39 protein-coding genes, 8 tRNA genes, 2 rRNA genes and 1 riboswitch (2 of these 50 only partly in view) are annotated in these 42,158 nt (G+C 38.6%); of the genes, 6 read left to right on the top strand and 43 right to left on the bottom strand.

The window, feature by feature from the left end:
• The 11 genes from Q5760_RS01735 to Q5760_RS01685 all read right to left on the bottom strand — a co-directional run.
• A 23S ribosomal RNA gene (locus tag Q5760_RS01735) occupies positions 1–788 on the bottom strand; it reaches 2,148 nt to the left of the window's first position.
• Between the two features lie 176 nt (positions 789–964).
• Positions 965–2,514 (bottom strand): 16S ribosomal RNA (locus tag Q5760_RS01730).
• The 16S and 23S rRNA genes sit together here with 8 tRNA genes alongside, the layout of an rRNA operon.
• A gap of 117 nt (positions 2,515–2,631) precedes the next feature.
• Positions 2,632–2,705, bottom strand: a tRNA-Gly gene (locus tag Q5760_RS01725).
• 16 nt (positions 2,706–2,721) lie between these two features.
• Positions 2,722–2,798, bottom strand: a tRNA-Arg gene (locus tag Q5760_RS01720).
• Positions 2,799–2,874: 76 nt separating this feature from the next.
• Positions 2,875–2,960, bottom strand: a tRNA-Leu gene (locus tag Q5760_RS01715).
• 263 nt (positions 2,961–3,223) lie between these two features.
• Positions 3,224–3,298: transfer RNA gene (locus Q5760_RS01710), tRNA-Gln, on the bottom strand.
• 9 nt (positions 3,299–3,307) lie between these two features.
• Positions 3,308–3,384: transfer RNA gene (locus tag Q5760_RS01705), tRNA-Asp, on the bottom strand.
• An 80-nt stretch (positions 3,385–3,464) separates the two neighbouring features.
• Positions 3,465–3,536 (bottom strand) — tRNA-Glu (locus Q5760_RS01700).
• A 9-nt stretch (positions 3,537–3,545) separates the two neighbouring features.
• Positions 3,546–3,636, bottom strand: a tRNA-Ser gene (locus Q5760_RS01695).
• A 3-nt stretch (positions 3,637–3,639) separates the two neighbouring features.
• A tRNA-Asn gene (locus tag Q5760_RS01690) sits at positions 3,640–3,714 on the bottom strand.
• 266 nt (positions 3,715–3,980) lie between these two features.
• Positions 3,981–4,457: a SprT family protein gene (locus Q5760_RS01685; RefSeq protein WP_428910567.1), complete on the bottom strand. Its 477-nt coding sequence runs from the start codon at positions 4,455–4,457 to the stop codon at positions 3,981–3,983.
• Between the two features lie 100 nt (positions 4,458–4,557).
• Here Q5760_RS01685 and cmpA point away from each other — a divergent pair, with 100 nt between their 5' ends.
• Complete coding sequence (cmpA, locus tag Q5760_RS01680; protein ID WP_428910566.1) at positions 4,558–4,674, top strand: cortex morphogenetic protein CmpA; 117 nt, start codon at positions 4,558–4,560, stop codon at positions 4,672–4,674.
• 53 nt (positions 4,675–4,727) lie between these two features.
• Here the strand turns inward: cmpA and Q5760_RS01675 are convergent, their stop codons facing one another.
• From Q5760_RS01675 to acpS, 6 genes are all read right to left on the bottom strand, one after another.
• Positions 4,728–6,905, bottom strand: coding sequence for a Tex family protein (locus Q5760_RS01675; protein ID WP_428910565.1), 2,178 nt, complete (start codon positions 6,903–6,905; stop codon positions 4,728–4,730).
• Between the two features lie 337 nt (positions 6,906–7,242).
• Positions 7,243–7,593 (bottom strand): type II toxin-antitoxin system endoribonuclease NdoA, encoded by a 351-nt coding sequence (ndoA, locus tag Q5760_RS01670; RefSeq protein ID WP_428910564.1) that lies wholly within the window; start codon positions 7,591–7,593, stop codon positions 7,243–7,245.
• A gap of 4 nt (positions 7,594–7,597) precedes the next feature.
• Positions 7,598–7,879, bottom strand: coding sequence for a CopG family ribbon-helix-helix protein (locus Q5760_RS01665; RefSeq protein ID WP_428910563.1), 282 nt, complete (start codon positions 7,877–7,879; stop codon positions 7,598–7,600).
• A 200-nt stretch (positions 7,880–8,079) separates the two neighbouring features.
• Complete coding sequence (alr, locus tag Q5760_RS01660) at positions 8,080–9,237, bottom strand: alanine racemase (protein ID WP_428910562.1); 1,158 nt, start codon at positions 9,235–9,237, stop codon at positions 8,080–8,082.
• A 176-nt stretch (positions 9,238–9,413) separates the two neighbouring features.
• Positions 9,414–10,424: a LolA family protein gene (locus Q5760_RS01655; RefSeq protein WP_428910561.1), complete on the bottom strand. Its 1,011-nt coding sequence runs from the start codon at positions 10,422–10,424 to the stop codon at positions 9,414–9,416.
• A 137-nt stretch (positions 10,425–10,561) separates the two neighbouring features.
• Complete coding sequence (acpS, locus tag Q5760_RS01650; protein WP_428910560.1) at positions 10,562–10,915, bottom strand: holo-ACP synthase; 354 nt, start codon at positions 10,913–10,915, stop codon at positions 10,562–10,564.
• A gap of 155 nt (positions 10,916–11,070) precedes the next feature.
• On the opposite strand from acpS, the gene Q5760_RS01645 reads away from it, so the two are divergent.
• Positions 11,071–11,661, top strand: coding sequence for a rhomboid family intramembrane serine protease (locus Q5760_RS01645; protein WP_428910559.1), 591 nt, complete (start codon positions 11,071–11,073; stop codon positions 11,659–11,661).
• Positions 11,662–11,678: 17 nt separating this feature from the next.
• On the opposite strand, the gene Q5760_RS01640 is transcribed toward Q5760_RS01645, so the two are convergent.
• From Q5760_RS01640 to Q5760_RS01615, 6 genes are all read right to left on the bottom strand, one after another.
• A complete protein-coding gene (locus Q5760_RS01640) occupies positions 11,679–13,115 on the bottom strand; it encodes a PH domain-containing protein (protein WP_428910558.1) in 1,437 nt (478 codons plus the stop codon).
• Positions 13,108–13,590: a PH domain-containing protein gene (locus Q5760_RS01635; protein ID WP_428910557.1), complete on the bottom strand. Its 483-nt coding sequence runs from the start codon at positions 13,588–13,590 to the stop codon at positions 13,108–13,110. Before Q5760_RS01635 ends, Q5760_RS01640 begins: the two co-directional genes overlap by 8 nt.
• A gap of 133 nt (positions 13,591–13,723) precedes the next feature.
• The gene (locus Q5760_RS01630; protein WP_428910556.1) at positions 13,724–15,196 is read right to left on the bottom strand and encodes a DEAD/DEAH box helicase; all 1,473 of its coding nucleotides are present in this window, start codon (positions 15,194–15,196) and stop codon (positions 13,724–13,726) included.
• Positions 15,197–15,499: 303 nt separating this feature from the next.
• Entirely contained in the window at positions 15,500–16,846 is a 1,347-nt protein-coding gene (locus tag Q5760_RS01625; RefSeq protein ID WP_428910555.1) for a protoglobin domain-containing protein, read from the bottom strand.
• Between the two features lie 221 nt (positions 16,847–17,067).
• A complete protein-coding gene (locus Q5760_RS01620) occupies positions 17,068–18,444 on the bottom strand; it encodes a UDP-N-acetylmuramoyl-tripeptide--D-alanyl-D-alanine ligase (protein WP_428910554.1) in 1,377 nt (458 codons plus the stop codon).
• Positions 18,445–18,576: 132 nt separating this feature from the next.
• Positions 18,577–19,650 (bottom strand): D-alanine--D-alanine ligase, encoded by a 1,074-nt coding sequence (locus tag Q5760_RS01615; protein ID WP_428910553.1) that lies wholly within the window; start codon positions 19,648–19,650, stop codon positions 18,577–18,579.
• Between the two features lie 358 nt (positions 19,651–20,008).
• Here Q5760_RS01615 and Q5760_RS01610 point away from each other — a divergent pair, with 358 nt between their 5' ends.
• Positions 20,009–20,917, top strand: a complete 909-nt coding sequence (locus Q5760_RS01610; protein WP_428910552.1) for a nuclease-related domain-containing protein — start codon at positions 20,009–20,011, stop codon at positions 20,915–20,917.
• A 219-nt stretch (positions 20,918–21,136) separates the two neighbouring features.
• Here the strand turns inward: Q5760_RS01610 and Q5760_RS01605 are convergent, their stop codons facing one another.
• The 15 genes from Q5760_RS01605 to Q5760_RS01535 all read right to left on the bottom strand — a co-directional run bounded on the left by Q5760_RS01605 (position 21,137) and on the right by Q5760_RS01535 (position 33,441).
• On the bottom strand, positions 21,137–21,760 hold the full coding sequence (locus Q5760_RS01605) for a histidine phosphatase family protein (RefSeq protein WP_428910551.1): 624 nt from the start codon (positions 21,758–21,760) through the stop codon (positions 21,137–21,139).
• Between the two features lie 14 nt (positions 21,761–21,774).
• Complete coding sequence (locus tag Q5760_RS01600; protein ID WP_428910550.1) at positions 21,775–22,494, bottom strand: ATP-binding protein; 720 nt, start codon at positions 22,492–22,494, stop codon at positions 21,775–21,777.
• The gene (locus tag Q5760_RS01595; protein ID WP_428910549.1) at positions 22,491–22,982 is read right to left on the bottom strand and encodes an ECF transporter S component; all 492 of its coding nucleotides are present in this window, start codon (positions 22,980–22,982) and stop codon (positions 22,491–22,493) included. Before Q5760_RS01595 ends, Q5760_RS01600 begins: the two co-directional genes overlap by 4 nt.
• Positions 22,954–23,568, bottom strand: coding sequence for a cob(I)yrinic acid a,c-diamide adenosyltransferase (locus Q5760_RS01590; protein WP_428910548.1), 615 nt, complete (start codon positions 23,566–23,568; stop codon positions 22,954–22,956). The genes Q5760_RS01595 and Q5760_RS01590 overlap by 29 nt, the downstream gene beginning before the upstream one ends.
• 15 nt (positions 23,569–23,583) lie before the next feature.
• A complete protein-coding gene (locus tag Q5760_RS01585) occupies positions 23,584–24,012 on the bottom strand; it encodes a bifunctional adenosylcobinamide kinase/adenosylcobinamide-phosphate guanylyltransferase (RefSeq protein ID WP_428910547.1) in 429 nt (142 codons plus the stop codon).
• Positions 23,964–24,569 carry a histidine phosphatase family protein gene (locus Q5760_RS01580; protein ID WP_428910546.1) on the bottom strand — a complete coding sequence of 202 codons (606 nt, stop codon included), beginning with the start codon at positions 24,567–24,569 and terminating at the stop codon, positions 23,964–23,966. The genes Q5760_RS01585 and Q5760_RS01580 overlap by 49 nt, the downstream gene beginning before the upstream one ends.
• Positions 24,545–25,330 (bottom strand): adenosylcobinamide-GDP ribazoletransferase, encoded by a 786-nt coding sequence (gene cobS / locus Q5760_RS01575; RefSeq protein WP_428912470.1) that lies wholly within the window; start codon positions 25,328–25,330, stop codon positions 24,545–24,547. Before cobS ends, Q5760_RS01580 begins: the two co-directional genes overlap by 25 nt.
• Positions 25,331–25,332: 2 nt before the next feature.
• Positions 25,333–26,214, bottom strand: coding sequence for a cobyric acid synthase (locus tag Q5760_RS01570; RefSeq protein WP_428910545.1), 882 nt, complete (start codon positions 26,212–26,214; stop codon positions 25,333–25,335).
• Entirely contained in the window at positions 26,211–26,792 is a 582-nt protein-coding gene (locus tag Q5760_RS01565; RefSeq protein ID WP_428910544.1) for a bifunctional adenosylcobinamide kinase/adenosylcobinamide-phosphate guanylyltransferase, read from the bottom strand. The genes Q5760_RS01570 and Q5760_RS01565 overlap by 4 nt, the downstream gene beginning before the upstream one ends.
• Positions 26,765–27,847 carry a threonine-phosphate decarboxylase CobD gene (gene cobD / locus Q5760_RS01560; protein WP_428910543.1) on the bottom strand — a complete coding sequence of 361 codons (1,083 nt, stop codon included), beginning with the start codon at positions 27,845–27,847 and terminating at the stop codon, positions 26,765–26,767. Before cobD ends, Q5760_RS01565 begins: the two co-directional genes overlap by 28 nt.
• Positions 27,822–28,787 (bottom strand): adenosylcobinamide-phosphate synthase CbiB, encoded by a 966-nt coding sequence (gene cbiB, locus Q5760_RS01555; RefSeq protein WP_428910542.1) that lies wholly within the window; start codon positions 28,785–28,787, stop codon positions 27,822–27,824. The genes cobD and cbiB overlap by 26 nt, the downstream gene beginning before the upstream one ends.
• The gene (locus tag Q5760_RS01550; protein ID WP_428910541.1) at positions 28,784–30,256 is read right to left on the bottom strand and encodes an adenosylcobinamide amidohydrolase; all 1,473 of its coding nucleotides are present in this window, start codon (positions 30,254–30,256) and stop codon (positions 28,784–28,786) included. Before Q5760_RS01550 ends, cbiB begins: the two co-directional genes overlap by 4 nt.
• A gap of 3 nt (positions 30,257–30,259) precedes the next feature.
• Positions 30,260–31,318 carry a FecCD family ABC transporter permease gene (locus tag Q5760_RS01545; RefSeq protein ID WP_428910540.1) on the bottom strand — a complete coding sequence of 353 codons (1,059 nt, stop codon included), beginning with the start codon at positions 31,316–31,318 and terminating at the stop codon, positions 30,260–30,262.
• A complete protein-coding gene (locus tag Q5760_RS01540) occupies positions 31,281–32,237 on the bottom strand; it encodes an ABC transporter substrate-binding protein (RefSeq protein ID WP_428910539.1) in 957 nt (318 codons plus the stop codon). Before Q5760_RS01540 ends, Q5760_RS01545 begins: the two co-directional genes overlap by 38 nt.
• Before the next feature lie 137 nt (positions 32,238–32,374).
• A riboswitch (cobalamin riboswitch) is annotated at positions 32,375–32,564 on the bottom strand.
• A 106-nt stretch (positions 32,565–32,670) separates the two neighbouring features.
• Positions 32,671–33,441 carry a hypothetical protein gene (locus tag Q5760_RS01535; protein WP_428910538.1) on the bottom strand — a complete coding sequence of 257 codons (771 nt, stop codon included), beginning with the start codon at positions 33,439–33,441 and terminating at the stop codon, positions 32,671–32,673.
• Positions 33,442–33,819: 378 nt separating this feature from the next.
• Here Q5760_RS01535 and mgtE point away from each other — a divergent pair, with 378 nt between their 5' ends.
• From mgtE to Q5760_RS01520, 3 genes are all read left to right on the top strand, one after another.
• Complete coding sequence (gene mgtE / locus Q5760_RS01530) at positions 33,820–35,178, top strand: magnesium transporter (protein WP_428910537.1); 1,359 nt, start codon at positions 33,820–33,822, stop codon at positions 35,176–35,178.
• 284 nt (positions 35,179–35,462) lie between these two features.
• Complete coding sequence (locus tag Q5760_RS01525) at positions 35,463–36,668, top strand: FtsW/RodA/SpoVE family cell cycle protein (RefSeq protein ID WP_428910536.1); 1,206 nt, start codon at positions 35,463–35,465, stop codon at positions 36,666–36,668.
• A 169-nt stretch (positions 36,669–36,837) separates the two neighbouring features.
• Positions 36,838–37,287: a Dps family protein gene (locus tag Q5760_RS01520; RefSeq protein ID WP_428910535.1), complete on the top strand. Its 450-nt coding sequence runs from the start codon at positions 36,838–36,840 to the stop codon at positions 37,285–37,287.
• 80 nt (positions 37,288–37,367) lie between these two features.
• Here the strand turns inward: Q5760_RS01520 and Q5760_RS01515 are convergent, their stop codons facing one another.
• The 5 genes from Q5760_RS01515 to Q5760_RS01495 form a co-directional block, all read right to left on the bottom strand.
• Positions 37,368–38,147, bottom strand: coding sequence for a divergent polysaccharide deacetylase family protein (locus tag Q5760_RS01515; RefSeq protein WP_428910534.1), 780 nt, complete (start codon positions 38,145–38,147; stop codon positions 37,368–37,370).
• Between the two features lie 290 nt (positions 38,148–38,437).
• Entirely contained in the window at positions 38,438–39,511 is a 1,074-nt protein-coding gene (locus Q5760_RS01510) for an ABC transporter substrate-binding protein (protein WP_428910533.1), read from the bottom strand.
• Positions 39,508–40,305, bottom strand: coding sequence for an ABC transporter permease (locus tag Q5760_RS01505; RefSeq protein WP_428910532.1), 798 nt, complete (start codon positions 40,303–40,305; stop codon positions 39,508–39,510). The genes Q5760_RS01510 and Q5760_RS01505 overlap by 4 nt, the downstream gene beginning before the upstream one ends.
• Positions 40,302–41,108 carry an ABC transporter permease gene (locus Q5760_RS01500; protein ID WP_428910531.1) on the bottom strand — a complete coding sequence of 269 codons (807 nt, stop codon included), beginning with the start codon at positions 41,106–41,108 and terminating at the stop codon, positions 40,302–40,304. The genes Q5760_RS01505 and Q5760_RS01500 overlap by 4 nt, the downstream gene beginning before the upstream one ends.
• Positions 41,101–42,158, bottom strand: partial view of an ABC transporter ATP-binding protein gene (locus Q5760_RS01495; protein ID WP_428910530.1) — the 3' portion only. Its footprint extends 46 nt past the window's final position; only the last 1,058 of its 1,104 coding nucleotides appear in the window; the start codon falls outside the window, past its right edge — the gene reads right to left on this strand; its stop codon occupies positions 41,101–41,103. The genes Q5760_RS01500 and Q5760_RS01495 overlap by 8 nt, the downstream gene beginning before the upstream one ends.

Below are 42,158 nucleotides of genomic sequence, written 5' to 3'. Positions count from 1 at the left end.
CGTGGGTTCGGTCCTCCATCCAGTGTTACCTGGACTTCAACCTGGACATGGGTAGATCACCTGGTTTCGGGTCTACAACCACATACTAAAATCGCCCTATTCAGACTCGCTTTCGCTGCGGCTCCGTCTTATCAACTTAACCTTGCATGTAATCGTAACTCGCCGGTTCATTCTACAAAAGGCACGCCATCACCCGTTAAAGGGCTTTGACTACTTGTAGGCACACGGTTTCAGGAACTATTTCACTCCCCTTCCGGGGTGCTTTTCACCTTTCCCTCACGGTACTGGTTCACTATCGGTCACTAGGGAGTATTTAGCCTTGGGAGATGGTCCTCCCAGCTTCCGGCGGGATTTCTCGTGTCCCGCCGTACTCAGGATCCACTCAAGAGGGAACGAAGTTTCGACTACAGGGTTTTTACCTTCTTTGACCAGCCTTTCCAGACTTGTTCATCTACCCCGTTCCTTTGTAACTCCATATAGAGTGTCCTACAACCCCAAGAGGCAAGCCTCTTGGTTTGGGCTAATCCCGTTTCGCTCGCCGCTACTGGGGGAATCGCAATTGCTTTCTCTTCCTCCGGGTACTTAGATGTTTCAGTTCCCCGGGTCTGCCTTCAATACCCTATGTATTCAGGTAAAGATTCTATCCTATTAAAGATAGAGGGTTTCCCCATTCGGAAATCTCTGGATCAATGCTTACTTACAGCTCCCCAAAGCATATCGGTGTTAGTCCCGTCCTTCATCGGCTCCTAGTGCCAAGGCATTCACCGTGCGCCCTTTCTAACTTAACCATTAATTAAATCAGAAAAAAATACTAAAATGGCGATCACTCGGTTATTTCTTGGTTCTTCATTACATTATCTAGTTTTCAAAGAACAATCATTCATGAGGAATTACTCCCTCAAAACTAAACAAACAAAAAGTGTCAACGTTCATCTCGTAAGAGATGTTCCGTGTATATCCTTAGAAAGGAGGTGATCCAGCCGCACCTTCCGATACGGCTACCTTGTTACGACTTCACCCCAATCATCTGTCCCACCTTAGGCGGCTGGCTCCTTGCGGTTACCCCACCGACTTCGGGTGTTACAAACTCTCGTGGTGTGACGGGCGGTGTGTACAAGACCCGGGAACGTATTCACCGCGGCATGCTGATCCGCGATTACTAGCGATTCCGGCTTCATGTAGGCGAGTTGCAGCCTACAATCCGAACTGAGAATGGTTTTATGGGATTGGCTAAACCTCGCGGTCTCGCAGCCCTTTGTACCATCCATTGTAGCACGTGTGTAGCCCAGGTCATAAGGGGCATGATGATTTGACGTCATCCCCACCTTCCTCCGGTTTGTCACCGGCAGTCTCCTTAGAGTGCCCAACCTAATGCTGGCAACTAAGAATAAGGGTTGCGCTCGTTGCGGGACTTAACCCAACATCTCACGACACGAGCTGACGACAACCATGCACCACCTGTCACTCTGTCCCCCGAAGAGGAAAGTCCTATCTCTAGGATTGTCAGAGGATGTCAAGACCTGGTAAGGTTCTTCGCGTTGCTTCGAATTAAACCACATGCTCCACCGCTTGTGCGGGTCCCCGTCAATTCCTTTGAGTTTCAGCCTTGCGGCCGTACTCCCCAGGCGGAGTGCTTAATGCGTTTGCTGCAGCACTAAAGGGCGGAAACCCTCTAACACTTAGCACTCATCGTTTACGGCGTGGACTACCAGGGTATCTAATCCTGTTTGCTCCCCACGCTTTCGCGCCTCAGCGTCAGTTACAGGCCAAAAAGTCGCCTTCGCCACTGGTGTTCCTCCACATCTCTACGCATTTCACCGCTACACGTGGAATTCCACTTTTCTCTCCTGCACTCAAGTCCCCCAGTTTCCAATGACCCTCCACGGTTGAGCCGTGGGCTTTCACATCAGACTTAAAGGACCGCCTGCGCGCGCTTTACGCCCAATAATTCCGGACAACGCTTGCCACCTACGTATTACCGCGGCTGCTGGCACGTAGTTAGCCGTGGCTTTCTGGTTAGGTACCGTCAAGGTACGAGCAGTTACTCTCGTACTTGTTCTTCCCTAACAACAGAGTTTTACGATCCGAAAACCTTCATCACTCACGCGGCGTTGCTCCGTCAGACTTTCGTCCATTGCGGAAGATTCCCTACTGCTGCCTCCCGTAGGAGTCTGGGCCGTGTCTCAGTCCCAGTGTGGCCGATCACCCTCTCAGGTCGGCTACGCATCGTTGCCTTGGTGAGCCGTTACCTCACCAACTAGCTAATGCGCCGCGGGCCCATCTGTAAGTGACAGCTTACGCCGTCTTTTAGCTTACCAACATGAGTTGATAAGAATTATCCGGTATTAGCTCCGGTTTCCCGAAGTTATCCCAGTCTTACAGGCAGGTTGCCCACGTGTTACTCACCCGTCCGCCGCTAATCTTTGGGAGCAAGCTCCCTCAGATTCGCTCGACTTGCATGTATTAGGCACGCCGCCAGCGTTCGTCCTGAGCCAGGATCAAACTCTCCAATAAAGTGTTTGATAAAGCTCATAAAATTAGTTACCTGAAAGGCAACTAATTTTGTTACATATAGTAACTAGAATTAACGTTGACGTTTTTGTTTGTTTAGTTTTCAAAGAGCAATTTTTATGGAGCGGGTGAAGGGAATCGAACCCTCGACAACAGCTTGGAAGGCTGTGGTTTTACCACTAAACTACACCCGCAAAATTATCATATTCATGGCGCGCCCGAAAGGAGTCGAACCCATAACCTTCTGATCCGTAGTCAGACGCTCTATCCAATTGAGCTACGGGCGCATATGTTACAAAAGCAACTTTTATATAATATCAATTCAATCTATTAATGTCAAGTTCTTTATAAAATCTTTTTTATTGGTGCGGCCGAGAAGAGTCGAACTTCCACGGGGTTACCCCCACTAGGCCCTCAACCTAGCGCGTCTGCCATTCCGCCACGACCGCATTAAGTAAAAGTGACACAATATATAATACCATAAAATCTAAAATAGATTCAATGGCAATTAATGGCAAATATAAATCTCAAACAACAGATTTAGGGTGTTTTTTATACTAAATGGCTAATCGAAAATCAAATGATATCATTAGAGGATTTTTAACAAACGACGCTTAATCTTTTTATTAGATAGGTAAACTTATTAAATCGGAGGATCTAACGAAGAAAGAACCTTCTAATTAAACTAAGTTAATCTTATAAAATAAAAAAATGGCTGGGCTAGCAGGATTCGAACCTACGAATGACGGAGTCAAAGTCCGTTGCCTTACCACTTGGCTATAGCCCAACATTTAAATGGCGGTCCGGACGGGACTCGAACCCGCGACCTCCTGCGTGACAGGCAGGCATTCTAACCAACTGAACTACCGGACCATTTGATTTACAAAGAATATACTGGCATCTACACTTGCCACAGGATGTGGCAGGTTTTTAGTAGATGCTCCCTATTATAGTGACCCGTACGGGATTCGAACCCGTGTTACCGCCGTGAAAGGGCGGTGTCTTAACCGCTTGACCAACGGGCCATTGTAACATGGCGGAGAAGGAGGGATTTGAACCCTCGCGCCGCTCGCGCGACCTACACCCTTAGCAGGGGCGCCTCTTCAGCCTCTTGAGTACTTCCCCAAATGGCTCCGCAGGTAGGATTCGAACCTACGACCGATCGGTTAACAGCCGATAGCTCTACCACTGAGCTACTGCGGAATAATTAATACTTTTCCCTAAACTTATATAGTGGTCTTGTGCGCTAAAAGCCTTGGGCTTTTATTGCAAAACGATTCCCCTGCGGGACGATTCGTTTCTCTACCACTGAGCTACTGCGGAATAACTTTGATTTCTTAACTTGTCCGAACCATTTACCTCGATTCGACTCTTTATATTATATTTACACATAAATATAATGTCAAGCTATAAAATAACATTTTTTTCTTCACTTAGAGAGAACTTAATGAAGGAATTAAAATATACCATCATCCTTGTTGTTCGTCAATAGATTTTAGCAGTAATTTTCCGCGACAGCGACCACAAACATATCGACTTGTATCCATTCTCCTTTTTCTTGTAAAAACCAAATGGCAGTTATTACAAATATACGTCAGCACTTTACTCGATTTTCTTCTTACCTTTTCAGCAGGAAGTGTTGAGCAGAACCTTGGCGCTCCTACCTTTTGGAGTAGTTGCTTAAAATCCCGATCACGGTGTTGATACCCCTTCCCCTCAAGATGGAGATGATAGTGACATAATTCATGTTTGATTATCCCAATCAGCTCCCCCATCCCAAACTCATCTAAATACTTTTTATTCATTTCTATATTATGTGATTGCAATAAGTATCTTCCACCTGTAGTTTTTAGCCTTGAATTAAAAACAGCTTGATGTTTAAAAGGTTTATGAAAATATTCAAGTGATATTTCTTCTACCAGCTTTTGTAATTGTTGATTATCCACGCTAATTTAATCCCCCTTCTCCAGATTACAAGTAACTTGACAAACTCTTTGTGCATAAACTAAGAATACTTACCGAGATGTTTATCAGGGAGGTAACATGATGCCCACTTGGTTAAAAAACCAAATGCAAAAAGCATTCTACGAAAAGAATCATTATCAGATTAAATTATTAAACCAGTGCTGGTTTTTCTACAGGAAAACCACAATCGAAAAATAAACAGATCATTGTCCTATTGAGTTTATACAATAGGACAATGATCCGGCATTTATTTATTCATGAGGAGCCAGCATGGTTAAAGACACTCTACCTTTATTTACGTCAATAGAATCCACCCAAACCGTTACAATGTCACCTACTGAAACAACGTCTAACGGGTGTTTGACAAACTTATTACTAAGCTTTGAAATATGTACAAGCCCATCTTGCTTTACACCAATATCAACAAAGGCACCAAAGTCTACAACATTCCTCACAGTACCTTGTAATTCCATCCCAGCTTTTAAATCCTCCAATTTAAGAACATCCTTTTTCAAAAGTGGTGCAGGTAAATCGTCACGCGGATCCCGCTCTGGTCTTGTTAAAGCATCGATAATATCCTTTAATGTAATTTCCCCAATAGTTAATTGCTGTGCAGTTTCTTGGATATCAACCTTACTAAGAGCCTGTTTTAATTCATCTGTACCAAGATCAGCAGCAGTAAATCCCAGTGATTTTAATAGCGTTTTTACTTCATCATAGTTTTCTGGGTGAATTGCTGTACGATCTAACGGATTCTTCCCTTCGATTACCCGTAAGAAACCAATAGCCTGTTCATAGGTTTTGGCTCCTAAACGTGGGATCTTTTTCAATTGTGCCCTCGAAGTAAATCTCCCTTCCTCTTCCCGTTTTTTTACAATGTTATTTGCAACGGTTTTTGAAAGACCAGATACATATTGCAAAAGAGATGGGGAGGCCGTGTTCACATTCACCCCTACTTGGTTAACAACCGTTTCAACAACAAAAGTAAGAGATGCTGATAACCTTTTTTGTGAAACATCGTGCTGATATTGCCCTACACCTACTGACTTCGGATCAATTTTGACTAACTCAGCCAGTGGGTCTTGCAGGCGACGAGCGATTGAAACCGCACTTCTTTCTTCTACTTGATAATCCGGAAATTCTTCTCTTGCAATATCAGATGCCGAATATACACTTGCCCCAGCTTCATTTACGATTAAATAATAGATATCTTCAGGTAATTCCTTTAAGATATCTGCAACAAATTGTTCTGTCTCTCTTGAGGCGGTTCCGTTTCCAATGGCCACCATTTCCACATTGTATTGGCGAAGCATATTGATAAATTTTCCCTTTGCTTCTTTCGTCTTTGAAGCAGGCGGGTGCGGATAAATAACACCGATGTCTAATACTTTTCCTGTTTCATCTATAGCGGCAAGTTTACAGCCTGTCCGGTAAGCTGGATCTACCCCTAATACAACCTTTCCCTTTAATGGAGGCTGAAGCAGTAGATTTCTTAAGTTTTCTGCAAAAATGTGAATCGCTTGTTCTTCGCCCTTCTCAGTGAGTTCATGTCGGATCTCTCTTTCGATTGATGGCTGGATTAAGCGTTTGTATCCATCCTCAATCGCTTCCTTTACAATAGGAGCAGCAAATGACCTTTGATCTTGAATCCACTTTTTATCTAGATATTGAACGATGAAATCGACATTTGGTTTTATGTTCACTCGAAGAATCTCTTCTTTTTCTCCACGGTTCAAAGCAAGGATCCGGTGGGGCACGATTTTGCTCACTGGTTCCTCATATTCATAGTACATTTCATAGACCTTTTTCTCGTCTTTTTCGGCATCTTTAACGGTAGACTCCATGATCCCTTTGTTATGTGTCTCTCTTCTAATCCATTTACGGCTTTCTGCATCATCAGATACCATTTCAGCAATAATATCTTTTGCTCCTGCAATGACATCTTCTATACTGTTTACTTCTTTTTCTTGCGATAGATACTTTTTAGCTTCTTCTTCTAATGAACTTTGTTTAGGGAATGTAAGTAACCAAAGAGCAAATGGTTCTAATCCCTTTTCTTTAGCCACTGTCGCTTTTGTTCGTCTTTTTTGTTTGTAAGGTCGGTATAGATCCTCAATCTCTTGTAGCTTAATGGCATTGTTGATACTTTGTTGTAATTCAGGGGTTAGTTTCCCTTGCTCATCAATAAGACGAGTTACTTCTTCTTTCCTCTGTTCAAGGTTTTGTATGTATTGAGCTCTTTCCATTATGTCACGAATTTGGACTTCATCCAAAGAGCCAGTTTGCTCTTTACGATATCGGGCTATAAAAGGGACAGTGTTTCCTTCCTCCAGCATCGATAATACATTTTTTACTTGTTTTACACTTATAGATTGTTCCGATGCAATTAATTGAAACATTGTATCTTGCTTGTCGATTGTTTTTTCCAATGAAACAGCCTCCAATGGTATGTTTATAGTTTATTTTAACAAATTCATATAGCGGTTGCCTAATAGCAGCTAAGAAATTGACTAATTATTTCAATCTCACTCATCGTTAAGAGAATTATGGTTTCATGACTTCAAGGCTATTATTTTGCTGTTTCTTATTTGAAGTTATATCACCTTCAGAATCTGTATTCTCCTTTTGCTATTTTCTTGTCCGAGCTCACTCTATCTTCAGACTCTACAAACACTTTTTCTCCACTTCTTGTCCAAAGATGACCTTGAATTCAGCAAAAATAAAAAAACACCCGCTAATTGAATAGTGGGTGTCTAATCTAATATATTAAAATTCAATAAGACCAAGGCTAATCTGAAGGGCTTCGTCTACTTTTTCCATCATTTCATCATCAAGATGAGTAATTTTATCTGTTAAGCGTTGTTTATCTATGGTTCGAATTTGTTCTAGTAAAATGACCGAATCTCTTTCAAAACCATAACGTTTCGCATCAATTTCAACATGAGTGGGCAGCTTAGCTTTTTGTATCTGTGCTGTAATTGCTGCTATGATTACTGTGGGACTAAAGCGATTCCCAATATTATTCTGAATGACGAGTACAGGGCGCACCCCGCCTTGTTCAGAACCAACTACTGGGGAAAGGTCCGCAAAATAAACGTCTCCACGCTTGACAATCAAAGGATTATCCCCCGCTTACTTGACGTTCAACAGTATGTTCTGCCTCATATTCTGCTTGAAATGCTTCAGATGCAATCGTCAAATTTATTTTGGCCATTTCCATATAGCCCCGTCTCATAGATTCGCGAATTTGTCTTTTTTTCCGTTCACGCAGGTACGCTTTTGTAGCTTGGTAAATAAATTCACTACGATTAACATTTTCTTGTTTTACAAATCCGTCTAATTCACTTAATAGATGTTGCGGTAATTTTACCATTATCTCTGTCGTCATACTTGATTCAGACACAATTGCACACCTCCACCATCAGTACACACCAATTCACTCTCTACCATTGTTTATCATATCATTAATTTTATTCCATGCAAAGATAAATTAGTCACTCCCACACTATTATCGTCCAAAAAAAATCCCTTTTATGCATAATACGCTTGGTTCATGATAAAAATGTTGAGATTTTTACAATATAACACTTTATATCATCATATCTATGAAATCAACCCATTGGAAACTTCTACAATTTCCCCACCCTGTATATATACGCGCGGAACTCGATTTGATACCATACATGTAACCTCATAATTGATTGTTTCTAATTTTTTAGCAATCTCATTGACTGAAATATACTCCGCACCTTGAGAACCAATTAGCGTTACTTCTGTTCCAACAGGTAGAGAAGATGGCAGTTTAATCGTGGTTTGGTCCATACATACTCTTCCAACAATTGGAACTCTTTGACCGTCAACCAGAACCTCTTGACCTTGTAATTTTCGAATCCAACCATCCGCATATCCAATTGGCAATGTCCCGATCCACTCTTCACCACTCGCTTCATAAGTTGAACCATAGCCTACTTTTTCACCTTTTTGGATCTTCTTAACATGAACTAATTTTGTTTTTAATGATATGGCTTGTTTTAATGGATACGGTAGTTCCGGCTCAATCTCCAGTGATGGCGTTAGACCATACATTGAAATTCCAAATCGAACAGCATTAAAATATCCTTCAGGATAACGAAGCGCTGCAGCTGAATTACTACTGTGGACGATTTCTGGACGTTGCTTAAAGCTCTTTAGTAATTCTTCAAAAGTTGATAATTGCTGATTATAATAAGTTTTATCTAAGGAATCTGCTTGAGCAAAATGTGTAAATGTTCCCTCTAAATAAAATGCCGAATGCTCACTAATATATTCCTCAATTTCTTCTATTTCTTTACCTGACTTAATACCAATTCTCCCCATTCCTGTATCTATTTTTAAATGAATACGTAAGCGCTTACTTTTGTTCAACTCTTCATTCGCTTGTTTCAACCAATCCAGTTGGAAAACCGTTAGAGTTAAGTCAAGTTCTGCTGCAAGTGCTGCATCCTGTGGACGAGTTGCTCCTAGTATGAGAATAGGTGCTTTTATTCCTTTTTGGCGTAAAGAAAGAGCTTCATCAAAAGTCGCTACAGCTAAAAAGTTAGCTCCTGCACTAAGTGCTGTGCGTGCCACTTGAACATCCCCATGTCCATATGCATTCGCTTTAACAACGGCAAATACTTTAACCTCTTCCGGTAATATATTGATTAAAGACTGTACATGATAAAAGATATGGTCCAAATTTATTTCTGCCCATGTGTCACGGTAAAATGATTGTAATTCCATTGCTCCTGATGACCTCCCTTGATTTGACAATAAACTACTTAATTCGATTATCAGACTATAATTTTGAGATGTCAATGAACTTTTGATAACTTTATGATACTTTTCCTAACGTTAGCTTTTTTAGGAAACTCCATAAAAAAACAGACACCCTGTATAAAGAGTGTCTGTTTTCGTTTTTATTTAATCGGTTCTTCTCGAACGGTTTGAGCAATTTCTCTCATTTCTTCAGGAGTCAGATCGTTAGAGGCAATCATGAATTCTACTCCATCTACCGTCCATGTTAAACTATTTTCTGTTTGGGCTCCTAACGTAAAGCCAAGATCAACAATTTCTCCAGAAATATGCGTTGGACCCGCTGTAGCAGGCATAACTGTCGCTTTTTCCTGAACTAAAGTAAAGGACTTCTCACCTTCATACGTTAATACAACACGTTTTCCATCTTCCGTTTTAACGTCTTTTTCTCCAACTAATTCTGCTCCATGAATTTCTTCAGGATACATCACGGAGAAATCTTTATCCTTCACATCAGCCATAACTGTTTTATCCAATTGTGCGCCAGTCATATTTTTTTGCATATTAAAATCATTTTTATCAAAAGTCGCTTTAAAGTCCATTGCAGAGAAATCAACGGTCACTAGTGGATTACGGTCTGAATCCATAACTTTAACGGATACAGGTGCTAAATCCTTCTTATTTAAGGTAACTTCTTGATAAGGAAGCATTTTATTATTTTGATAACGTGTTTTTGTTTCAAAAACATAATGCTCTTTCGTCTCTTTAAACTTCGCTTCTTTATCTTCCATAATATCCTTGATTAACGACTCATATAGATAGGCTTGAGAACTATTTTGCGGCCAATCGCTTTGGAATTTAAAGCTTTTATTTAATGCTGGTGTTAGAACAAATACACCTTCCTCATTGCGAAGAATCATTTGGTTTTGTTCTTTTTCAGCATTTTGTAGACTTACTCGGTAAAAATCAGGATCTTTGTGCCAAATTTCTACTTGATACTCATGTGGTTCTGTTCCCATTTGAAGAGTCATCGTTGCTTTAACCTTATAGCCTGTTAATTCCTGTTGTTTCTTATCTAGTTCACTTACAACATCTTCTTGTGACTTCGGTCCACAAGCAGATAACACAAGGATGGCAATCATCCCTATCATCAACATCCATAACCTTCTCTTCATACCTTCAACCCCTTTTGTCTCATTTCATGTAGACTGAAAGACTAGCCGTAAGCGCTTGTCTACCCTATGCATTATGAATATATGAGACGACCCTAGAGAATATGACGAGCAAGTTTGAAGGTTATTAGAATAACCTGCTATACATTTTCGATGATAACTTGTGCCACCGCATAGTCAGAACTATGGCTAATGGATAGATGAATTCCTTGGTTAACAGGCTTTCTTATGAGCGGTTTTCCATATTGATCATTTTCAATTTCAATATCAAGAAAAGATACCTTTTCTCCAATCCCTGTGCCGATGGCTTTTGAAAAAGCCTCTTTGGCTGCATATCTTCCTGCAAGAAATTCGATTTGACGATGACCTGTTAAGCCTTTGTACTTTTCCTTTTCCTGTTCAGTTAATATACGATCTACAAATTTTTGATGCCTTTGTAAAATCTTTTTAATCCTCTTTATCTCAACGATATCAAGACCGATTCCCGTGATCATCCATATCACCCCTTCTTGGGACTAAAAAAATGACTGGCATACTTATGTCCATTTTTCCCATACATTTTATATAGAGCCTTCTTAATCTAATTGGTAGTTACTAGGAAAACGTCTATGATAAGATAGACGTAACATGCAAAAAGCAGGAGGAATTTATGTTTATTCGAACGGAGAGTTTCAAAGAGTTTATTCGTTATTATCCAGTTGTATCTCTCATTATTGCCATCCAGCTTATTCTCTATTTAATAACCTCATTGCCTTTTCTTTCCCAGGGTCTATGGTTTGAAAAACTATCTGGCATTAATTTATATATTTGGGCTGGTGAGTGGTGGAGACTCATTACTCCGATTTTTCTACACCTTGGCTTTTCCCACATTCTTTTTAATAGCTTTTCTTTAATTCTCTTTGGACCAGGTTTAGAAAGAATTCTTGGCAAATCCAAATTTATTACCGTTTATCTTCTCACCGGGATTTCTGCAAATATTGCCACCTTACTCATTGAGCCTATCACTTACATCCATGTTGGCGCTAGCGGAGCTATTTTTGGTCTTTTCGGTATGTATATTAGCATTGCTATGTTCAAAAAACAGCTTCTCTCAAGGGATAATCGACAGCTTATTATGACTATTGCCATCATCAGTATTATCATGACGTTCTTCCAATCAAACATTAACGTGATCGGTCATATCTTTGGCTTTATTTCAGGCTTCCTCATCGGTGTTCTCTCATTTAGAAAAAGAGGCTAAAGAAGCCTCTTTTTTTACTATTCGCTTTTATATTGATACCAATTATAGATTTCCTTAACATCCTTGGCTTCTAAATCAATTACCGTTCCACCTGAACCGCCAATCCCAGATACAATCGAAGCCTCAATTGAGGCAAGGGATTGTTTATCCTGAAAATAACTGTTCCACATCGATAAAGATTGGATTTTATTTTTCCTCATAAAGATCGTATTCTTATCTATTCTTCGATAAGTAAGGGTTAATTGCTGCTCATTTAAATTCCATCCAGCGTCTTTATGCTTTAAATACGCCCAGAAGGCAGAGAGTGGGAGAAGCAATAAAGACAAATACCCCCATGGTCTGAAGAAGATTAACGAAACAAGAATGATGATTATAGGTATAATCATCCCTCGCAACAGATATCTTCTTAACGCTCGTTTTGGTGCCCGAACCATTTTAGGAGCGAACTGATAATCAGATAATAACGGGGTTAATAAATCCTCTACTTCTCTTTTCTTTATGATTGGTAAAAGCAGTGTCTTTGATAACGCATCTTTTTCTAATGAGCCTCCTGCACTTTCTAAATAAACCGAACAGAGCCCAAAAGGCTGCCTAACCATATTTTCGCTTACCATAATCCCTTGAATCCGATTAAGCGGGACGGTTAGTTGCCGTTTCTCCAGTAGCCCTCTTGAAATGATTAAGTCATCTTCTTTCTTTACGACTGTATAGCCAGCATACTTTAGTATCGTTCCAACTATTGCTATGACCCAAGCAAATAATAAAACAAGAAAGACAAGGATGCTAATAAATAGGATTCCATTTGCAATTAGTCCCTGAAATTCTTTTACTAGAAAATCATATGGGATTAATTCATCAAATTGAAGAATAAAGGCAATCGCCCCAGAAATAACAACCCCAGCTCCACCAGAAGTAGATGCTAACAAAATCAATTGGGCAGGGGTCATTTTATAGACTACTTCTTGTTCATGGGGATCAGCTTCGTTTACCTCTGATTTTTCATGATATTTAATGGATGTTAAAATCTCTTGAATGGCTAAAGCATCCGACTTTTTAATAGCTGTCAGTACTGCCTCAGCCTCTGTTGGAGAGCTTGAACCCGCTGTTTCTATTTTTACTTTTACAAGTTCAAAAGGTCTTTGCAACAGTCCTTCTGAAAAATCAAGACTTTGAATGCGTTCAAAAGGGATGTACCGTTTCTTTTTCACAAACAAGCCAGATTCTATTCTTAATTCTCCATCTTCCACACGATATGTAAAACGGAACCAAGACAGAATCCCACTGATTAACGAAAATAAAATAAAAACGGTGAAGACCGCTACTTGCCAAATTCCAAAACCTGAGTCATTCCCTCCAAAAAAGAGGATAAGAACAAGCGGTAAAATCGCCTCTTTCAAACTTTTCAAGAAACTGATAACAGCTGCAACAGGATGAAGTCTTCTTGGTTCAGACATCTTCTTCTGCCACCCTTGCCAGTCTTGAAATTGCATGGCGCATTTCTTCTGCTTCTTCAACATCTAATGCCGGAATTTGATGAACCGTCGCTGCGGTTGAAATGGATACCGTCGCTAAATCATATTTTCGTAAAAACGGTCCTTGCTCGGTATCTACATGTTGTACCCGAACCATTGGGACAAGCGTCCGTTTTATAACAAATATCCCCTTTTGTATTTCTACTTCCTGCTCCCGAACCTCATATCGAATGTGCTTCCATCGCAACTGAGGAATGAGGAAGATTTCAAGATAAGCTAAAATCAAAAATAATATAATAGCTATAACACTTATCCAAATTGGCCAGTCAAAAATAACACTTAATGTGATTAGACCCGCTACGAATAATAGCTCCAATAAGGCAATGATGACTGCTGTTATTCTCCAGACAGACAATGCCCTTTCGGATATCCTTTTTTCCGGTGGTTGGGGTAACATGATTTCCCTCCTCTGACTTTTTTGTAAAGTTATAATGTTGCATACGTTTTTATTCGACATAAGTTTCACACAATCCTATGGGTATCATTCATAAAAAAAGTATACCACTATGAAAGTGATATACTTTAAGTTCTTATCGATAGCTGTTTGATTTTGTTTTGTAGGAATTATTCGATCTTTTATTGTTATTACTATGACCTTGACGGGATTTCATTGGCGCTCTTTTCCCTTTATACGAGTCATAGCCTCGTTTATTACGATCATCATATTTACGGTCCCGTTTAACCGGAAGAGGCTTCTCTTCTGTAAGCTTAACAGGAGTTGTATCAGGCTCTTTCGTAAGTAACTTTAATACAGCCGCAACAATGGATGTTGCATCATGATCTTCTAACAATTCATTTGCTGCTTGTTTATAATACTGCAAGTTATTAGATTCAATCGTTTGTGTGATTTTCTCTTTTGCCGCTTTTTGTTGTCCTTCTAGTGCTTCATCAAGGGTAGGCGGCTCCATGCGTTCCATTTTCTTTCTTGTTGTTTTTTCAACAACATGTAGATAAGACTTTTCACGAGGAGTAATAAACGTGATTGCCACACCTTCTTTTCCTGCACGACCTGTACGTCCAATCCGGTGGACATAAGACTCAGGATCCTGTGGAATATCAAAATTATAAACATGTGTCACACCGGAAATATCAAGTCCACGTGCAGCCACGTCTGTTGCCACTAAAACATCAATGGATCCCTCTTTAAATTTTCTCAAGACAGAAAGTCTTTTCGCCTGACTTAAATCGCCATGAATTCCCTCTGCATTATAGCCACGTAGATTCAACGCTTCCGATAATTCATCTACCCTTCTTTTTGTCCGCCCAAAGATAATCGCAAGTTCTGGGGATTGAATATCAAGCAATCTTGTAAGTACGTCAAATTTACCTTTTTCAGGAATTTCAATATAATATTGATCAATTAAAGATACAGTTACTTCTTTTGTTTTTACTCGAATGATTTGTGGATTCTTCATAAACCTTTCAGCAATTCGTTGAATAGGTCCTGGCATTGTTGCTGAGAAAAGCAATGTTTGGTGTTCTTCAGGAACTTTAGCTAAAATTGCTTCAATATCTTCAATAAATCCCATATTCAGCATTTCATCCGCTTCGTCTAAAACAACCATTTGCACATGGTCAAGGCGAATCGTATTGCGGTTAATATGATCTAGTAAACGTCCAGGAGTCCCAACAATAATATGAGGTGGTCGTTTTAACGCACGAATTTGCCGATTGATATCCTGACCGCCATAAATAGAAAGAACTCGTGCTCGTTTTCCGTAACCGATCTTATAAAGCTCCTCTGATACTTGAATGGCTAATTCCCGTGTTGGCGCAATGATAATTCCTTGTATAATATCCTTACTGTAGTCAATTTTATCAATCATCGGAACACCAAATGCTGTTGTTTTACCTGTACCTGTCTGCGCTTGACCAATTAAATCATTATTTTCCAGTCCTAATGGAATGGTTTCTGCTTGAATGGGAGTCGCTTCTTCAAAGCCCATTCTCTTTAATGATTTTAACGTGGCAGGACTTATACCTAGTTCTTCAAACTTCTTCAAATTATCCAATCTCCTTTAATGGTTACAATCTAAAGTGGCTAGAACATTTCTCCCGAGCCTATATCGAAAGCGCATGCGCTTAATGCAAGTCAATGTTGTAGATTTGGAATAATATTTTCTTTAAAATTCCTGCTAAAATGCGTAAAACGCAATTATATGCGTAAAGTGAAAAAGACATTCTCCAATTGGAGTATGTCTGGATCGAAAGAAATTCTCATTGGCACTTTGAGGTAATTTTAACAGTAATTCAAACTATTTGCAACAGTCCTACTGCCATACGAAGGATCGGATTCGAGAATCCGTCTATTTTAAGTTTAAATGAAACTTTCTCGCTAAGTCTTGATTCATTTGACTTAAACTCTCGGCCATGGCAGAAATTTGGTGGGCCGCACCCGAGATTTCTAGAAAAGAGTGTTTGAACTCGGATACATGGTTACTAATATTTTCAATATGGTCGCTGCCAAGTTTTACGGATTGAACGGAGTTTTCAAAAGACTCCATAATATGTGTATTCAATTCATTAAAGATTTTCGTTTCATTCACAAGCTGTTGAAAGCTTTGTTCAAATTTAACAATCATTTCTTGTACAACGGACACTTGCCCTTGAATATGATCAAGCGCTTCTTCAGTTTGATGAGCTAATTTGCGAACTTCCTGAGCTACAACGGAAAATCCTTTACCACTTTCACCTGCTCTAGCAGCTTCAATCGCTGCATTTAGAGATAAAATATTTGTTTGATTTGAAATGCCTCTAATCGTATTCACAATTTGACCAATACGGTTCGAACTTTCATTCAACTCATCAGTCAAGGATTTCGTATGCTCAATGACGCTAATTACCGTATTCACCTTATCTAATGCCCCTGACACATCATTTTTTCCATATTGGGCATGCGTCAGCATTTCTTTAGAAGAACTCTTTAAATCATCGATATTAACAAGAATTCTTTTAACCACTTCTTGCTTATCTTCAATAGCAGTAGTGGTTTCTAACGCACTTGCCGCTAAAGATGCAGTTGATTCATTAAGCTGATTCTGTATTTCTTTAATTTCATTAAGCTTCATCATGGACGATGTATAGGATTCTATATAAGTGCCAATTGCAATTTGCATATCAAATGAACATAATCGTTGGAAAGAGGTGTAATAAGCCATCACTTCCGAGACATCTGAATATTCACGGATTAGGATCTCTAAGACTTTATTTTGGATAATCGTAAATGCACCCATATACCACTCTGGAGAAAGACCAATTCGATTATGTACTTGTCCAACGATTTTTCTTCGTTCTATATATTGCTCATCTATTTCACCCGATACCATGTCTAATAAGTATTTTGTTAAAGTACGACTTAGCCTATCGATGCTTGAATTCCGTTCAATAATATCAAGCAAATTAGGCATTTGTTGCAACCTGTCATAGAAAACCCCTACAATTTCCGCTACATGTTTTTCCATCATCGGCTTCATCTTATACAAACGACTAATATCTTCAGCGTTCAACTGAACAAAACTTAATTCTAAGGCTCGATCCCCTTTAAGGAGTTTATTGAAACTTTCCTGTCCAGTCCATGGTTGTTCAAGGTATTCCGTATTTTCTGAATCCTTCTTTTGTCTTCTAACCAATGACGCGATTGAGTATTTACTCATTGTTTCCCCCCCACTCGTCCCGTTACTATCTACCTACATTTAAGTATAATGAATTAAATGAAGCAAGCATTAATAATTTATAACATTTCTGTGACATTTTTCGACATATTATGACAAATATTACAAAAAAAGCTGTCCCAAAAGATTCAGGAATGTTAAACCTCCCACCATTAAAAAAATATCATGGTTGGTCCTGCATCTTAACTGGAACAGCACTTTTATTATTTCTCTAAAGCTATTACGACTTCCTCAAGTTTCATTCCTCTTGAAGCTTTTACAAGAATCAATGTTTCTTTATCTGTTAATTTTTTTAGTTCCTCGATTAAAGCAGTTTTATCTGAAAATGACAATACACGCTCATTCGGGAAATTCGTTTTAGCCCCTTCGGCAATATGCGTTGCTAGAGGGCCATAGGTGAACACATAATTTACCTTTTCTGGATCGAGACCCTTTCCAATTTCATAGTGAAAGTTATTTTCTTGCTCTCCTAATTCAAGCATATCCCCAAGTACCACTATTTTTTGATTAAAATCAGGTAAATTGGAGATTAAGTCAATTGCAGCACGCATGGAAGTGGGGCTTGCATTATAAGCATCATTAATGACTCTTTCACCATTTGCCCCTTCCACTAACTCCATTCTCATATTGGTTAACTTAAGATGGGAAAACCCATCGTTCATTTTTTCAAAGGGAATGTTAAAATACTGAGCCACAAGCATCGCACTTAAAGCATTTAACACATTGTGAGCCCCTAAAACAGGTAAATCAAATTCTACATCATTGTCATTCACCTTAAACCTACTGCCACTTTGACTTCCACTGATTTCAACAGGATATAGGTCATTTTGACGGCTTCGACCAAATGTTTTCACTTGGGCATTTCCGTCATAATTGGCAAGGCGCTCTTTAAGCAGTACTTCATCTCCCATGTAAACGATTAATCCATGTTCTTGAAGACCTTGAATAATTTCTAGCTTGGCATCTGCAATGCCGTCTCTTGAGCCTAAATCCTGTAAGTGAGCTTCCCCAATATTTGTAATCACCGTTACATTTGGACGCGCTAACCTTGTTAGGAATTCTATTTCGCCTTTGCCGCTCATCCCCATTTCCAAGACAGCAATTTCTGTATCTTCATCAAGAGAGAGAATGGTTAAAGGCATACCAATATGGTTGTTAAAATTTCCTTCTGTCTTTTTCACTTTATATTGAAGAGCCAAAAGGTTCGCGGTCATATCTTTTACCGTTGTTTTTCCATTACTGCCTGTAATTCCGACTACTTTTACATCGAGCTCATTACGATAACTTCGAGCCAGTTCTTGTAATGCCGTCAGGGTATCCTCAACAATTAAAACAGGTAAATGCAAAGGAGGATTTGGCACATCCTTTTGCCAAAGAGCTGCCGCGGCTCCTTTTTGTAAGGCATCCTCTACGAATCGATGACCATCTGAATGCTCCCCTTTAAAGGGTATAAATAAATTTCCCGGCTGAATTTTTCTCGAATCGATTGATACACCGTCGATCATGATCTCTTGATAGTCGTCTTGAACGTTTTCGGTTTTAATCATGTTTTGAATCTGCTGTAATGTTCTTTTAATCACTCGTTTCCCACCTCATTCGAAAAGTGACAGCGCCTTGCTCAGTTTGGTATGTTTAGCCATGATTACAGGTCATTCGTTTTACAGTCAGGATATACAACGAATGACTCATAAACGCAGCACGTGCCAAAACCGTTAAAATGTATATTTTATACTTTGCTTTTCTTTGTGTCGTTCTATCCCTAATTGAACTAGTCGTTCAATTAATTCTGGATAGGATAAACCACTGTGTTTCCATAGAAGCGGAAACATACTTACTGGTGTAAAACCTGGCATTGTATTGACTTCGTTAATATATGCTTTTCCATCTTTTGTTAAAAAGAAATCCGCGCGAACGAGTCCTGAGCTGTCTAGTGATTTGAATGCCGTAATAGCCATTTGTCTTAGGTTTTCATACTCCTCAGCTGATATTTCAGCAGGAATCACTAATACGGTATTATCATCTTCATACTTAGCTTTGTAATCGTAGAAATCTTTCTTAGGAATGATTTCTCCCGCAACTGAGCATTTAGGATCATCATTTCCGAGTACGGCGATTTCAACTTCTCTCGCGATAACCCCTTCTTCAATAATCACTTTACGGTCAAATTGGAACGCCTCTTGGAATGCTTGGTCTAGTTCATTTCGAGTTGTACATTTGCTAATTCCAACACTAGATCCAAGGTTAGCAGGTTTGACAAAACAAGGATAACCTATCTTCTCCTCAACTTGATCATATACGTTCTGCTGGTTTTGATTCCAATCACTTTTAATGTAGGACACATAGTTTACTTGAGTAAGACCTGCTTGGGCAAAGATATTTTTCATAATGACTTTATCCATACCTGCTGAAGAAGAAAGAACGCCGTTCCCTACATATGGAATATTTAGCAACTCAAGAAACCCTTGAACTGTTCCATCTTCCCCATTGGGTCCATGTAATAGCGGGAAAATGACATCAAGTGCTTTGCCATCGTCCGTTTGGAGGATTGCAGAAGATAGATATTCTCCAGCCTGATCACGGGCACTTGTCAATTTTAGTTCTTCAGTGGATTGAATATTCCCTTCTAATTGTGCACCTTTTACCCATGCACCTGTTTCTGTAATATAAATGGGATAGATTTCAAATTTATCATGGTCTAGCGCTTGTATAACAGCTAAAGCAGTACGCAAAGATACTTGATGTTCAGCTGATTTTCCACCATATAGCAAGCCCAGTTTTGTTTTCATATTTAAACCTCCATTTGTCTGTCCCTACAAACGCCACTTATGCTTTAGAAAATGGCCTGTAAAGCTCAATTGGTCTAACTAACCATTCGATTAGTTTTACGCCTATATTCATTAAACCATTTTACCATTTAATGAAATGAGATAGGAGTGAAAATTATATTAGTTATTTTTGCTAAAAAAAGAAAGTATCTAATGGGTTATTTTCTTTATTCTTAAGTTATGTATTTATCCGCCCAACTGAACCTGTTTCATCAAAATATGTGGTCATTTATTCATACGATTGTTAACACAATTGTTCTATTTTTCAGCATCAGACTCTAGTACTATAGATTTATAACTTCATAGAAGGATGTTGCTTATGATTTTAAAAGAACGAACCGAATCAGAAGAGTTAAAGATTCACCGAAGTTTAAACACTAGAATGGAACTATCTAATAAGGAAAAATATCATTATCTAAACCTTGAGAAAGGGTATGAAGGGGAATTGAAATTCGACCAACTAACCGAAAACATCAAGGAAGAAAGATACTTCATTAATGACTTATTACTGGAAATGAACAACTCCTACTTCCAAATCGATTCCCTCATCATCTCACAAGGAACGGTTCACCTCTCGGATATTAAAAATCACCAAGGCGATTGTTACTTAGAACAAGATAAACTCTATAATGTTAAAACAAAACGAGAATATAAGAATCCTCTCGACCAGCTAAAAAGGAGTACGACCTTATTCCGCCAACTACTCAAAAATTTCAATTATAATTACCTGATTGACCCTTCAGTAGTATTTGTTAATCCTGAATTCACTCTATATCAGGACCCCATGAATCAACCTTTTGTTCTTCCAACCCAATTAAATCGGTTCATTAACGATTTTAATCAAGTGTCCTCTAAGTTAAATGAAGGGCATGCTAAACTAGCCCAAACTTTACTCTCCTTGCATAAAACAAAAAATCCTTTTATATCAGTACCAGATTACCACTATGATCAATTGCAAAAAGGTATGTTTTGTCGGAGTTGTAAAAGCTTCTTCGTTTATTTAAATAACAATACCTATATATGTAAAAAATGTGGTTCTCATGAAAAAATTGAGCAAGCCGTTGTACGACATATTGAGGAGTTAAGACTCTTATTTCCAGATTTAAAGCTGACCACTCCCCTTGTTGCTGATTGGTGTCAAACTGACCTGAATGACCGAACCATTCGAAGGGTTTTACAGAGGAACCATACTGCGGTTGGGACTGTAAGGCATACTTTCTATAAATAAGATTTATTTATTTATTTTAAAATTGCGTTTTGGACAGGATTACCGTTTAAGGTTAATGCTGTCCAAAAGCGTATCGCTATCGGACTTCCCTTCGGCTTTTTCACCTTGTTCTGTCTGTTTGAACCGCTCTTTCGGACTCTGCCTCAGCTTTTCATCCTTGCCCTGTCCGTTTGAACCGTTCTATAGTGAACTCTGTTAAGTCTCTTCACTACAAATCAATTAACCAATGCTCTTATCCCGAACATGACTAATATCCCCTTCTAGCACTACCTTCATCAACCCCTGCTCGATTTGAACCACCGACAGACTAGCTCCATCCACTGTTGGGATTGTCCAGAAATCATTGATGGGAATTCCTTTGATCACTAAAAACAGTGATTTAATGAACAAACCATGTGACACAACCAATAAATTGCCTGTATCACCGCTTTCCAATAATGTGCTAAGGAACTTTTCAGCCCGTTTGTACATATCTATGAAAGACTCGGCTTCTTCATTCAGATAATCCTCCGGTCTATTCCTGAAACAATCATACTGATCCGCATATCGCTTTCTAATCTCATCCATCAACAGTCCTTGCCAAGGTCCCATATCCATTTCCATGATTCCGTCGGCTGTTTCGTACAACAGCCCTCTATCCCCAATAATCAATTCCGTGGTTTCACGGGTCCTCTCACTTGGACTTGAGATAACCCTGAAAAAATCCACATCCCTTAAACGCTCTCCAAGCAGCCTTGCCACTTGTCTTCCATTTTCCGTTAAAGAAGAGTTCAATCTTCCTTGGATACGACCTTCCTTATTCCACTCTGTCTCCCCATGGCGAACAATATATAAAGTAAGCAATCCGCTTCCCCCTTTTAAAAAGTAACTTCAATAGAATGATAGAGATTCCTACATTTTTCAATAAGATAAGGTTCAAGCTCTGCGTTAAAAGCCATTATCACACATGTTGAGGGACCACCCGTTTTCACGACATCCACAACACACCTCAAGCTATCTTCTACCAAAGAATTCTCATCAAGCATATTCCTTAATTCCCGAAGTATTCCCTTTGATCCCACAGGTAACAGCACTACACCTTCTAACTGACAAAGCTCATAATAAAGAGATAAAGGAACCACTTCTTCAGGGTAGTCTAGAACCTCATCCCCTACCAATGGAGAGCCAATAACGGCTAGCTTCATCTCATCCATAGATACACAAGGCTCTTGGTAAGACACCGACCTTTTTCCAATGACCATCATCCCAAGCGCAGATTGCAGTAACGAAAAATTACTTTCAGTACTACCGGTAATTGGCAAATCCCCTACCCCAATCTCAGCAAGTCCCTTGTAGATTCCTGTCATAAGAGCGTCCCACGCGTCTTCATGACAAAAATTTTGAACCACAACCGATAAGGGTTTCCCACCGGCAGCCAAGCACTCCATTACCGCCACTCGAAACGCAAAGTACGATACTACATCATAAGGTGTCCTTACTACATCATCGTTTTTCAGACCAATGCCACCACTATTATCTGCAGCAATCACAAGCACTTCTCGTTCATTAAACGGGACGATTGACACATCCCTTTTCATCGAATTGCTTCCTTACTAAAGCGACTTTCATAGAAACGAATCAACTGTGGAGCTAGAAGCAAGGCCAACACCGTATTAACCAGAGCACCAATCAATAAAGATGGCATCAATCCAATATAAAACCCTACGCCCATTAAAAATAAAAATGGTAATGGAGCGATCACTGTATTTCCTACCACAAAGAGAATGCTAGCTAGTAATCTATGACCTTTTTTAAAAATCATTGCAAATAACCAAACGAGGACAGCCATTTCAAGACCCACTACCAGGTGAAAAGCTCCCATTGGCATTCCTCCAATAAGAGCAGATAATAAATGTGCGATAAATGCTATAATCGCACCAGGGATGCTACCAAGCATGATACCTCCGAGCAAAGCTGGAACCATATCCAAGGCAACGCTTGATACAATCGCTGGTATTTTAATCGAAGCCCCTGCCACGCATAAGGCAATCAATAAGCTAATTAGACTCATTTTCTTTAGTTGCATTTTCCGGATGCTCCTTTCTTGCCCGATCACGAAAGACAGAGGCACTACGAATATATTCAACGTCTTTCACACCTAGACGGAAGTTAACGATTCTTGCTGCCGCAAAGAAGTAATCGGATAGTCGATTTAAGTATTGAAGCGGTAATGAAGACAAGTCAGCATCCTCTTTCATCAAACGAACCACTAATCTCTCAGCTCTTCTTGTCACTGTTCGTGCAATATGAAGCGTTGCAGCACCAGGACTACCACCAGGTAAAATAAAGCGTTCTAATTCAGGGGCTTCTACACTTAATGCATCAATTCTTGTTTCTAAATAGGTAATCGCATCTTGAGTCAATTTCGGCGTATGATTTTTCATGACATTGGCTAAATCTCCACCACAATCAAACAGTTCATGTTGGATTTTTTCCAAATCCTCTCGTACATCTTGAAAAAGCTCTGGTTGTAGTTGAGTGACGGCCTGCCCGACGAAACCATTTGCTTCGTCTACCGTCCCATAAGCCTCAACTCGGATATCATCCTTATCGACTCTACCTCCAATAATGCTTGTCTGCCCTTTGTCCCCTGTTCTCGTATAAATCTTCACCCTTATTAACCCCTTTCATTTAAGTCTTTTGTTTAACCCATACCAAATCAAGTCAACCCGCTCACAGCTTAATGCTGTATCTTGAAATACTCGACCACATACATCGCGCCATTCTCGGTCCGAACGATGTAGCGGAACAATTCCTTTTGTAAGATCCGTTCCAATCAAAATGACCTTCCTACATTTATCACGATTCTCCCAAGACCTTAATTGCTGTAAGAGAGACTGCCATTTTTTTCGAACATCGTCCTCATTAAGCTCCTCCAGCCATTGTTTTACCCACTGCTCAATGCCTTCAAGGACAATAGTACTTTCTTTAACTTGATCCAAATAAGTTGGAAGTGATTCACCATGATAAGCAGAAATCCAGCAACATACTTCCAAATTATTCGCCTTTACCCATTTGGATTTCCCGTTAAAAGCACCTCCCGTAACAAAGTGCATCGTTCACCCCTCCTGAAAGCCTCCTTGCTTGGCCAAACCAATTCAAACCCATTCCCATGTGGAACCTTCCACTCCCAAAAGCTCTTTTCATTTGGCGCAAATTTAGCTAATAAATTTCGAATGACACCTCCATGTGTGACAATCGCGAATGAATGAACGCGATCATCTGTCACCATAGCGGTTACTATTTCCCAACCTTTTTCAACTCGCTGTGAAAAATCATTGTAGCTTTCGACACCAGGAACCGTTATTTCAAACTGTCCGCTAAGCCATTCCTCATATTGCGGTTGACCAGCCAACTCTGCATATCGTTTTCCTTCCCATGGACCAAAATTCATTTCGCGAAATTCAGGCAAAGCGATTGGCTCCTTCTCTGGAAACAAAATCTCTGCTGTTTGCAGGCATCGCTTTAAATCACTTGTAACCACAACCTCATAAGGAGATGGTTCTATGGCTGATAAACTTTCTTTCGCGTCGTCCAAGATAGGTGCATCCGTCCATCCAATATATGCCTTCAGTTTGTTCAACTCTGTTAACCCATGACGAAATAATGCCACAACCACACGCTCATCCATAATAAGCATTCGACTCCTTCCACTGAGGCACCTAACACATCACCTGTTACACCGCCAAACCATTTAACGATTTTCCTCGACATGACGATTATAAAAATGAGAGCTATCACAATGAATACAACAAATCCAATTAACGCATTAGACCAACCCCACAAAATCAGTAATCCCATTAAAACCAGATAAATCGGATAATTCCAAAGGGTCCTTTGCGACGCAGCTTGCTGAAACATGAAACCAAGCCCCTCTTCTTTGGCAGACTTCACGTTTAGTAATAGGATACCCATCACCATTTTTCCTAAAAAAGGAATTAATACAATCAAAATAAATGTTTCGTCAACAGACCACAAAACTACTTCAAAGATAAATAGAAATTTTGCACTTAACAACACCATAACAGACAGAACACCAAACGCTCCGATTCTCGAGTCTTTCATAATTTCAAGTCGTTTCACTCTATCACGATAAGAAAAGTAGGCGTCACTACAATCCATCCAGCCGTCCAAATGGATTCCACCGGTAATCACAATTAAGGCGAGCCAAACAAAAAATGCAACAGCAAGCGGAGAAAGCGGGGTCCAATGCAATAAAGCATACATAAACACTCCATAGAGGATCCCCTGTAATAACCCTAACATCGGAAACATTTTAATCGCCGAATGGATATGAGGACGATCCATCGGCACCTCATATCGAATGGGGATACTTGTAAAAAATTGGATGCCCATGATGAGTCCTTTTATCATCTTCAATACTTAAGGTCCTCCCATTCCGAAATAATGCTTTTGATCTTGCTCCACTCTAAATGAACCTTCATTTCCTCAGCCAAGGCATCATATCTACTTTCCTTTATATTCCATACACCCCTATCTAGGTTGTCACTTGCGTAATTCCGTTTCCTATCATTGTCAATGGATAGTGAATCTTCAGGTTCAATCATATGGTTATGAATATAAGGTAATACACCAAGTACAGGGAGCCCTGTCCTGTTCTCAATCCACTTTACTCCATCCTTAAATAGGCTTAAATCCCCACGAAATTTATTAATAATAATACCTTTAACTCTCCTACGCTCTTCATCTTCCAACAACTCTAAAGTTCCTATAAGGCTGGCAAAAATCCCACCTCGGTCAATATCCGCTACTAAAAACACGGGTACATCGGCCATTTCTGCAACTTTCATATTCACGAGTTCCCGAGATTTTAGATTCATTTCAACGGGACTACCAGCTCCTTCTAAAATCAATAACTCGTATTCCTTATCAAGTTGTTGCATAGCCTTTTCAATGACCTCTAATCCTTTTTCATAGTACGATTCACGATATCCTCGTCCTGATAATGTTTCTACTGATTTTCCCAATAACACAACCTCTGAATCCTGTTCAGATTGAGGTTTTAATAATATAGGGTTCATCGAAACCGTCGCATCCGTTCGGGCTGCTTCGGCTTGGATCCCTTGAGCAATACTTATTTCAAAACCGTCCTTTGTTATATAAGAAAAGTTGGACATATTTTGTGACTTAAAAGGAGCCACCTTAACTCCCTCATTTGCAAAAAGACGGCATAATGCGGTTACAATTAAACTTTTCCCCACATCAGAGGCCGTCCCTTGAATCATAACACCTTTCATTCCGTCTCACCCTTCATTAATATGGGAATACCTGCCTCTACTAGATAAGCTTGATGGGCTTGGGATACGATTTTTTGATGCAATTTTCCGAGCAAGGAACTATAAATAAAAACAAGCTCGTTCTGATTAATCGGTTCATACAACACTTCATTGCTGACTATAACAAAGGTTTTGACCTTTTGACTTATGGATAAAATTCCATTCCACATCTTCTCAATGAGATCACTTAAAAAGACCCTATCCTGCCATCCGTCCTCTTCAAAGAATAATTCATTATTAAGCCATGTCGTTAAACAATCAAGCAGGACCACATCATTACGATTAAACTTCTCCGCAAGATCACCAATTGATGTTGGTTTTTCCCAAGTATTCCAAAGAAGTCCGCTTCGCTGACGGTCCTGTTGATGTACTCCAATTCTTTGTTTCATTTCTTCATCGGAAGGCTGCATAGCAGCAATATAATGGAGTTGCCCAAATCCATCTGACTTCCACTGATCCCCTGCTATTTTTTCGGCAAAGGCACTTTTCCCACTGCGAACCCCGCCCGTTATCAATATGATGGATGAATGCTGCGCCATTCCTGCATCGCCTCCAAAAGCTGCTTATTTTCATAGTCTGTTCGAATGGCGAACCTGAGCCATCTCCCTTCTAGTCCCGGAAAATTGAATGTGTGTCTAGGAACAATTCCTTTTTCTAATAAAAACTGGAACAAAGGGGATTGATCCTCTAATTCCTTGTCTTTCAACAAGTAGAAATTTACCTTGGAATCAGTCACATGAAAGCCATTCTTCTTATAAAAAGAAAATAAGATATCGCGCTGCTTTTCAATAAATTGAACCGTATGTTGAACGTACACTTCTTCCTCTAAACAAAGTTCGCCTACCTTCATCGCCACACTATTCACACTCCAATGGGATTGGTAGTTAGTAAGGGTTTCAATGAGATCCCGACATGCCATTACATACCCTAGGCGCAATCCTGGGATACCATAGATTTTGGTCATAGACCGTAGCAAGAGCAAATTCGAGTAATCATTAAGCAAGGGAACTAACGATTCGTACTCAAGAACAAAATCATAAAAAGCTTCATCCACAATTAGATGGCAATCCTTTTTTCGACATTCTTTTAAAATATCCTCTATCATCCTCTTGTTGAAATACAAACCCGTTGGATTATTGGGGTTACAGAAAAATACTGCATCTATATTTGAAAGCCTTTCACTTAAAGAATCTAGATCTACTTCCCAATCCTCTGATAATGAGAAATAAGAAATTTCACAACCATTAATCCTGCAGACCGCTTCATACTCAGAAAAAGCAGGCTCTACGATTAACACCTTTTTACTAGATAACCATCTCCCAATTAGACTGATGATTTCAGCGCCACCATTTCCAATTAAAATCTGTTTTTCATCGATTTCCTCACGATATGCAAGTTTCTTTTTCAAAACAGTACTTTGTGGATCAGGATACGTTTCAATCCCACCAAATAAATCTCCCCATTTCTTCTTAATAGAGGAAGGGGGACCAAATGGATTAATATTCGCGCTAAAATCAATGATTCTATTAGGTTGCTTAAGTCCTGCCGCCTCATATAAATAATGCGGATTAGATCCATGTGCTGGCCATATCAATCAACACACCTCCAAGCCATAAGAATAGTAAAAAGAAAAGAACCGTTCGGGACAGTATGATATTCACGTTAAGGATATGATTTTGTTTAAGAGGGTAGACAGGGTCACCCATCAAGGCTCGCTTTGACACGATTCCTTTATATGTATTGGTACCGCCTAGTTGAACACCTAATAGCGCAGCGGCACCCGCCTCACACCAACCACTGTTTGGACTGGGGTGTTTTTTTGCATCCCGAAACAAGATTTCCCATGCCTTTTTCCGATCGTTATGAAAAGGGCGATTAGCCAGTACCATCATAAATGCAGTCATCCTACTTGGAATCAGATTAAAAACATCATCAAGACGCGCAGAAGCCCAGCCAAATTCTAAATATCGGTCATTCTTATAACCAACCATTGAATCACAGGTATTAATAGCCCGATATACTAAAGCCAATGGCGCTCCGCCTATCCAAGCCCAAAATACGGGTGCTGTTACACCATCACTTGTATTTTCAGCAACCGTTTCAACGGTCCCGCGAACCATTTCACTTTCATTTAATTGCTCTGTATCCCTGCCAACAATATAAGACAGTTTAAGACGAGCACTCTGTATATCTCCCTTTTCCAATGGAGTGTATACCTCCATTGCGGCTTCTTTTAAGCTCTTATGAGAAATCGTTGTTGCAATGAGGATACTCTCCACAAATAGACCTACTATAAAGTGAATGGTATAGGCAATCTTACAAATCAACAAGGTTGGTATAAAGACCACTATTAAAACAATAAGAACCATCATGATCCCTTTCCATTTACGGTTCGATCCATGATTCCATTTTTTATCTAGAGCAGAAATTAGAGATCCCATCCACTTAACGGGATGTGGCCATGTAGGAGGATCACCGATGATTCTATCAATTAAAAAGGCAAGAGTAATCGCTAATAGATGACCAATCATCATAGACTTTCCTTTCTCCGATTACTTTTCTGTATCGCTTCTTTTGTACACTGGTAGACGCCTTTTCCGATTAGACTACCTAAGGGGGTTATATTCCCAGCAAACTCAAATCGTTTCCCTTTTTGCGTTGCCGCAATGAGAATACTATCTGTAGATGTTCCGGTCGCAATCGTCCCTGTTCTTGGGTCTTTAACCTCTAAGTCTTGCAGAACTTTAACCTTTGCTTCTGTTGCCGTCATAATACATTGAATAAAAGCTTCCTCCGTTATATGTCCATTTATAAACACCCAAGTGTTAATGGTGCCTGGTTGTTGTAGCTCTACACTTTGTTCATGGCTTTTTGCTACGTCAACCGCGTTTCCTACCCCTGCTGTTACAACAATTAAAATGGAGCATCCGTTTTCTTCATAAGCCCTTGATACGACATCCTCCGTTACAACTGCCGTCATCATTCCTACCGTTTGGGAAGGATCACATCCATTTGCTCTTAAATAAGTTGCCATTTCCTCACGGTGGTTATCACAGTTATAATTTTTATCAACATGTCGATTGACAAAAGTATCATGCCAACCTGTTCCAGAGCCAATGACACCAGAGGACATCGTTCGTAGTAGCGATGGTGCCTTCAAAATAATATGCTGAGGTATAACGTTCAGATAGGAATCTGTGATGTTTTCATCATCACCTAAAAAATACGATTCCGGCAGAAGTACCATTTGTGGGGCTGGAACTCTTGGATGAGGATGTTTTTCGATTTCCGTATGATAAACATCTTCAATGATTTCCTGTTTTAACACTTCGTTTGGCGTATCACAACGCTTGATTTTTCCATTCTGAAGAAGCAATAAACGATCACAATATAGTCCCGCTAAATTTAGATCATGAAAAATAGAGATAACTGTTAATGATTTTTCTCTTGTCCATTTTTTCAATAAATCAAGTAATTCCTTTTGGTAAGACAAATCAAGGTGGTTGGTTGGTTCATCAAGAAGAAGAATTTCTGGTTCCTGGGCTAAGGCCTGGGCAAGGAAAACACGTTGCCTTTCTCCACCAGAGAGAAGTTGAATCGGATGGTCCTGCAGTGTTGCAACACCCGTCCAATTCATAACGTCTTGCACAATTCTCTCATCCTCTAGTGTCCATTCCTTAAAAAATCCCTTTTGATGGGCGTACCTACCTAAAGAAACCGTTTCTTTTACGCTATAGGAAAAGGATTCGGAGCTATGTTGAGACAGCACAGCAATCACCTTCGCAAGCTGTTTGGAAGAATATTTTTTTAACGATTCACCTTTAATCAGAATGTTTCCTTCCTTAAAAAGCTGAACACCACTGATCATCTTTAAGAGGGTGGTTTTTCCACTTCCATTTGGTCCAATAATACCGAAAAGCTCACCTTTATGAACCTGGATGGATATATCCGAAAGAACATCCTCTTTCCGATATCCGCCATACAAATGTTTAATTTCGAGCAATCCTCATCCCCTCCTTTCCTTTCGTTTTCGACCGATTAAAATAATCGCAAATACAGGAGCACCAATTAACGAAGTGATGACACCAATTGGAAGCTCTGTTGGTGAAATAATGGTTCTAGCTACTAAATCTGCTAAGATCAAAAATCCGCTTCCTGTTAAAAGGGATAAAGGCAATAAATGTTTATGATCAGGTCCCCACAAAATCCGCGTTAGATGTGGAATGACTAATCCAACAAATCCTATCGCACCGGAAACGGCAACGGCTGCCCCTGTTAAGATGGATCCTGCTATAAGGACAAGCATCTTCCTTCTTTGGACATTCACACCTAGATGCTGAGCCCTTTCCTCTCCAAAAGACATAGCGTTTAATTCATTGACATTCATTAATAAAAGGATGGATCCTATGGTGAAAAATGGGAAAATGATTTTAATATATTCCCAGCCTCTCATCGAAACACTACCGAGCAGCCAGCTAATAATTTGTCGCAGTTCATTCCCTGTTAAAGCAATCATTAAAGAAATAAATGCCCCTAAAAAGGAACTGAAGATCACACCTGTTAAAATAATCGTTTCTACCTTCATTGAACGTTCAATTCTTTGCGCAAATAGAAGGACGAGAAGGATCGTCATAAAAGAGAATAAAATACTTAAAAAAGGTAAAGTGAACTCTCCGATAAACGGTAGCGATATATTTAAAAAGATGGTTAATACAGCACCGACTGAAGCCCCTGAAGAGACACCAAGTGTATAAGGGTCAGCAAGTGGGTTTCTTAATAAACCTTGAAAGGCGGCTCCTGCAATTGCAAGAGACGCCCCTACTAAACCTGCCAATAACACTCGTGGCAAGCGTATATTCATCACAATATTGGTAAACATTGGATCAATATGATCAATGGAATATTGGAAAATATTTGCACCTATGATTTGAATAATATCTAAAATTGGTACATGAACCGTACCAATCGATATAGCAAGTAGCATCGATCCTAAGAAAAAAGCGATCGCTATGAAATAAGCCATATATTTATTCGTTAAAAAGTTCTGGGTAAACCGCTTTTGCAAATTCCTCTACTCCTTCAACAAGACGAGGGCCTGGACGTGTTGTTGTGTCTGGATCTACATCAATCACTTGCGCATTTTTTATCGCGTTTATATCCTGCCAGCCTTCACGTGCTAACACTTGCTGTGTCGAATCTTTTATATAGTCCCCATATGTTGTAAGAATTACATCAGGGTTGGCTGCTATAACAGCCTCTTGATCAAGTTGCGGCCATCCAGATTCTTTAACTATATTTTCTGCACCAATCACGATAAGCATTTCATCCATGATGGAATCTTTTCCTACTGTAAAAAGAGCTGGATCGATTTCGATATACACCTTTTTCTTCTCTTTTACTTCAGCCGTTTTCTGTTGGATTTCATCTACTTTCGCTTTCATGTCTGAAACCAGTTTTTCTGCTTCTTCCACAGCTCCTGTAGCTTTCCCAATCGTAACAATTGAGTCATATACCTCAGTGAATGTCGTTGCATCTTTAACTGTAAGAACAGTAATTCCAGCATCTTTTAACTGTTGAAATCCTTCTGCTGATAAGCCCATGGCTGAACCATGTCCAAGGACAAGGTCTGGCTGTAGTGAAATAATTTTCTCTACATTAAATTCCATGCCGCCGACTTTTTCCTTCTCGTTAACTTCTTCTGGATAGGTATCGTTATCCGTTACACCAACGATCTCATCACTAAGTCCTAATTCAAAAGCAATTTCGGTATTACTTGGCATAAGTGAAATAATTCTTTCAGGTTTCTTTTCAATGACAACCTCTTCATCTGATGCATCTTTAACCGTAACCGGGAAACCAGATGTTTCCGTTTGATCTGTTTGCTGATTGTCTTCTGGTGATTTTGATTCTTCTGCTGTACCACAACCGACTAAAATACCAATCGATAGTAGCAATGAAAATAATAAACCGTAAACCTTTTTCACTTCATTTCCCCCTAAAATAAATTTATGCTTTTTTGTCTTGAAAAACAAAAAAGCATCCCCTAGACGTCGGAGATGCAGAAAGACTATCATATATGTATAAACAGCCGTTCGTACACCTGCCTATCCTCGTAGGTTGTGTTGGTGCAAAAAATTAGGCAGGTCTCCTGGCTTATGATCATCGTTCCCTGCTCCTTCCCATACATGATGTACAGTGGTTTCACAGGTTACTCCCATTTACAGTGGCGGGACCGCGTTGGTTTTTCACCAACTTCCCTATTAAGTCTTGTGTGTAGAAAATGGAAACGCACCAAAGCATTTCTATTTTTCAAAGACACCTAATTCATTCGTATGAAATTTTCATTTGTTCACATTATAACATGAACGTTTGAAATGTGTAGATCTTTTTCTAATTTTATCGAACTTTGTCGTAAGTCTAGTTTGAACGAATTTTCCACTCCTGTGTTTTTTTATCAAAAATTAATTTTGCATCACAGGATCTTTTACTATTCTTTTCGTATTCCTCATGCATATCATCCATATTGGAAAAGTCCCCAATTACCCACATCGGGATCTCAATTCGAGCACGGTTTTGAACGACCTCCTTCAAGGATAGGACCATGCCCTCACTCATATATCCCTTTAATGATAATAATAAATGTTGATCCACAGAAGGGTACACTTTTCTTCTTTTTAAACCTAATAGACTCTTCTCTGGTTTTATTAACTCTAATTTCATCGGGATTAATTCACTAAGTAAATAATAGAAATCATTTAAATTTCGATAATAGGTTTTATTAAACCAGCCATCTTCTATTGCTAAATAAGTAAAACGGTTTCCTAAATAATTATAAAAAGGAGCATGCAACGGTTCCTTCATATGACCGAGATAAAGTAATTCAGCCAATACTTGTCCTGGAATTTCATCCAACCCTTCCATTTCCTCAAAGTCAATCCAACAGAAATCTCCGTATTGGGAAACGTCATCACCCGCAAGCTTCATCACTCTTTTTCGAGGAATATAATCAAGCAATGTGTGCAGATTAAAATCGGCATCATCAAAGCGATGTTTAAGCAAGAGAATATGATTAATTGAATCATATAAAGCTTGAATAAACTCACTAAATTGAATTCCTGATGATAATACATAACGGTTTTTTTCATTTAAATGTACGTAAATAACATCCTGCTTCCGATTCCTTTTCAACAACGAAACCCCCGAATACCTGTAATTATGTAGAAAACCCCAACTGATTGAAGTTTAATATATCTTGCTTATATAATATCAGATTGGAGAGAAAATATCTTACATCTGAACAAATTGAAATCATTTGTAAAAGAAACTTAATAAAGAAGTCCAATTCCCCCTCATCATGGGCTTGCATAAGATATATAACGAGAAAGATTTTCAGTTCACAAAACTTTTAAAACTTTCATTTCAAATAACATACTTTTTCTTTATAATAACAATGGTAGAAAGTTTGGCGTTATCGTTAAAGAAGGCTTGAAAACTTTCATAGCATAATATTATACTGTACGATTAAGAGCTAGACAAAACTTTTCCGGTGAAAGGAGCGTGAGAGTTATGATTCACAACATGACCGAGGATCAAATCACACTTCATATTATTAAGACCCTAAAAGAAAACAAACAAAAAGAGTTAGATGCCATATTAGAAGAATTACACCCCTATGACATCGCCCAAATTTACGAAGACCTGCCGGAAAAGCATCGAACCCGCTTTCTCCTTCATTTAAAAATCAATGTCATTGCCGACTTAATACAAGAATTAGGTTGGGAAGAGCAATTGGAAGTATTAAACCGTCTTGGAATTGATCGAAAAAATAAGGTCCTTGACGAAATGGACAACGATGACTTAGCTTCCCTATTAGATGAACTCTCTCCTGAAAAGATGGAATCTTTGTTAGCTGGGATGAAAAAAGAAGAATCCCAGATTGTTCAAGATATTATCAACTATCCTCCTGAAACAGCTGGACGCTTGATGACGAATCGATTTGTTTGGATTCGAGATTACTATACCGTTCGGGATGCTGTTGATAAGTTAAAGAGTTTTGCCGAATTTGCTGAAACCATTAACTACTTATATGTAGTGGATCAATATCGAAAACTCGTTGGAGTGGTTTCCTATCGGGACTTACTTTTAGCCGATGCAGGGGAACGCGTCCACAATATTATGTATGAACGGGTGATTTCCGTTCCTGATTCAGCTGACCAAGAAGAAGTTGCAAGATTAATTGGGCGATATGACTTTCTAGCCATCCCTGTTGTTAATGAAGAAAAAGTATTAGTTGGAATTGTCACTATTGACGATATTATTGACGTTGTCATCCAAGAGGCAAATGAAGACATCGAAAAGTTATCGGCTTCAGGTAAAGATATTGATTTTGATACGAAAGCTTTTGTGGCTTCATACCGACGACTTCCATGGTTGATCTTACTCCTATTTATTGGACTCATTTCAGGTAGTATTATTAGTGGTTATGAGGATACTTTACAGAAAGTAGTGGCTCTTACCTATTTCATGCCTATGATATCAGGAATGACAGGGAATACGGGGACTCAATCATTAGCCGTTGTCGTACGCGGACTTGCTACAGACGATCTTGATAAAAAAGCCATATTCCGCGTTATCATGCGAGAATTTAAAGTAGGATTAATTATTGGAATAACCTGTGGGATTTTAATTTCTATTATTGCATTCATTTGGCAAGGCAATGCCATTTTAGGTTTTGTCGTAGGTGCCTCTCTATTCTTTACCCTAATCATTGGTACGTTAGCTGGAACCATTATTCCTGTATGTCTTTATAAAATGAAAATTGATCCAGCCGTGGCATCAGGGCCATTAATTACAACTTTAAATGATATTTTTTCTTTAATTATTTATTTTGGAATTGCAACAACCTTTATTCACTATTTAATCTAAAGGCGAAGTTATAACTCATTGTCGATTTTCGAATAGGTATAAGAATTCATTGGAGGAGAATTTCCGGCTAATGTATATCACCTTTAACATAGCCAATCTAAAAAGCACAAAATATTTTTGTGCTTTTTTATATTCCTTGATTTAAAGAAAGTAACGCGTATACAAGGGTTTGCTCGTCAAATATATTGTCGAAAATGGAATTCTCTGCTAGTCTGTTAATAGAGTTTCAATTCAATATAAATATTGTTATCTAACCTTGAGTGGGGATGAAAAGGTGAACATTCATGGATCATAAAAAAAAGGTTGCCGAACGATTTGACTGGTCTTTAACCCTCATATTATTTTTACTCTTTCTCGTAAGTTGTATGGCCATATATAGTGGGCAGACATCGGGACAATATGGAGAAACGAACTTTTTAATCCAACAAATTTTTTGGTATGTCGTTGGTGCCATCATTATTGGCGTTGTCATGTATTTTGACAGCGATCAACTAAAACGGCTGAGTTGGTTTTTATATGGATTTGGGATACTGCTATTGCTCATTTTGGCGGTTGCTCCCGTAACAGAATTGACCCCTAGAATAAATGGGGCCCAAAGCTGGTTTCAATTGCCCATTGGTTCAATCCAGCCTTCTGAGTTTATGAAGGTTTTTCTGATCATTGCCTTAAGTAAGGTCGTACAAAGTCATAATGAAAAATATTTAAACAAAACACTTGAAACCGATTTAATGCTACTTTTAAAAATCGGGCTTGTTACAGGACTACCGATCGCACTTGTGATGATGCAACCTGACTTAGGAACATCGCTCGTTATGCTAGCGATTATGACAGGGGTTATCTTTGTTTCAGGAATATCCTGGAAAATCATTACAGCTATTTATGGACTTGGGATTGCTCTTGCAGGAGTTATTTTGTACTTTGTTATATGGGCTCCGCAAGTTTTAGAAAAATATTTAAATGTAAAATCCTATCAATTTGATCGAATTTATTCATGGCTTAAACCGGAAGAACATGCTGCTGGATATCACTTATCTAACTCACTAAAAGCCATTGGCTCTGGTCAACTAACAGGAAAAGGTTTAGGAGACCGACAAGTTTATATCCCAGAAAGCCATACTGACTTTATTTTTAGTGTTATCGGCGAGGAATATGGATTTTTAGGTGGAAGTATTGTTATCGGGTTATTTTTCCTTCTAATCTATCATCTAACTAAAACGGCTTTGGAAACAACAGATGCTTTTAATACGTATATTTGTGTTGGAATTATCAGTATGATTACTTTCCATGTTTTTCAAAATATTGGAATGACCATTCAAGTTCTACCCATTACAGGCATCCCTCTTCCATTTATCAGTTATGGGGGTAGCTCACTCATGGGAAACATGTTTGCAATGGGGCTTGTCTATAGTATTCATTATCACCACCGTAGTTATATGTTTTCATCAAAACAAACCTATACCGAAACAAAAGTACGCGAACACAATTTCTAATTAAATGTTTGTTTAAATTAAAAGAGTCTACTTCAAAACTTAGTTTTGTAAGCAGACTCTTTTTTATTTGTAATTATATATTATTTAAAATAATTATTAATAAGTATTGATTTTTAAAAACTATTTGTTATAATAAGTATATAAGATAAATCGAGGAGGAATAAATATAATGACTGTACAAACTAAAACGATTCAATCTCAATTAAATTTACAAATTGCTAACTGGAGTGTTCTTTATACAAAACTTCATCGTTTCCATTGGTATGTTAAAGGTCCTTCATTCTTCACATTACATGCCAAATTTGAAGAGCTTTATGATGAAGCTGCTCTTGTTGTTGACGAAGTGGCTGAACGTCTACTTGCCGTCGGAGGTCAACCAGTTGCAACATTGAAGGAGTATATAGAAACTGCTACGATCGAAGAAACAGCAAACGAAACAAAAGCTTCAGATATGGTTGCAACTCTTGTAAAAGATTACACAACAATTAAAGAGAGCTTAAACGAATTAGCAAAAGTTACAGATGCTGAGAATGACACAATCACGAACGATCTTGCTATCGGTCTAATTGAGAAAATTGACACTCACTTATGGATGCTTCATGCATTCTTAGAAGCATAAAAGGAAAGTTTTTCCTATATATAGGATAACGAAAATAAAAAAAGGAGGCTGTGATGCTAGTCACAAACTCCTTTTTTTATTTAAGGTAATCCATTTAGAATGTCAGAACCTGGTAGTAATGAAGAAAGCGGGACAATTTCCGCCTGTTTTTGATATTGGGGTATATAGTTTTTCAGAGCAGTGACGACCTTTTCACCTGTAATCCCGACATGCCCAATCGCAATTAATTGTTCACTATCGTCAAGCTCTTTTACTAAATTGGATGCTTGCCTATAAATATGTTGTTCTGAATAAATATGGTCGAAGAACATGTCGTTTTCTAAATAAGGCACATCTAATTCTTCAGCTAGCTTTGAAATGACACTTTTACTAGACGTTTTGCTATCAAGATAAAACAATCCCTTTTCTTTACATACCTCAAGAACAATTCGCATGGCTCTTTCATCTTCCGTTACTTTTGAGCCCATATGGTGATTCATCCCAACTGCATAGGGGACATTTTCAATTGCTTGTATTACAGCATTTCTTATTTCCTTATCGCTCATATCTGTCGTAATAGCACCAGGTCCAAGCCAACTGCGCTTCCCCTTTTTAGGTTCCATTGGCAGATGAACAATGACTTCATGACCTCGTTCATGAGCTAATTTTGCATCACGCTCTGTTGTAGAGAGGAATGGCATAATTGCAACGGTAATCGGAATAGGAAGATTAAGCATGTCTTCTGTTGCCTTCATATTGTTGCCAAAATCATCAATGACAATCGCCAATTCCTTTTTATTAATTGCTTTGGGTTCTTCTGCTTGGACGAAATCTGGAATTATGGAACTTAATAATAAAATTAACATTATAATGACTTTCATCATAACAACTCCTCTTTTCCTTTTAAGATGTCTCAAATTTAGGATTATTAATCGTTTTATAGAGGGAGCATATGAATATTTTTAGTGGAGAATCAGGGTTTGGTTCAATTCTGGTTGAGGTTGGATCAACTAACCTTGATTTTGCTTCAATCAATCCCAGTTTTAGTTCAATTAAATGGGATTTTGGTTCAATTGTCCCCTATACTGGTTCAATCAACCTCTTCTTAGATTTAGATCACAAATTCTGAACAAAAACAGCAAAAAGAGAGGCTTCTAACCTCTCTTTTTTACTAATTTCGGTGCATTTTAAACTTTAGATAAAGCTCATTATAATAAGCGAGCATTTCTTTCCCTAGATCTTCGTAAACTTCTAGTTTTTCGGTTAATTCTTCTGGAGGGTAAAATCGTTCATCGTTAACTACCTCTTCATCCAATAATTGGAGCGCGGCTTGATTTGGAGTTGAATAGCTCACATAGTCTGTATTTTGTGCTGCATTTTCAGGGTCTAACATGAAATTAATAAATTGATGGGCACCCTCGATATTCTTTGCTGTTTTGGGGATCACCATATTATCAAACCAAAGATTAGACCCTTCTTCTGGAACAACATAATCTAACTTGTCATTTTCCCACATTATATCCGCAGCATCGCCTGACCAAACAACGCCAATTGCCGCTTCTTCATTGGCCATCAATAATTTGATTTCATCACCAACAATGGCTTTCAAGTTTGGAGTTAACGTATCCAACTTGGCTTTAGCCTCAAGTAAATGGTCGTTGTTGGTGTCATTCAACGAATAGTGTAGGCTGTTTAGCCCAATCCCAATCACTTCACGAGCACCATCTACCATCAAAATCTCATTTTTTAATGCAGGATTCCATAAATCATTCCAACCCTTTAATTCAATATCACCCAGTAATTCAGGATTATAAACAATCCCAACTGTACCCCAAAAATAAGGAATCGAATATTGATTTCCGGGGTCAAAGGAAAGATCCAAAAATCGTGGATCAATGTGTTTTAAATTGGGTAATTTTGAATGATCGAGAGGGAGAAGCAAATCCTCACTTTTCATTTTTTCAATCATGTATTCGGATGGGACTGCTACATCATAGCTAGTTCCACCTTGTTGTATTTTTGTCAGCATCGACTCATTGGAATCAAAGGTTTCATAAATCACTTTAATGCCAGTTTCCTCTTCAAATTTATCGATTAATTCTTCATCAATATAATCTCCCCAGTTAAAAACCGTCAGTGTATTACCAGATGTGTAACCTTCTGAAGAATTCAACTTAGAAACCCAAAACATCAACAGCACGGAAACGATGACAATAACCGAAAAGGCCTGAATGAGTTTTCTCATTTTCGAACCCCCATTCGTGACGTACGTTTATAACGTTGGTTAATAAAATAGTAACCAATGACAAGTACCATCGTGAACAGGAATAGTAATGTCGACAACGCATTAATGTCTAATGAAACGCCTCTTCTTGCCATCGAATAAATTTCAACAGACAATGTCGTAAACCCATTACCTGTCACAAAGAATGTAACAGCAAAGTCGTCCAAGGAATAGGTCAAAGCCATAAAGAAACCGGCAAAGATACCAGGGGTTATGTAGGGAATGGTTACCTTCGTTAAAACCTCCCAACGACTTGCCCCTAAATCCCGTGCCGCATCCACAAGACTCGAACTCATTTCCTGAATTTTAGGCAAGACCATAATCACGACAATCGGTACACTAAACGCAATATGCGAAAGCAAAACAGAAGTAAAACCTAGCTGAATTCCTAGTATGGTAAAGGTAATTAAAAACGAAGCACCGATAATCACGTCTGGACTAACAATTAAAACATTGTTTAGAGATAATAATGTATTTTGCGCTTGTCTCCTTTTGACATAAGCAATCCCGAGTGCCCCAGCAACTCCAATAATCGTCGATATCGCTGCTGATAAAAGAGCGATGATAATTGTATTCAGTACAATTATTAATAATCTTGTATTACTAAATAGCTGCTTGTACCAATCTAATGTAAATTCCTCAAAATCAAACATGGTACCACCGCTATTAAATGAATAAAAAATCAAATAGAAAATCGGAGCATAAAGAATGAAAAATATAATCAGTAAATAGATGGTTGATAACTTATTTTTCAATTCCTCTCCCTCCTTTTATTTCCTGTAATCATCATAATGAAAAACATCGCAATGATAAGGAAAACCGCAATTGTAGAACCCATTCCCCAGTTTTGTGTTACAAGAAAATGTTGTTCAATCGCTGTACCTAAAGTGATGACTCGGTTTCCTGCAATCAATCTTGTTAACATGAATAGTGATAACGCAGGGATAAAGACCACTTGACAACCTGATTTGACACCATCCAATGTCAGTGGAAATATCACTCGACGAAAGGTCGTCCATTTGGATGCTCCTAAATCAAAGGAAGCATCGATAAACGTTGGATTTAATTTATCCAATGAATTAAAGATCGGTAAAATCATAAACGGAATAAAAATGTACACAGATACAAACACAAAACTAAAATCGGTGAACAAAATTTGTTTTGCACCTATTCCGATAGCCTCAAGAAAATTATTCGCTACTCCGTGTGTACCAAAAATCCCTAAGAATGCGTACGCTTTTAAAAGTAAGTTAATCCATGAAGGTAAAATAATTAGCAATAACCATAAGTGCTTATGTTTTGTTTTTGTTAAGAAATAAGCCGTTGGATAACCAATCAATAGAGAAAAGGCTGTAATTAAAAAGGCATACCAAAACGAGCTAAGTGTCATTTTTAGATAAACAGGTGTAAAAAAGTTAACGTAATTCGTTAAGCTAAAGTTGCCATGAATATCTAGAAAGGAATAATAGAAAACGAGAATAATTGGCACCAATACAAACAACCCGATCCATAAGATATATGGAAGGAGATACAAATTACGAGAATGTTGATTATTCATGGTGATCATCCTCATATGTTTCAAGACGTTTATCAAATTCTTCCTCGGTTTCACCTAATCTCATAACGTGGATCGCTTCAGGTTCAAAATAAAGCCCGATTTTATCACCCACCTGTGCTCTTTTTGTTGAATGGACGAGCCATTCATTTCCATCCTCGTCATATCCGCAAATTTCATAATGAACGCCTCGGAATAACAGTGAATCGACATCAACAATAATTTTTCCTTTTTCTCTTGGTGTAATCTCTAAATCTTCTGGTCGAATTACAATCTCAACCTTTTCATTATTATAGAAACCTTTGTCCACACATTCAAATTCCCGGCCAACAAATTCAACAAGATAATCCTTTTTCATGATTCCTGAAACAATATTGGATTCACCAATGAAGTCTGCAACAAAACGATTTATTGGTTCATCATAGATATCTGTTGGTGTACCGCTTTGTTCTATTTTCCCATTATTGATTACAAAGATTTCATTTGACATCGCCAAGGCTTCTTCTTGATCATGCGTAACAAAAATAAACGTAATCCCAAGTCGCTGCTGTAATTCTTTTAATTCATACTGCATTTCAGTACGTAGTTTTAAATCAAGTGCCGATAGCGGTTCATCGAGGAGAATCACCTCTGGTTCATTTACAATAGCACGCGCGATTGCGACTCTTTGCCTTTGACCACCAGACATCTCATTTATGTCACGATTCTCAAATCCAACTAAGTTAACAAACTTTAATGCTTCTTGAACTTTCTCATTAATGAGCTTTTGATTCATTTTTTTTATTCTTAAACCAAATGCGATATTCTCAAATACATTTAAATGAGGGAATAAGGCATAATCCTGAAATACGGTATTAACCTGACGTTTATTGGCTGGAATATGATTGACCACTTTATCGTTAATATAAATTTTCCCTTCTGATGGTTCAATAAAACCCGCGATTAGCCTTAATATCGTTGTTTTACCACAACCAGATGGACCAAGTAATGTATAAAATTTCCCACGTTCTATTTCAAAGCTAACGTCTTTTAAAATAGCTGGATCCTGATCAA

This window comes from Niallia sp. Kr1 (assembly GCF_050389805.1).
GTDB lineage: Bacteria > Bacillota > Bacilli > Bacillales > Cytobacillaceae > Bacillus_BD.
Note: the sequence above shows the minus strand (reverse complement) of the source record. Positions and strands in the feature narration are given on the sequence as shown.

What these genes read in the sequence shown, in the direction of transcription:
- Q5760_RS01625 (WP_428910555.1), bottom strand. Translation starts at nt 16,846, where the DNA reads ATGAGTAAATACTCAATCGCGTCATTGGTTAGAAGACAAAAGAAGGAT.
- Q5760_RS01645 (WP_428910559.1), top strand. Translation starts at nt 11,071, where the DNA reads ATGTTTATTCGAACGGAGAGTTTCAAAGAGTTTATTCGTTATTATCCA.
- Q5760_RS01565 (WP_428910544.1), bottom strand. Translation starts at nt 26,792, where the DNA reads ATGGCGCAGCATTCATCCATCATATTGATAACGGGCGGGGTTCGCAGT.
- Q5760_RS01515 (WP_428910534.1), bottom strand. Translation starts at nt 38,147, where the DNA reads ATGAAAGTCATTATAATGTTAATTTTATTATTAAGTTCCATAATTCCA.
- Q5760_RS01585 (WP_428910547.1), bottom strand. Translation starts at nt 24,012, where the DNA reads ATGCACTTTGTTACGGGAGGTGCTTTTAACGGGAAATCCAAATGGGTA.
- alr (WP_428910562.1), bottom strand. Translation starts at nt 9,237, where the DNA reads ATGGAATTACAATCATTTTACCGTGACACATGGGCAGAAATAAATTTG.
- cmpA (WP_428910566.1), top strand. Translation starts at nt 4,558, where the DNA reads ATGCCCACTTGGTTAAAAAACCAAATGCAAAAAGCATTCTACGAAAAG.
- Q5760_RS01510 (WP_428910533.1), bottom strand. Translation starts at nt 39,511, where the DNA reads ATGAGAAAACTCATTCAGGCCTTTTCGGTTATTGTCATCGTTTCCGTG.
- Q5760_RS01655 (WP_428910561.1), bottom strand. Translation starts at nt 10,424, where the DNA reads ATGAAGAGAAGGTTATGGATGTTGATGATAGGGATGATTGCCATCCTT.
- mgtE (WP_428910537.1), top strand. Translation starts at nt 33,820, where the DNA reads ATGATTCACAACATGACCGAGGATCAAATCACACTTCATATTATTAAG.
- Q5760_RS01595 (WP_428910549.1), bottom strand. Translation starts at nt 22,982, where the DNA reads ATGCAACTAAAGAAAATGAGTCTAATTAGCTTATTGATTGCCTTATGC.
- Q5760_RS01640 (WP_428910558.1), bottom strand. Translation starts at nt 13,115, where the DNA reads ATGTCTGAACCAAGAAGACTTCATCCTGTTGCAGCTGTTATCAGTTTC.
- Q5760_RS01520 (WP_428910535.1), top strand. Translation starts at nt 36,838, where the DNA reads ATGACTGTACAAACTAAAACGATTCAATCTCAATTAAATTTACAAATT.
- Q5760_RS01570 (WP_428910545.1), bottom strand. Translation starts at nt 26,214, where the DNA reads ATGAAAGGTGTTATGATTCAAGGGACGGCCTCTGATGTGGGGAAAAGT.
- cobS (WP_428912470.1), bottom strand. Translation starts at nt 25,330, where the DNA reads ATGATAAAAGGACTCATCATGGGCATCCAATTTTTTACAAGTATCCCC.
- Q5760_RS01615 (WP_428910553.1), bottom strand. Translation starts at nt 19,650, where the DNA reads ATGAAAACAAAACTGGGCTTGCTATATGGTGGAAAATCAGCTGAACAT.
- Q5760_RS01500 (WP_428910531.1), bottom strand. Translation starts at nt 41,108, where the DNA reads ATGAATAATCAACATTCTCGTAATTTGTATCTCCTTCCATATATCTTA.
- Q5760_RS01600 (WP_428910550.1), bottom strand. Translation starts at nt 22,494, where the DNA reads ATGAAAAGGGATGTGTCAATCGTCCCGTTTAATGAACGAGAAGTGCTT.
- Q5760_RS01635 (WP_428910557.1), bottom strand. Translation starts at nt 13,590, where the DNA reads ATGTTACCCCAACCACCGGAAAAAAGGATATCCGAAAGGGCATTGTCT.
- acpS (WP_428910560.1), bottom strand. Translation starts at nt 10,915, where the DNA reads ATGATCACGGGAATCGGTCTTGATATCGTTGAGATAAAGAGGATTAAA.
- Q5760_RS01610 (WP_428910552.1), top strand. Translation starts at nt 20,009, where the DNA reads ATGATTTTAAAAGAACGAACCGAATCAGAAGAGTTAAAGATTCACCGA.
- Q5760_RS01525 (WP_428910536.1), top strand. Translation starts at nt 35,463, where the DNA reads ATGGATCATAAAAAAAAGGTTGCCGAACGATTTGACTGGTCTTTAACC.
- cbiB (WP_428910542.1), bottom strand. Translation starts at nt 28,787, where the DNA reads ATGATGATTGGTCATCTATTAGCGATTACTCTTGCCTTTTTAATTGAT.